At 43.0% G+C, this 57671-nt stretch carries 50 protein-coding genes, 1 tRNA gene and 1 pseudogene (2 of these 52 cut by a window edge); 17 read left to right on the forward strand and 35 right to left on the reverse strand.

All coding sequences use genetic code 11. The features are described from left to right. From SD449_RS06020 to SD449_RS06065, 10 genes are all read right to left on the reverse strand, one after another. A protein-coding gene (locus SD449_RS06020; RefSeq protein WP_225603172.1) for a carbohydrate binding family 9 domain-containing protein crosses the window boundary here: on the reverse strand, nt 1–1281 show its 5' portion. The gene continues 873 nt to the left of window position 1, outside the view; only the first 1281 of its 2154 coding nucleotides appear in the window; its start codon is at nt 1279–1281; its stop codon lies off the left edge, out of view. 41 nt (nt 1282–1322) lie between these two features. After that, a complete protein-coding gene (locus SD449_RS06025; RefSeq protein ID WP_121847514.1) occupies nt 1323–2396 on the reverse strand; it encodes an efflux RND transporter periplasmic adaptor subunit in 1074 nt (357 codons plus the stop codon). 33 nt (nt 2397–2429) lie between these two features. Further along, nucleotides 2430–5567 carry an efflux RND transporter permease subunit gene (locus SD449_RS06030; RefSeq protein ID WP_225603173.1) on the reverse strand — a complete coding sequence of 1046 codons (3138 nt, stop codon included), beginning with the start codon at nt 5565–5567 and terminating at the stop codon, nt 2430–2432. Nucleotides 5568–5570: 3 nt separating this feature from the next. Further along, nucleotides 5571–6944, reverse strand: coding sequence for a TolC family protein (locus tag SD449_RS06035; RefSeq protein WP_225603174.1), 1374 nt, complete (start codon nt 6942–6944; stop codon nt 5571–5573). A gap of 78 nt (nt 6945–7022) precedes the next feature. After that, a complete protein-coding gene (gene chrA / locus SD449_RS06040) occupies nt 7023–8390 on the reverse strand; it encodes a chromate efflux transporter (RefSeq protein ID WP_225603175.1) in 1368 nt (455 codons plus the stop codon). Between the two features lie 22 nt (nt 8391–8412). Next, on the reverse strand, nt 8413–9135 hold the full coding sequence (locus SD449_RS06045; RefSeq protein WP_121850579.1) for a superoxide dismutase: 723 nt from the start codon (nt 9133–9135) through the stop codon (nt 8413–8415). Nucleotides 9136–9221: 86 nt separating this feature from the next. Further along, nucleotides 9222–10172, reverse strand: coding sequence for a DUF1259 domain-containing protein (locus SD449_RS06050; protein ID WP_166250248.1), 951 nt, complete (start codon nt 10170–10172; stop codon nt 9222–9224). 363 nt (nt 10173–10535) lie between these two features. Continuing rightward, the gene (locus tag SD449_RS06055) at nt 10536–10880 is read right to left on the reverse strand and encodes a PepSY-like domain-containing protein (RefSeq protein ID WP_225603176.1); all 345 of its coding nucleotides are present in this window, start codon (nt 10878–10880) and stop codon (nt 10536–10538) included. A 73-nt stretch (nt 10881–10953) separates the two neighbouring features. Further along, nucleotides 10954–12219, reverse strand: a complete 1266-nt coding sequence (locus SD449_RS06060) for a sensor histidine kinase (RefSeq protein ID WP_225603177.1) — start codon at nt 12217–12219, stop codon at nt 10954–10956. Beyond that, nucleotides 12216–12899, reverse strand: coding sequence for a response regulator transcription factor (locus tag SD449_RS06065; RefSeq protein WP_121847522.1), 684 nt, complete (start codon nt 12897–12899; stop codon nt 12216–12218). The genes SD449_RS06060 and SD449_RS06065 overlap by 4 nt, the downstream gene beginning before the upstream one ends. A 233-nt stretch (nt 12900–13132) precedes the next feature. Between SD449_RS06065 and SD449_RS19175 the strand changes: the two are divergent. Continuing rightward, nucleotides 13133–13234 (forward strand): annotated as a pseudogene (locus SD449_RS19175) (hypothetical protein); the annotation flags it as partial. 75 nt (nt 13235–13309) lie between these two features. On the opposite strand, the gene SD449_RS06070 reads toward SD449_RS19175, so the two are convergent. Further along, a complete protein-coding gene (locus SD449_RS06070; protein ID WP_225603179.1) occupies nt 13310–15613 on the reverse strand; it encodes a relaxase/mobilization nuclease domain-containing protein in 2304 nt (767 codons plus the stop codon). Further along, nucleotides 15610–15996 carry a plasmid mobilization protein gene (locus SD449_RS06075; protein WP_225603180.1) on the reverse strand — a complete coding sequence of 129 codons (387 nt, stop codon included), beginning with the start codon at nt 15994–15996 and terminating at the stop codon, nt 15610–15612. Before SD449_RS06075 ends, SD449_RS06070 begins: the two co-directional genes overlap by 4 nt. Before the next feature lie 542 nt (nt 15997–16538). On the opposite strand from SD449_RS06075, the gene SD449_RS06080 reads away from it, so the two are divergent. After that, complete coding sequence (locus SD449_RS06080) at nt 16539–17093, forward strand: hypothetical protein (protein WP_318309312.1); 555 nt, start codon at nt 16539–16541, stop codon at nt 17091–17093. Between the two features lie 58 nt (nt 17094–17151). On the opposite strand, the gene SD449_RS06085 is transcribed toward SD449_RS06080, so the two are convergent. From SD449_RS06085 to SD449_RS06125, 10 genes are all read right to left on the reverse strand, one after another. Beyond that, complete coding sequence (locus tag SD449_RS06085; RefSeq protein ID WP_318310232.1) at nt 17152–17841, reverse strand: nucleotidyl transferase AbiEii/AbiGii toxin family protein; 690 nt, start codon at nt 17839–17841, stop codon at nt 17152–17154. Continuing rightward, nucleotides 17826–18047, reverse strand: a complete 222-nt coding sequence (locus tag SD449_RS19180; RefSeq protein ID WP_404828022.1) for a nucleotidyl transferase AbiEii/AbiGii toxin family protein — start codon at nt 18045–18047, stop codon at nt 17826–17828. Before SD449_RS19180 ends, SD449_RS06085 begins: the two co-directional genes overlap by 16 nt. Then, entirely contained in the window at nt 18034–18807 is a 774-nt protein-coding gene (locus SD449_RS06090; RefSeq protein WP_225603182.1) for a type IV toxin-antitoxin system AbiEi family antitoxin, read from the reverse strand. The genes SD449_RS19180 and SD449_RS06090 overlap by 14 nt, the downstream gene beginning before the upstream one ends. A 110-nt stretch (nt 18808–18917) precedes the next feature. Continuing rightward, nucleotides 18918–19175: a hypothetical protein gene (locus tag SD449_RS06095; RefSeq protein ID WP_225603183.1), complete on the reverse strand. Its 258-nt coding sequence runs from the start codon at nt 19173–19175 to the stop codon at nt 18918–18920. Between the two features lie 2 nt (nt 19176–19177). Next, nucleotides 19178–19447, reverse strand: a complete 270-nt coding sequence (locus SD449_RS06100; protein WP_225603184.1) for a helix-turn-helix domain-containing protein — start codon at nt 19445–19447, stop codon at nt 19178–19180. Nucleotides 19448–19598: 151 nt separating this feature from the next. Continuing rightward, nucleotides 19599–19672: transfer RNA gene (locus SD449_RS06105), tRNA-Asp, on the reverse strand. Nucleotides 19673–19794: 122 nt separating this feature from the next. Next, entirely contained in the window at nt 19795–20724 is a 930-nt protein-coding gene (locus SD449_RS06110) for a DUF58 domain-containing protein (protein WP_318309315.1), read from the reverse strand. A gap of 82 nt (nt 20725–20806) precedes the next feature. Beyond that, the gene (gene trxA, locus SD449_RS06115) at nt 20807–21124 is read right to left on the reverse strand and encodes a thioredoxin (protein ID WP_108246432.1); all 318 of its coding nucleotides are present in this window, start codon (nt 21122–21124) and stop codon (nt 20807–20809) included. A gap of 102 nt (nt 21125–21226) precedes the next feature. Then, nucleotides 21227–25612 carry a DNA polymerase III subunit alpha gene (dnaE, locus tag SD449_RS06120; protein WP_318309318.1) on the reverse strand — a complete coding sequence of 1462 codons (4386 nt, stop codon included), beginning with the start codon at nt 25610–25612 and terminating at the stop codon, nt 21227–21229. A 145-nt stretch (nt 25613–25757) separates the two neighbouring features. Then, entirely contained in the window at nt 25758–26213 is a 456-nt protein-coding gene (locus SD449_RS06125; RefSeq protein WP_318309320.1) for a ferritin-like domain-containing protein, read from the reverse strand. Between the two features lie 265 nt (nt 26214–26478). On the opposite strand from SD449_RS06125, the gene SD449_RS06130 reads away from it, so the two are divergent. Then, on the forward strand, nt 26479–27045 hold the full coding sequence (locus SD449_RS06130; RefSeq protein WP_318309322.1) for a 30S ribosomal protein S16: 567 nt from the start codon (nt 26479–26481) through the stop codon (nt 27043–27045). Between the two features lie 12 nt (nt 27046–27057). After that, on the forward strand, nt 27058–27585 hold the full coding sequence (gene rimM / locus SD449_RS06135) for a ribosome maturation factor RimM (protein WP_318309324.1): 528 nt from the start codon (nt 27058–27060) through the stop codon (nt 27583–27585). 53 nt (nt 27586–27638) lie between these two features. Here rimM (SD449_RS06135) and SD449_RS06140 read toward each other — a convergent pair whose 3' ends face one another. Next, complete coding sequence (locus SD449_RS06140) at nt 27639–28214, reverse strand: hypothetical protein (protein WP_318309326.1); 576 nt, start codon at nt 28212–28214, stop codon at nt 27639–27641. A 183-nt stretch (nt 28215–28397) separates the two neighbouring features. Here SD449_RS06140 and rimM (SD449_RS06145) point away from each other — a divergent pair, with 183 nt between their 5' ends. Further along, nucleotides 28398–28811, forward strand: a complete 414-nt coding sequence (gene rimM / locus SD449_RS06145) for a ribosome maturation factor RimM (protein WP_318309328.1) — start codon at nt 28398–28400, stop codon at nt 28809–28811. A 60-nt stretch (nt 28812–28871) separates the two neighbouring features. On the opposite strand, the gene SD449_RS06150 is transcribed toward rimM (SD449_RS06145), so the two are convergent. Next, a complete protein-coding gene (locus SD449_RS06150) occupies nt 28872–29459 on the reverse strand; it encodes a hypothetical protein (protein ID WP_318309330.1) in 588 nt (195 codons plus the stop codon). A 190-nt stretch (nt 29460–29649) separates the two neighbouring features. On the opposite strand from SD449_RS06150, the gene SD449_RS06155 reads away from it, so the two are divergent. After that, the gene (locus tag SD449_RS06155; protein ID WP_318309332.1) at nt 29650–30360 is read left to right on the forward strand and encodes a tRNA1(Val) (adenine(37)-N6)-methyltransferase; all 711 of its coding nucleotides are present in this window, start codon (nt 29650–29652) and stop codon (nt 30358–30360) included. Nucleotides 30361–30404: 44 nt separating this feature from the next. Further along, nucleotides 30405–31583, forward strand: coding sequence for an acyl-CoA dehydrogenase family protein (locus SD449_RS06160; RefSeq protein ID WP_318309334.1), 1179 nt, complete (start codon nt 30405–30407; stop codon nt 31581–31583). Here SD449_RS06160 and SD449_RS06165 read toward each other — a convergent pair whose 3' ends face one another. From SD449_RS06165 to hutH, 8 genes are all read right to left on the reverse strand, one after another. After that, a complete protein-coding gene (locus tag SD449_RS06165) occupies nt 31584–33890 on the reverse strand; it encodes an FdhF/YdeP family oxidoreductase (RefSeq protein WP_318309335.1) in 2307 nt (768 codons plus the stop codon). 5 nt (nt 33891–33895) lie between these two features. Next, complete coding sequence (locus SD449_RS06170; RefSeq protein ID WP_318309337.1) at nt 33896–34264, reverse strand: DUF7009 family protein; 369 nt, start codon at nt 34262–34264, stop codon at nt 33896–33898. A 40-nt stretch (nt 34265–34304) separates the two neighbouring features. After that, nucleotides 34305–37304, reverse strand: coding sequence for a DNA polymerase III subunit alpha (locus SD449_RS06175; protein ID WP_318309338.1), 3000 nt, complete (start codon nt 37302–37304; stop codon nt 34305–34307). 112 nt (nt 37305–37416) lie between these two features. Next, a complete protein-coding gene (gene dinB, locus SD449_RS06180) occupies nt 37417–38631 on the reverse strand; it encodes a DNA polymerase IV (RefSeq protein ID WP_318309339.1) in 1215 nt (404 codons plus the stop codon). 766 nt (nt 38632–39397) lie between these two features. Then, nucleotides 39398–40369 (reverse strand): formimidoylglutamase, encoded by a 972-nt coding sequence (gene hutG / locus SD449_RS06185; protein WP_318309340.1) that lies wholly within the window; start codon nt 40367–40369, stop codon nt 39398–39400. Between the two features lie 4 nt (nt 40370–40373). After that, entirely contained in the window at nt 40374–42383 is a 2010-nt protein-coding gene (locus SD449_RS06190; protein ID WP_318309341.1) for a urocanate hydratase, read from the reverse strand. Between the two features lie 109 nt (nt 42384–42492). Continuing rightward, nucleotides 42493–43722 carry an imidazolonepropionase gene (gene hutI, locus SD449_RS06195; protein ID WP_318309343.1) on the reverse strand — a complete coding sequence of 410 codons (1230 nt, stop codon included), beginning with the start codon at nt 43720–43722 and terminating at the stop codon, nt 42493–42495. 1 nt (nt 43723) lies between these two features. After that, nucleotides 43724–45301: a histidine ammonia-lyase gene (gene hutH / locus SD449_RS06200; RefSeq protein ID WP_318309346.1), complete on the reverse strand. Its 1578-nt coding sequence runs from the start codon at nt 45299–45301 to the stop codon at nt 43724–43726. Nucleotides 45302–45520: 219 nt separating this feature from the next. Between hutH and SD449_RS06205 the strand changes: the two genes are divergently transcribed. Next, nucleotides 45521–46408 carry a LysR family transcriptional regulator gene (locus SD449_RS06205; protein WP_318309347.1) on the forward strand — a complete coding sequence of 296 codons (888 nt, stop codon included), beginning with the start codon at nt 45521–45523 and terminating at the stop codon, nt 46406–46408. A 48-nt stretch (nt 46409–46456) separates the two neighbouring features. After that, nucleotides 46457–47011 carry a nitroreductase family protein gene (locus SD449_RS06210; protein WP_318309349.1) on the forward strand — a complete coding sequence of 185 codons (555 nt, stop codon included), beginning with the start codon at nt 46457–46459 and terminating at the stop codon, nt 47009–47011. Here the strand turns inward: SD449_RS06210 and SD449_RS06215 are convergent. Continuing rightward, entirely contained in the window at nt 47008–47520 is a 513-nt protein-coding gene (locus SD449_RS06215; protein ID WP_318309351.1) for a DUF456 domain-containing protein, read from the reverse strand. The two genes, SD449_RS06210 and SD449_RS06215, sit on opposite strands and share 4 nt — an antisense overlap. A gap of 114 nt (nt 47521–47634) precedes the next feature. Between SD449_RS06215 and SD449_RS06220 the strand changes: the two genes are divergently transcribed. The 8 genes from SD449_RS06220 to hemW all read left to right on the forward strand — a co-directional run bounded on the left by SD449_RS06220 (nt 47635) and on the right by hemW (nt 56247). Beyond that, nucleotides 47635–48075 (forward strand): hypothetical protein, encoded by a 441-nt coding sequence (locus tag SD449_RS06220; RefSeq protein ID WP_318309353.1) that lies wholly within the window; start codon nt 47635–47637, stop codon nt 48073–48075. 108 nt (nt 48076–48183) lie between these two features. Further along, complete coding sequence (locus SD449_RS06225; RefSeq protein WP_318309354.1) at nt 48184–50409, forward strand: TonB-dependent receptor; 2226 nt, start codon at nt 48184–48186, stop codon at nt 50407–50409. A gap of 413 nt (nt 50410–50822) precedes the next feature. Then, a complete protein-coding gene (locus tag SD449_RS06230) occupies nt 50823–51185 on the forward strand; it encodes a BlaI/MecI/CopY family transcriptional regulator (RefSeq protein ID WP_318309355.1) in 363 nt (120 codons plus the stop codon). After that, nucleotides 51182–52840 carry a M56 family metallopeptidase gene (locus SD449_RS06235; protein WP_318309356.1) on the forward strand — a complete coding sequence of 553 codons (1659 nt, stop codon included), beginning with the start codon at nt 51182–51184 and terminating at the stop codon, nt 52838–52840. The genes SD449_RS06230 and SD449_RS06235 overlap by 4 nt, the downstream gene beginning before the upstream one ends. Nucleotides 52841–52849: 9 nt before the next feature. Further along, nucleotides 52850–53986 (forward strand): tetratricopeptide repeat protein, encoded by a 1137-nt coding sequence (locus tag SD449_RS06240; RefSeq protein ID WP_318309358.1) that lies wholly within the window; start codon nt 52850–52852, stop codon nt 53984–53986. A 44-nt stretch (nt 53987–54030) separates the two neighbouring features. Next, entirely contained in the window at nt 54031–54510 is a 480-nt protein-coding gene (locus SD449_RS06245; RefSeq protein WP_318309360.1) for a hypothetical protein, read from the forward strand. Nucleotide 54511: 1 nt separating this feature from the next. Continuing rightward, nucleotides 54512–55066 carry a crossover junction endodeoxyribonuclease RuvC gene (gene ruvC / locus SD449_RS06250; RefSeq protein ID WP_318309361.1) on the forward strand — a complete coding sequence of 185 codons (555 nt, stop codon included), beginning with the start codon at nt 54512–54514 and terminating at the stop codon, nt 55064–55066. A 32-nt stretch (nt 55067–55098) separates the two neighbouring features. Then, nucleotides 55099–56247 (forward strand): radical SAM family heme chaperone HemW, encoded by a 1149-nt coding sequence (gene hemW, locus SD449_RS06255; RefSeq protein ID WP_318309362.1) that lies wholly within the window; start codon nt 55099–55101, stop codon nt 56245–56247. Between the two features lie 150 nt (nt 56248–56397). Here the strand turns inward: hemW and SD449_RS06260 are convergent, their stop codons facing one another. Further along, complete coding sequence (locus tag SD449_RS06260; RefSeq protein WP_318309363.1) at nt 56398–57009, reverse strand: DJ-1/PfpI family protein; 612 nt, start codon at nt 57007–57009, stop codon at nt 56398–56400. A gap of 233 nt (nt 57010–57242) precedes the next feature. Then, nucleotides 57243–57671 carry the 3' portion of a hypothetical protein gene (locus tag SD449_RS06265; RefSeq protein WP_318309364.1) on the reverse strand. The gene runs 54 nt beyond the window's last position, so only the last 429 of its 483 coding nucleotides appear in the window; the start codon falls outside the window, past its right edge — the gene reads right to left on this strand; the stop codon is at nt 57243–57245.

A 57671-nucleotide genomic window follows, 5' to 3' on the forward strand; every position in this document is an offset into this window, starting at 1 on the left:
ACCAATATTCAGGTTTTTGCCACCAAATAATTCAGACGTACTGTAAAGCCCATATCCTCCGGTTGTGCTATGCCATCGTCCATTTTCGTATTTATTGGCAGATAAAATGCCTATGGAAGATTGTTTCAAAACATCCTGCCTCCAGCTTACAACTGTATAATTGGTTGAGGGTATGCTGTCCCTACTGGCTGTCTGCATGGACAAAGCACCCAACGTAGTATTTCCCATTTTACCCAAAACCCTGGCCCCTGCGATTATTGGAACCGTAGAGCGATCTTCGGCTAATCCGATCCGCCTGCTATAAAAAGGGATTATGCGGTTTCCCATACCCATATCAAAATAGTCTTGTCCTTCAAGGAAAAATTCCCGCTGTTCGGGGAAGAACAAAGGAAATCGAGTAAGATTGATCTGCTGCCTATCAGCTTCTACCTGAGCAAAATCTGTATTAATGGTCAGATTCATACGTAGGGTAGGTGTGATAAGGTAATTGATATCGCCACCAGCGTTAAGCTGTTCCTCAGACTTTTCTGGTGTTAATTCCGCACCCCCGATTGAATAAGGCTTGATTTCAATAAAAGTTTTACTTTTGATATTGTCGAGATCGGTCAAAGTACCAGCCCTGTTCACCAGCTCTAGTTCGGAATCACGAGACCAGCCCTGCCATAGTAATTGTTCCCTTTTTCTGCGAATATTGCGCTCAAAATTGATACCCCAGACCTGCTGATCTAAATTCGTTTTAAACTTCAGGGTAGAAAAAGGAATGGCTATTTCCGCGAACCAACCTTCGTTCGTTATCGCTGTTCTGGTATCCCATACACCATTCCAAAATTTGTTAAAAGACCTACCGTTGTTTAAAATCTGCGCATCGGCACGGGCACCATTAGGATTGATTACAAATAGAAATCCGTTTCTGTCGTCATCGTAAGTGTCTATGATGACCTCAAAATTGTCTTCTACACCCCAGTTGAAATCCCGTTTCATTTCGCGGGCTACAAGATTATCCGGCTCCCTATCGAAACCCCAAAATCCGATGTATAGGGTATTGGCCGTATAGACAATGGCCACTTCCGTTTTTTCTGTTGCCGGCTCCCCAACATTCAGTTCGCGTTGGGTAAAATTGCTTATGCGAACAGCATTTTCCCAAACAGGTTCATCTAATCTTCCATCAAGCTGAATTGCATCATCTGTATACTTTGCATAAATCGTGTTTGGTAAACTTATCTGGGCCATGCTGCATTCTACAATCATCAGTAAACCTATGACAAAGAATAGTCCTTTCATATTTTCCTAAAATAGAAACCGATTCTGTAGAAATGTGGGAACTAGTTTACAGGCAGACCTTCGGACATCTCCTCATTGGGCTGCAGAAGGATTTGATCCCCTTCATCAAGTGCGCCAAAAATCTCAACCATATCTTCATCTTTCATGCCTGTGCTGACTTCTACCCATTTTAGTTTGCCATCCGCTACTTTTCCCACAGCTTTTCTTCGGAGGGTGGTCAAGACCGCACTATGAGGTACCCACAGACTTCCATCCGGACGTTTGATGCTTAATTGAGCTTCCGCAAAAAGTCCAGCATTCAAATTACCCTTTTGATTATCCACAAGAAATTCCCACATCTCTGTACGGGTGTCCGGATCTATACTTTTGGCTCGCCTGTAATAATCTGCCTTAAATACTTTTCCGGGAAATGGTTCTACACTAAATGAAGTAGAATCCTCTGCTATGGAACTTCCGGTCAAGGCCTCAGGAACTGGTAGCTTCAAACGCAATTTTTGGTTGTTTTCGATTATCAGTAAAGGTTGGTTATCTATATCTCCCACAAGATTTCCGGGATCTGTATTTCTTTGCGTTACAACCCCAGTAAATGGCGCCCTAATTGTGAGATAATTAAGGAGTTGCCGTTTAGCTCTGGCGGTAAAATCCAATGCTTTTAGCCGAGTGCTGTCCGACATGGCTTTGTTCTTTGCTTTAATCAGTTCGGATTCTGAAACCGTGCCTTGTATTTCGGAAGCTTTTAGCAATCGGGTATACGTATCCTCACTACTCATATAGTCCGCTCTGGCTGACTCTACATCGCTCTGCGCTTCTGAATAGGCTGCCTGAATTTCTGGTGCTTCTATCCTGATCAGGACTGCTCCTTTCATTACTTTATCTCCAATGTCTACCCGCACTTCGGTAACATACCCCTGTACTTTGGCATTCAGACCAGCTTTTTCAAAAGCCAATAATTCCGCAGGAAGCATCAGGGTATGTCTGGAGTTATCAAAGCTTAACTTTATGGTTTCTACTTTTTTTGACGACTCGTTTTTGCTTTCCATCTTATTGTTTTCAACACTACTTGAACAGGCTGAAACGATGGCTGCATATAAAATCGGTATTATATATTTTCTCATTATTCTTAAATTTTACTCTTTTCAGGTTTGAAGTTATTGCTGTTCAAAGTATGTACTCTGCTCATCATCTGGATCAAGTGACGGGCTCTTATAAAGTCTTCTTCCGGAAACCTGCCAATAGACGGACGGCAAGATGAATACGGTTGCAAACACGGAGAACAACAATCCGCCTATCACTGCAATTCCAAGCGGGGCTGTTTGTTCGCCGCCTTCACCCAGCCCTAGCGCCATCGGTAGCATCCCTGCTATCATGGCTATGCTGGTCATGAGTATGGGCCTCAGGCGATCCTTTATCCCTTCCAGGTGAGGGTTTTGTTTTTGTTCTTTCCGATAATGCTCTGCTATGGTAACAAATAATATGGCATTGGCCACTGCCACACCTATAGCCATGATACTGCCCATAAAAGATTGAATGTTGAGCGTGTTCCCGCTTATCCAAATCAGAAGGAACGAACCAGCAACTACGGCAGGAATAGTGGATAGCACTGCGAAGGAAAGCCGGAATGACTGAAAGTTGGCTGCCAGCAGCAGAAATATCACGGCTACTGCCAGTAAAAGGCCGGTACTCAATTCATCAAAGGTTTGAGAGAGCGGTTCAGCAAGTCCTCTGAATTTAACACTCATCCCTTCGGGTGGTTCACCCATAGCATTTACTTCATCTTTAAGCATTTTAATGGCACTTCCCAGGTCTTTATTATGCAGGTTCCCGGTGATGGTAATGAACCGTTGTTGGTTCAGACGGTCGTATTCCCCAATCATGGTAGAAGGTTCCCATTTACTCACATCGCCCACATAGACGGTTTTCCCGTTTTCCGACTTTAATGGAACTTTTTCGACATCATCGGGTTGATCCACCATATATTGAGGGAATTCTACCTGGACCTGGTATGCATTGCCCGATCCGGCATCCAACCAATAATTGGGCTGGGTGAAACGACTGGAAGAGGTGGAGGCTGTTACAGAGCGGCTAATGTCTTCAATTGTTAGGCCTAACTGGCCTGCCCGGACACGGTCATATTGTAAATCTATGGATGGATAGTTAAGTGGAATACCAAATTGCACATCACGCATAAACGATACGGTTTGTACCCTGTCCTTTATTTCTTGGGCATATTTACGTGATTCCGAAAGGTTTTTGCCCTGAACAGCTATCTCTACTGATGTGTTGGCTCCCTGGCTCATTACTTGGTCAACCAGGTCAGCCGGTTCAAAAGAGAGCTGCATTTCAGGTATGATTTCTGTTACCTTTTTTCTGATATTTTCTTTAATTTCATCAAGGGGCTTTCCTGTCTGCTGTAGCTTGATCTTTACAACAGCTTCATGTGGCCCACCTGTCCAGAGAAAGATAGTATTGACCGGGTAGCTGGGTGGTTGGATACCGACAAATGCCGATGTAATCTCAACATTTTCTTTACCAACCACTTCGTTTACCACTTCCAGAAACTGCTTTGTTTTCCTTTCCGTATTTTCAATGCGGGTTCCGTCAGGCATTCTTAAACGAACTTGCAACTGCCCGGAATTGACTTTTGGAAATATCTCCGTACCAGTAGACTGCCAGAGTACCGCAAGCATGGCAATAGTGGTTATCAGGTAAATACCGATGGCCCACTTGCTCCTGTTTGTGATACCCTTTGTATATCCTACAACCCGGTTTCTAAACTGTTGGAATTTTCCTTCTTTATTTTGAGTAATATGGTCTTTCAGAAACCAATTGGAAAGAATAGGAACCATTGTTTGAGAAAGTAGAAATGAAGCAATCATGGCAAAACCTACAGCCAATGTAAGCGGTAAGAACATGGCCCTGGGAGTGCCAGTCATAAAAAAGGAAGGAACAAACACGGCAAGAATGCTGGTCAGGATAAGAAGTTTGGGCAATGCAATTTCTTTGCAGGCATCCAGAATGGCACGGCCCTTTTTCTTGCCCATTTCCTGATGTCGGTGGATATTCTCTATTGTCACGGTCGATTCATCCACGAGAATACCTATTGCCAGCGCCAGTCCGCCCAATGTCATGATATTGATCGACTGTCCGGCCAGATAAAGGCACACTACTGCCGATAATATGGCAAGTGGTATGGTAAGAATTACAATGAGCGCGCTTCGTCTGTCACCAAGAAACAGCAGTACCATAAGGCCAGTAAGCACTGCTCCAAGAGCTCCCTCAAAGGACAGGTTTTTCAGGGAATTGATTACATAGCCCGACTGATCAAATTCATAGCTCACTTTAATATCGTCCGGCACAGCAGCCTGCATTTCCGGCAGGCTTGCCTTGATGCGTTTCACCACATCCCAGGTTGATGCGCTGGCTCGTTTGGTTACAGGAATGTACACTGAGCGGCTGCCATTGATCAGGGCATATCCTGATGCAACATCAGACCCATTTTGTACTTCAGCTACATCCTTTACATATACCGAGGGCCCGGAGCCCATCTTTAAGGGAATATTGGCCAGTTCCTGGATATTGCTGACCACCGTATTTTGGTTAGCAATCAAAAGTTTGTCCGCAGTTCGGATATTTCCGGCAGGCGAAATGGTATTGTTCTTGGCAATAGCCATGACGAGTTCATCCGGACTGATATTATAACTGCGCAGTTTGGAAGGGTCTGCCTTAATCAGTACAGTACGCTGGTTTCCTCCAAAAGGGGGGGGGGCTGACACACCCGGTATTGAAGCAAATTTTGGACGTACCTTAAAGAGTGCAAGATCTTGTATTTCACCCAATGACCTGGTTTCACTGCTAAAAACAAGTTGGCCTACTGGTGCACCCCCTCCGTCAAAACGCGTGATGAACGGAGGTACTGTCCCCGGAGGCATAAAGGCCCTGGATCTGTTGACCTGGGCTACCACTTCCGCCAAAGCCTGAGACATGTCGGTGCCCTCATGAAAAATGAGCTTCATCAAGGATACGCCCTGGATAGTTTTGCTTTCCACTTCCTTTATCCCATTGATATACAGAAAATGGTACTCGTAATAAGAAGTCATAAATCCTTCGATTTGATTAGGAGCAAGACCACCGTATGTTTGGGCCACATAAATAGTGGGGGTGCCTAGTTTTGGGAATATATCAACTGACATATTCCGGATTGACAATACCGCAAAAAACACGATGGCCAAAAGGGTTACCATGACGGTTATGGGTTTTCGCAGTGCAGATATTATTAGTTTGATCATCTCCTATAATTGATTTAAGAATATTTCCAAATTACCATTGACAGCAGCTGTATACAATAGTGCTTTCCAGGCTTCCCAATAGGATTTTCGTAGTTCTATTTCCGCAGTAATCAGTTCGTTTTGGGATTCAATCAGTTCCGTAAAGCTCATCAACCCGGCCTGGTATCGGGATTGTGCGGCTTCGTAAGCATAAAGAGCATCCTCAACCTGGTACGGAGTCTCTCTTGCAATAGCCATTGCTGTTTCTAAGGCCTTATCAGCTATGGTTTTTTGTTTATTGAGGGTCAGTCTCACTTCTTCAAGTTGCTGTTTATAAGCTTCAGTTTCCCATTCCTTGGCTTTCCATTGGGTTTTGTATCGGCTGATTTGGGTCAGCGGCATAGTCAATTGTAAACCCAGGCCATAATTGAACCGGGTCAGATTAAATCCATCAGTAGGATTATTGACAAAACTGTTACCGTTGTTGTCAAGCTGAACCCCCGAACCTCTGCCATAAGCGGTGCCCCATACACTTAAAGTAGGTAACCAGCTTAATTTTTCAGCTTTAAATTGGTATTGTGCGGCATTCCATTGGGCTATGGCCAGGTTTTCCTTTGGATGAATCACCCCTGAAACTTCTGGCAACCTGGGAAGTACTTTAAGAAAGGTAGAATCCGCCAGGTTTTCTGGCAAATCAGCCGCAATTAACTCAGACAGTTTCTCTTTATATTCATGAATGGTATTTTGTTGTTGCAGTATATTGATTTTCACCTTGGAAAGCTCCGTCCTAAATCGTGCAGTATCCACCCCTGAAACCAGCCCTGAATTAGCCAGGACCACAGCCTGTTCGTAATTTGATCTCGATCTTTCCTGATCACTTTCCAGTAGATCAAGAATTTGTATAGCAAGGAGGTAATCCAGATAGGTACTCGATAGTTGAACGCTATGCTCTAAAAGTGTAAGATCCTTTATGGAAGTGCTGGCCTCATGGGTGCTTTCCGCTGCCTTTATCTCATTATTTCTTCTTCCGAAAGTGTAGGGTTCCCATTTCATGAGCAGACCGGCAGCTGACCCCCAAACCATATCATTTAGATTCCTGGCAGATGGAGGCCCACTTACAGGTAGAAAATATTCGGGGAAAAACATTCCGGTAATGTTGTTATAAGTAACATAATTAATGTAGGTGGAGGCGGAAACTTCTGGAACCAACAATCGTCTGGTGGATTTTACCTTCTCTTCAGATGCCCGCTCAAGAGACGCTGAGGCAAGAATTGCCGGATAATTTTTCTTAGCAGTGTCCAGTAATTGTACAATTGTCGGTTGTGTTTGAGACCGTACATTTGTCCAAGAAACAGCAAGAATAGATGCCAACAGGATAAGCTTGAATTTTCGGATCATATTCAATTATTAATGTAATTCGTTACAAAATTATGACCCGATTCTGTAGAAATACGGGAACAGAAGTATTCCGCTATTTTAAAAAATGAAATGATAAAGGATACCACATATCACACTGATGAGTATGGTTTTAAGCATGTTCCATTTGAGGATGAAGTAGGCAAAGGCGGCTATCAATCCGATCACCAATGAAGGAATGTTTATAGTCTCCCATTCCGGGATTAACCATCTTATTCCAAGTGAATGGCTTTCGTTCACTTTCCCAAACAGTGTGTGGATGGTAAACCAAACACCAAGGTTGAGTACTACACCTACAACAGCAGCCGTAATTCCTGATAAGGCAGTCGTCAGGCTTTTATTTCCTCTGAGGTATTCAATATAGGGAGCACCAGTAAATATGAACAAGAAGCAGGGAATAAAGGTAGTCCAGGTTACCAGTAAGGAAGCTAAGATTCCGGCCAGTAGAGGATCCATAGTGCCAGCAAAGCGGTAAGCTCCCATAAACCCTACAAATTGCACGACCTGTATGAGTGGACCCGGTGTGGTTTCTGCCATACCTAAACCATCCAGCATTTCTCCGCTTTTCAGCCAGCCGTAATCTTCCACTGCTTTTTGAGCTATGTAGGCAAGAACCGAGTAGGCTCCTCCAAACGTAACCACTGCGGTTTTGCTAAAAAATATTCCTTCGCTAAAGAAGATGGAATCAACGCCAACCCATAATGCGATTAAAATTAACGGCAATGCCCACAAAGAGAGGTACAATAAAATCGTTTGGAGGGTCTTCTTGAATGAGGGTTTGACTTGTTGAATATGGCTGTCAATTAAATAATCATTTTCCTGTTCTGTTTTATCCGCATGGCCTTTAATGACATGAAATTTCTCCTCCCAGAATTTGCCTCCAAGAAAGCCTGTTATCCCTGCCGCAAGTACAATGTAAGGAAAGTCCATCTCAAAAAAGAAGATGGCAACAAATGCCAAGGCAGCCATAATTACCATGACTTCATTTTTAAGGGCTTTCTTGCCAATTTTTATAACCGCACCAATTACAATGGCCAGCACTGCCGGCTTAATGCCGAAAAATATGGCGTCAACGATAGCCACATCCCGATAAGCTGCATAAAGAATGCTCAAGATCAGTATGGATATAAATCCTGGCAATATAAAAAGTAGTCCGGCAACCAATCCGCCCTTTTTTTTATGAAGCAGCCAACCTATGTATGTGGCCAGTTGTTGTGCTTCGGGACCTGGCAACAACATGCAATAATTCAGCGCATGCAAAAAGCGGTTTTCGCTGATCCATTTCTTTTCTTCCACCAAAAATTTGTGCATGACCGCAATTTGGCCTGCCGGGCCACCAAAACTATGGATGGCTACTTTTACCCAAACTTTTAACGCCTCGCTGAATGGTAACACCTGGTTTTTAGAGGGATTTGATACACTGGACATTGCCTTTGACGATAATTAGTTCTTAGTTAATCTTTTTAGCATTCGCAAAACGTTGTGCTACGTTATCCCAATTTATGATTTCCATTATAGTATCAACAAAATCACCTCTCTTGTTTTTATGTTTTAAATAATACGCGTGTTCCCAAACGTCTATGACCAATATGGGAATAACGCCCCACTGGGTAAGCTTTTGATGATTTTCACACTGGAGAAGTGTGAGGGATTGTGAATAAGGCTGGTAACCTAAAATTCCCCAACCACTGCCTTCTACACTTTTAGAAACTTTTGCTATGTAGGACTTGAGTTTATCAAATGAACCAAAGTCCTTTTCTATTTGCTTTAGAAGCTCTGCCTTGGGCTCGCTTTTCTTGTTTGTGAGATTTGTCCAAAAAATAGTGTGTAGTACGTGGCTTGAAAAATGATAGGACAATTTCCTGGTCCACAAATCGACACTATCCATTTCACCGGAGTCGAGATTTTTCTTGATATTTTCCAAATCCTTATTGGCACCTTTGACTGCACCACCGTGGTGAAATTCATAATGCAAGTGCAAGGTCTCTTCGTCCATATAAGGCTCTAAAAAGGTCTTCTTATATGGTAACGGCTTTTGGATAAAGTTTCCGTTGCTGTCTACCAGTTTGTCAATACTTGCTTCATTAACACTTTGGGAAAAAACATTGTTTATAGGAAGAATGGTTGCTCCTCCAAGAATTGCTGAATTTTTTATAAATTCTTTTCTGTCCATTTTTCTGATTTTTTTATTTAAACTCGTTACTTTCAATTGTAAGATGCCGAATAAGAAAGGCAAATGAAACCGGTGCCGGTGTAAATTTATTCCGCATTAATTACTCCCGTTTTGTCCAAAGCCTCTCTTAATCCTATTGCTAATTTTTCGGCTGATCCAATTCCCCAATAATGAAGAAAGAAAATTCTTGGATCCTCGTGCACCATGTGATTATGTACCGCTACCACTTCAATGTCATTCTCAATAAGTGCTTTGATAACCGGAGCTACTTCATCTGACAGCATAGTAAAATCACCGGCTACTGCTGCTTTTTCAGGTGTGCCCTGCCAACTTGCCCAAGTGTTGAACCCCATGAATGTGCTAACAGGAGCTCCGTGTTCCGTCAGCTTTACATCGGGTCGGCCAATGGTGATTTTATACACCCCATTGGTCATAGTCCCGCTATGCCCTAAGATGCTGTCAATCCTTTTGGTGTCCAGCGTGTTCTCCACCGACGACATTTCTACGGCGGACGGGTCTGCTCCCCTAATTTCCGTTACCTTATCAAAAATAGCTTTTAAACTTTTGGCCAATTTTTCTTCGCTTCCCATACCACCGATATGCATGTACATTACATCTGGCTCGTTCCTTACAAAATGGTTGTGGATCGCCGTAACCGTCAATCCCTGTTGGATTATTTCCTGTTGTACCGGTTTCAGGTCTTTTTCCGTAACCACTATATCGCCCATAACCATAGTTTGTGCCGAGGTTGGTGCAAAAGCAGCCCAACTGCCCAATCCCATCGGGGGAATAATCTTAAAACCATCAACCATTACATTCAGGTCGTTTTGCGGAATGGTAACTTTAAATTGCCCACCTTCTTCCTTTCCTTCCATCCCAAGTCCGGATTTTAAGGTTCCAATATCCATCGCCTTTAATTCATTATTGTTTTTTAAAGGTTTTTCAGCCGATTCTTTTGAATCATCTTTCTTGTTAGGTTGCTCACAACCAAAAGAAATTAGCATCAACGCTAATACAAAAATCCATATTTTTTTCATAGTTCAGTTTTTGTAAAATATATATTCAGTTATTTTCAATTCTATAGTTTAGTTTAAAAATAAGATACCAAATTGAAAAGCAAATGAGACTGATGTTGCCAATTTATTACCAAAACGGACAGGAATGCGGGTAACAAGAAAATACGTACCTTTCTTTGCCTGATTACGGATCATGAAATAATAGCCCATTAACCTTTGACGCACCATCTTCCGCACGAAGAAAAGGAACGAACTCAAGGCTAAACCAATTTTTCCCATTAACATTAAAAAATTGGGAGATGCACAAGTCCAAAATCATTCTTTCTGGCATCTCCCAACTTATATGATCATTAAAAAATCAACTAGACTATCTTCATCCAAATTTTATCGATGATCGTCATCGCCGTCCGAGTGGCTTTCCTCCCTTTTAAGCACCAGTTCTCCTTTGGGGCTAAAATAGAGTTCATAATACGTCTCATCCTCGTTCTCGACCTCAAGTTCATACATAGTTCCCTTATCGGTCTCGACCTTTTCCACCTCTTCAATTTCCCATTTGGCATAATCGGAATTCTTAAAGGCATCCTGTACGGCCTTTGGAAGATTGGAGAACTCAATGGCCTCTTCACTTAGCTCTTTTATATCGGATTGTGCCGTAGCCGTGAACATTCCGCCACCAATAAATAGTAGGGATAACAGCAAAATGCGAAAAAATTTCTTATTTGTATCCATAGCATTAAAATTTAAAGATTAACATTTAACTCATACCAAATGTAAAAACTGAATCTGTAGAAATTTGGGATTGTCAAAAATCGACGGTGAATGTGTGAAGCGCATTTTTGTGACTGTACGTTAACCTCCAATTGCCCTTATCGGCAATCTTGTGTGCAATGGCCAACCCAAGGCCCCACGAATCTGGATTGTTGGAAGATTTATAGAACCGTTGGAACAATTTTTCCTTGTCAACCCCCTTTTCGCTACCGGTGTTGGTAATAACCAATCGTTTCCCGTCCAGGTTTATGATTACTTTTCCATCTTTCACGTTGTGCAGGAAGGCGTTTTTGAGCAGGTTTTGGATGAGAATCTCGATAAGCAACCTGTTTCCCTGGACAATTGCCTCATTCCTGATATCGATCTCTGTCCTAATGTTTAAGGCTTCCTTCTGCTCCTCATAAAATTCCAGCGACCTACCTATTATTCCATCAACATTTACCTCTTCCGTTGTTAGGAACTGGTCATTCTCTATTTTCGCAAGCAGCAACAGGGTTTTGTTCAGTTTTTTCAGCCTTTGTGTGGAACCGATGATACCTTCCAGGATGTCAGACTGCTTTTCGGAGAGCTGTGTTTGGCCTATAAGTGCTTCCAGATTTGACTGGATTATGGACAGAGGGGTCTGCATTTCGTGGGAAGCGTCCCCGACAAACTGTTTTTGGTTATCAAAGACCTCCTTGTTTTTCCGAGTCAGTTCGGTCATCACATTATTTAATAGCTGAAATTCTTCAATTTTGGAATTTGGGAATACTGGTGTATTTGCATTGCCAAGATTATAATTTTTGAGCTTGTCAAGCATAGTATAAAAGGGCTGCCATATTCTTCGAGAAAGCATTCTGTTTGAGAGGTAAAAACAGAAAGCAAGTCCAAAAAATAGCCCTCCTAGCGTAATAGCAATCGTACCAATGATTTCAGTTGCTTCCAGGTGAGGCTTCACAATTTCCAGTTTGTAATAGCTGTCGTTTAATTCCACAAATGTTATCAGCTTCCGGTACTCATCTAATTCGGCATCTATCGGTTCATAGATCAATGTGTCGGCATAGCTTTCTTTTCCGTCTTGAAACGTATTTATATCAATAGGGTAAAATGTAAAATCGTCCAGAGGGTAATCCTTCGCTATGGATATTTCCGGGTGCTTTTCGAGATAGGCAAGCAAGTTCATCTTACGGTTATACAAAACCTCATCTACGTTTTGAAGTACATTCCAGCTTAGCACCAGATAAAACAAGGTCGAGAATATCCCAAACAGTAAAAGAAATGCGAATAATTGGATTCGGGTCGTATAAGAAAGCAGCTTCATATTGTTTTTATTTGGTATCCCACACCGTAAATATTGGTTATTTCCACGTTGGCACCTGCTTCCTTTAGCTTGCGTCTCAAATTTCTGATTTGTGAAAACAAAAAATCAAAACTCTGTACCTCATCTACGTAATCGCCCCAGATATATTCTGCCAAAGAAACCTTGGTGATCACCCGTTTGTGATTGTTGATCAAGTGGGTAAGGATAGCATATTCTTTCTTTGTTAGAGAAAGTGGGCTTTCGAGATTATCAATTCCAACTATGTACTGATCTGGTTCTATTACCAGATTAGCATAGTGAACCAATCTATTTGTCTTGAATTGTTTTCTCCTTATAATTGCCTTTATACGGGCATTCAACTCGGAAAAGTAAAATGGTTTGGTCAGGTAATCATCAGCTCCTAACCCCAAGCCTTTTAATTTATCGTCCAGGGAATTACGGGCAGAAAGGATGATTACCCCATCGGACTTATCATCCTTATGGAGAACCTCTAGCAAATGGAAACCATTACCATCTGGAAGATTAATGTCCAAAATAATACAGTCATAATCATAAAGACCGATGCGCTCCAGACCTTCGGAGAGATTACAGGCGACATCACAAAAATACCCCTCTTCCGCGGCGAATTCTTCGAGGCTTTTTAGCATTTCAGGTTCGTCTTCTATAATGAGCAGTTTCATGTTCTCAAAATACGGAATTAAATCTGTAGAAATTTTGTAATGAACTCTTTCGAACTTTTGGATTTAGGAAAAATGGGGCATTTTTGTTAATTAGATTCAACCCGAAGGTTTTTAAGGGTATGATCAGTTCTTAATTATAATTAACTTCGCTGTAGAGAAAATCATACAAATCTTATTGGATGGAATTTGTCTGGTACTAAAAAGATGTTCAACCCAAATGTGAAACTCAAACCCCGATGGCTGTGGTCATTTTTGGCGGACTGCTTTCTGCAACGATTCTGAATTTGATTGTGATTCCTTGCGTGTATATGTTAACAACTAACAAGCGGAAGTAAACCAAGAAGGAAATAGTTTTCATTTTGAAAAAGTCTCTTAAATAAGTGTTTCAGAACTAAAATAGAACGCAGAATTTAGAGTGAAAGTCCACTTCGCTTTCTCTTTCGCTTCCTCCAATCAGTAAGCTCGTCCTTGAAGCCATTAAAGGCTTCTTCATCATTGCCTCTGCTTTCCATCAAGGAACTTGCGGCACGAGTACTTTTTTTAAGTACACGATTGTGTTCCATGGCGGATTTTCTGGTAATGGCCTCTTGAATAGTTTTTTGAAGGCCATTTTCCAAATGGTATTGGACTATTTCCTTGTGCAGATTTGGCTCAATGTTCTCATTGGTCATCATATAAGTGACGCTATTATAAAATCCCTTTTCAGTCAAATAGCCCGTCCATAGGTTTTTGAGATTATCCCTGCTATCTTCTACCAAACCATTGATGACCTTATCTTGTTCTTTTAGGACTAAAGTCAAATTGGGAATGGAATCCAGATAACGGCCCGTCCTTTCCGATAGGGTGTAGCTAGCACTATAGTCTGTGTAAATCGATTTGACCCTAAATCCCTTTTCTCCCTTTTCAAAATAGAAACCCTTGGCATTGAAAAAAGCGATATAATCTCTCGGCGATTTTTCTAGTGGAGCTTGCATCTGTTCAGCGTATTTTACATAGCCTTCCAAGGCAACGCTATCAAAGTGTTGCTTATGAGCGTTATTCATACGTTCGTAGAGCCGTGGAAAAACCATGGGCAGGAAAATGGCGGTTGCCGTCGGCTTTGCGCGGTTTTCTGGATTTCGTTCCGTCAGCACTTCCAACATCAGATGGTTCTGGCGCACAAAGGACTTCGAAACATATTCTTCCATGTCTTTGGGAAAGTCGAGCTTTCCGATATGGGCGGGCAGGCTATGCTTGTCGGAGTCCGCAAATAACAACTGGTTGTTGTGGTAGCGGACCCCCAACGATCGGAACAGGTGCCGAACGCTTCCCCCTTTTGTGCCCACATTGAAAACTTGCTTTTCCAATACCTTTCCGATAAGCCTGAACCTGCTTTTTAAGGTTTCTTCCTCTCTTTTTGTTTCCCTTTCATAAAGTTCATCCCTCACTTTTGGGTAGGCATAGGCAAAGGCCATTCCTAGATGTTTCTTCTGCTCTTTTGAAAAGTAACGGTCCAGAAACTGAAAGCCCTTGGACTTTAATAAATGTTTGGACACATCCTTGGAATCTGTTTGGGCAATATACTCCGAGAACAGCCCTCTCTGCTTTTGGGATTTTATGTAGGATGTGCGGAAAGCCTCCTTTAGCAATTTTCGGATTTCCAGTTTGAACTGTTTGCTCTCGATGTCGGTTGTCGTGGGTTTATCGCCGTTTCCGAAAATGTCCTGACGGTTCAACATGCGGATGTTTTTGCTGAGCTCCCTTTCACGGAAAACGTATCGAGATTTGTCATAGATGGTATATCCCAAAATGGTATGGCCTTTCGTGTCCAGTTTTATATCAATGTTCTGATAGTTTTTGAGCACTTCTTTCAGGTCTTTTGGATGGATGGTCTTGAAAAGATTGTAGGTGGTCTCTATCTGTTTGAGCAAGCGTTTCCGGTGCATTGGCAACTGCTTCGATTTTGAATGTATGTCGAATACCTTTTGCAGTTTCGGGCCGCTCAACTGTCGGTGTACCTCTGAACCGTTGATGAATCGTGTACGATATCCCTGTTGGTTGTTTAGACCATAGGCCACTCCAATCCTACCGGATTTATTTTTAGTCTGTCTGACTTCTATGTGATAGGGCTTGACGAGTCTCGCCAGTTCTTCGAAGCTCCGCACCTTAAATTTTTGGAGGACGGTATTCAAAACATCTTGGATATAGAACCTCGTCCCTTGGGTATTGTCCACATCGATTTTCAGGTCCGGTAATCGGTAAAGGGGAAGTTCCCTTTCCTGTTTGGTGCTTGGGGACGGCGATAGGCCATACTTTTTTTCGAGGGCTTGGTGGGCAGCGATGTTCCGGCGATAGCTGTTAAAAATACTGAGAATCTTTCCATCTTCCTTCACGTTGGTGGTCACGATATGTACGTGCTCGTGCTTGGTATCCGTATGCCTGACCACGACGTAGGGCTGTTCTCCGTAGCCCATGCTGTCCATATATTCTTTTGATATTCTGAAAAAGGTCGCATCGTCAAGGTGTTCGCCGTGGGGAAGGCTCAGACTGATATGGGCATAGCGGTTCTTGGTTGCATTGCGCTGTCCCTGAAAATGCAGTACGCTCCCGAAAAACTTTGGTGAGATGTTTTGAGAAAATGTGTTTCCGTAACCGAGTATCCGCATACCTTCCTTGCTGAGAACATAGTTCAACGTCCCCTGGCAGGTTTCACCATAAATGATGTTTCCTATCATCCTGTTTTTTTCTCACCTAAGATTTCTACGAGTTCCAGCAGCAATCCGTTCGTCCTTTGCATTTCATCTTGCAGGCCCACGTTCGGGTTTCTCAAATTCTTATGGTGTGCCAACTTGACCAGTTGGTTGATGTTGTTGCCGATTTTGTTGATTTGGTACGCCAGATTTGAGGTATCCGGGAGCCTGTCCTTTTCATCGGCCTTTTGGTTCAGTACCAACCTTCTCAATAAGGGGCTTATCGTTCCCCGTTTTGAAATATCCAGATTAAATGATTCGCATATTACCTTCAATTTTTCGTATTCCGAATCGTTGAAACGGAGCATCACGTTGTGGTACCGCTTCTTGTTTCCCAATTGTTTTCGGCCTCTTTTCCGTTGTTCCATTTTCGTTGCTTTTGAAAGCAAAACACTTCGCCAGAAGTAGACAATTCTAAGTTACTTAGAATCCAACTCGCTATCCGTTCCACGGATAAATATAAGCGATTAAAAATGAATATAACTAATTAATAATCAATTATTTATGCTGTTAAATCATATCAAGCCATATGAGTTCAAATAGGTACAGCATAAACTTTTAAATGGTCTAATATGGAAATTCAAAATCTTAGAAAAAGAACAGAATTGTCTCTGTTTTTTGTGGGTAGGGAGAAAAAAGTTCAAGCGGCTTTTCGGCCGCTTGTACTTTTGCGCTGGCCGAGGGGGTCGAGCAAAACTGGAACGGAAAGACTTCATGGTCGGACCGGCGAAGCGTGTCCGGACGGGAAGGATTGGAGTGAAATTTTTGTGCGACTTCCGCAGCTGCTTGGGAATATATAAATGGATATAAAAGTTAAAAATGAGTACTACTCCTTCTTTAAAATTTCTACTCGGTATTTTTGAGTAATCCCCGGATTCGAACATCCATTAGCAAGAAAATTCATAGCCCTTTGATTAGTGTCAGCGACAAAATGTTCATTACAAAAGAGGTCAATTCGACCATGGTAGCCTATTTCAAAAAGATAGTGCTCCGTAAATTATTGATGCGATTTTCTTTTGAACCGCAATCAAATAACAGGGCAATTACCGACTTGTTCGAAAGTGTTAACTACTACGGATTTGACCTGCCTTACGAAATTGAACTGGTCTTATTTGAAATGCTATGGTGTTTTAAAAACAATCTGACAAAAGAGGAAGGTATCGCTTTATATTTCTGGGGTGTGAACCAGAAATATTTGTATTATTTGGAAGGTTTCGAATATGATGCTGCTGTTTGTTCCGAAACAAACTTCGATGAAGAATTCGGCAGGTCTCTAGCGTATAGGATTTACGAACCCAATGCAAGCGGTCTAGAACAGGAAACAATTGAGGAACTCAAAGTGCTCCTATGTAATTTCGCCGATGAGTTTGATTTGTCGCTGGTGGATGAATATACCTATGAAAATATTTTAGAAGTTATGGATATGTATTGTTTATCATTAAATGATTCCGTGCCTGTTTTCTAGTTATGAATTGTACTTATGTGTTAACGAATTGTTTTATGGAGCCCGTTCATGACTATGGTTAAGCTATAAGCCCACTTTTTAAAAGATTCAATTGCTCCTTATGCTTTTCCAGATTAGCTTCCTTTAATTTTTGTAGATTTTGCAATTTCCATTGCACGGCAGGGTAATCTCCAAAATCGAATAAATTCCAATCAGGAGTGCCATTTTGGAAGCTCAGCAGAAATTCCTTGTCCTTGTCAGTAAAATATTCAAGGATGTTTTTGATAAGCAAACTTCTCGTAGCCTCAAAATCTTCATAAGTAAATTCTTCTTCGCTCATACCCTCAAATTGATTGCTCATTGCCGAACGCTGGTCAATAAGATTTGGATTCAGAAGTTCATGAATCGGTCGCTTGCTACTTAAAAGTCCGAAAAGAAATCCGGTTTTGATTTGCTCTGTAAAGCCCTCATTTACGAGAAGAAGTTTTACATCGAACAAATCCCTTGGGTGTTGGCGGTCAAGTGCGGCACATATTTTTCCGTCGTAAAGTTGACCGATAGGTACAACTTGAATTTCGCAAAACGCATCAAAAGTTTCTTGGGCCGTCTTGCACAATATCATGGTAACGGGTGGTTCCATGGTTCCACGCATGGCCTGATTGACTTCCAGTTTTATTTGAGCCCCCCTATTCGATATTTGAAGTTTCAGATTTTTGGGCTTATGTACAATCCTGATATCTGTTGCTATTGCTTCTACGTTTTCCTTGATTCGATCAAGGCACTATTGATATTTTCAAATGAGGTTTCTCTATCTTCTAGTGGTATATAAGTCAAAGCAATGTCCACCGATAGCCTGGGCGTCTCTCTAGCGAATAGATTAATCGCCGTCCCCCCATGCAGTGCAAAACAGTCTTCCTTTGCCACTTCTGGCAGTACGGTCAACAATAAGGATACCTGTGGTTTATAATTCACCATTTTCAAGTTCTTTCGGGACGGTTATTTTATATTTTCCATTGTAAATGCCATCTTGAACGATGCTACGTTTACCGCTTCCCAAATCTATTGCCGCAGTTTTAATATGTTGGAACCAACTGTGACTGGTCTTTTCAGCCATATAGAGAAAAAGGCGTTTGACCTTTATAGAGGTGCAGTTTTCCAATAGGTTCTGGACCAAATCGGGTCTCAGATTATTCAAGCCCTCCATCAATTGGTAGCACTCTAGCAATGTTTGCTTTTTGGGTGCTAGATAGAGACACTCCATCAATGCCCTTGCCGCATTGGAAACCTTGATTGAAAACGTTTTTAGCTCAATCTCGGTAAGTCCGATATTCGGGGGCAAAAAAGAGGAACTGTGATAATCCAGTTTTATGCCCCAATCGTACCGCACGCACCAAGCAGGCAGGCGCTCAACTTTGCCACCAAAGAGGGTTGCCCTTTTTTGGGATAATTCCAAATAATGTGATTTTCCAAGAAGTGCTAGCGCAGTTTTACCGCCGGGATGGATAAATAAATCCGCCTGTTTCTGCAGGGCATAGATGGCTCCTTCGTAGCCAACATCTTCTCCAGAGCGTATCATGGCCCCAGTGCCAATTGAGGTAAACCAATCGCTCTTACGATACCTCTTTTGCAGGTCAAGACTATAACCTTGCTTTACCAACCAAGAAGATAAGTACACGATGCCCGAAGGATGTGAACTCAACAATTGGTTTATTTTTAATTTTGAATCGGTACTCATGGTACCAAAATACGCAATTTTTTAAACCCTTTTAAAGAATTAGTTTAAAAAACTGGACTTTTTGGTACTTTTAGTACCTAAATGACAAAATATGCGAACTGATTTTAGTGTTAAAGACCTAAACCCTTTCCTCTTCTTTTTTTTCGCTCTTTACTTTTTGCTTGATTTAGGGATTTATTCTGTCGAATATTTTGAGAAAGTTTAGCTTCTTCAATAAACTGCTGCATACCCAAATGCATGGGATTATCGGGCATTATCTTTTCTTGATTCTCAAATATCAATGTTTTTAGATTCAACTCCTCTGCAACCCGATAGCCAAGATTAAAAGCACTTTTGAATTTTTCGTCAACCTTGTTTTCTTCTTCCATAGTTAAAATGTTTCTCGGGCGTGTTTCTCGATATATTCCATAATGGAGTCCCTGTCGTAAAGTATGATTTTCTTTTGGGGCTGGGAAAACCTGATTTTTCCCTCATCCCTCAATTTTTGAAGGGTAGTTGTAGATTTTATTTTAAGGATTGACATTGCCTCTTCTCCATCAATCCATTTTTCCTTATTGTCTTTCCGGTTGGATTCAATATGTTCAATCACCTTATCGAAAAGGGCATAAAACGCTTCTTTTTGAACACAGATGACTTCCATGGTACTCAATTGGTGGGGTTATATTGTCTCAATATATGACTTTTTTAGTCTTCTTTAAAATATTGATTATTAAACCCTTCAATGTTTATAAATAGTTTATAAACCAGAAAATAAAAAAGCCCCCACATCCGTGAGGGCTTGATTTTACTTGCGGTCTGGACGGGACTCGAACCCGCGACCCCCTGCGTGACAGGCAGGTATTCTAACCAACTGAACTACCAGACCAATGATTTTATCTTTTTAGACTCCGACAACAGTCGGATTCAAATCTTGTTCATTGCTTTTTTAAAGCGAGTGCAAATATACACTCTCATTTCGGATTCGGCAAAACATTTTTTTAAAAATGTTTAGGCAAATTTTTGTCGCTCGATCATAAAGGAGTTCAATACTTGGGAGAAGTCGGACCCAACATCTACCCCAATGTATTTTATTTGGTATTGGGAACATTTCAATTTGAGATCTTTTTGATATTGCAGGGCCTTTTTTGAGTATGCTTTTTTAATGGAATCGGCGTACAGATCTATATGTTGTCCTGTTTCCACATCCACAAAGCGTTTAGGAGCATTGTCAAAATCAAAATTCAGTTCATGTGCTTGGTCCAACAGATGAAACAGCACTACCGAATGCTTGTTGTATTTGAGATGACGGAGCGCTTCAAACAATTTTTCCTCTTCTGTTTCTGTCTGGAACATATCGGAAAAAAGAAAAATAAGGCTTCGCCGATGTATTTTCTCTGCAATTTGATGCAGAAACGTATAGGTTTTGGTTTCTTTCGTGTTTGTCCTATGAGCAGCGACTTCGTTCAGCTTGGAATACAGCATCTGAAAATGTCGCTCACTGTTTTTTTCCGAAGCATGGAAATCATAGGTGTCGGAATAAATGCTTAGCCCAACGGCGTCCCTTTGTTTTTTCAAAACTTGCATTAAGGCGGCAATGGAAAGCACTCCAAAACCAATTTTGTTGAGGTTGCCCAAGGAATATTCCTTTACCTCAGGGTAGTACATCGAGGCTGAGTTGTCCAAAATCATATGGCAGCGAAGGTTGGTTTCGTCCTCATAGCGTTTGGTGTACAAGCGGTCCGTACGGGCAAAAAGCTTCCAATCTATATGTTTGGTGCTCTGCCCGGGGTTGTAAATTTTATGTTCGGCAAACTCCGCCGAAAATCCATGGAACGGACTTTTATGGATGCCACTGATAAATCCTTCCACAATTTGGTGGGCCAAGAGTTCCAGATTTTGGAAAAGGGTCGCTTTGCTAAGTTCCGATCGTACGTCCATAATTCATTTCTGCAGACAAGATAAAATAAAAAAGGCTTGGCATTTGCCAAACCTTTTTTAAAATCTAATTCCAAGTTTTGTTTTACAGCGCTGCATCAATAGCATCTGTATAGGTTTTTTTAGGAGATACGCCTACTTGACGGTTTACTACCTCACCATCTTTAAAAACCAAAACGGTAGGGATATTACGCACACCGTATTTAGCGGCAAATTGTTGGTTGGCATCAACATCAACTTTCCCAACAACGGCTTTGCCATCGTATTCTTGTCCTACTTCTTCAATGATCGGACCTACCATTCTACAAGGTCCACACCATGCTGCCCAAAAATCTACTAGGACAGGCTTGTCACTTTTTAAAACAACTTCATCAAAAGTTGCATCTGTTATTTCTAGTGCCATCTTATTTATTTTAATATTATGCAAAGTTAGTCAAATAATGCCCATGTAACTTACATAGGGCGTATTCGTTTTAATTATTGCGCCATTGACAATAATTATGATCTAATTCAATTTGTAATGAATTTCATGTGCTTCCAGTTCGGAAAGTAACTCGCTGTTTATCTTCACCTTTTGTTTTCGGCTCGATAGTTTGAGTTTGATTTCCTCTTGCATCTCATAAATTACAAAACTTATCGGGTGGTCACCTTTATGTAATGTTAAAGTGTCCTTTAATGTTCTGATGCGTTGCTCTTGCAGGCGATCTATGTTCAGTTTGATGGTGAGTTTTTTGGCAAAGGCATCCATTACATCCTGAAGCTGTTTAAAGTCGTTGAACTGCAGCCTAGGGTCCCCTTTTTTGCCCGTATCCCGATTTACCCAGCCTTCGCGGACATACGCACGCACGTGCACGAAGGAGTTGATCATTAAAAAGTGGCGGAACTTTAAGTATTCTTCCCCAAAAATCCTTAGTTCGTAAGATTCATTGTAATCTTCCAGAGTGAAGAGTCCCCAACCTTTACCGTTTTTGGAAACCCGATGCTGCACATCCGTAATTACTCCGGCAACCGTGAGTTCCCGATTTACGTGCTCTTCTAAACGAGCAAAATCGCTTACCGTATTTTTACAAAAAGCCTTGATTTCTTTTTTGAAATCATCCAACGGGTGGCCCGAAATATAGATGCCGACCACTTCTTTTTCACGGCGTAGCTTTTCCATGGTTCCCCATTCTTCACATGGCGGTACAATGGGTTCGGGAATCTGAACCTCGCTCGCATCCCCAAAAAGGCTTACTTGTGATGAATTTTGATTTTCCTGAAACTTGGAACCATACTTCACTGCCTTTTCCAAGAAGGTTATACCATCACCATCATCGTGAAAATATTGTGCACGATGGGTATCACCAAAGGAATCGAATCCACCCGCCAATGCTAAGTTTTCGAATGCCTTTTTATTGGCAGCACGCAAATCTACACGTTTGGCCAAATCGAAGATAGATCGGTAAGCCCCACCTTCTTTTCGGTTTTCAACAATGGTTTCCACAGCGGAGCGACCTACACCTTTAATGGCTCCCATGCCAAAACGTACGGCATTGTCCTTGTTCACGGCAAATTTGTAGTAGGACTCGTTGACGTCAGGTCCCAATACTTCCAATCCCATGCGTTTACATTCCTCCATAAAAAAGGTAACCTGTTTGATGTCGTTCATGTTGTTGGACAACACGGCTGCCATATATTCGGCAGGATAGTGGGCTTTTAGATAAGCTGTTTGGTAGGCGATATAGGCATAACAGGTAGAGTGACTCTTGTTGAAAGCGTAGGAGGCGAATGCTTCCCAATCCTTCCAGATTTTTTCGAGAACATCCCGCGGGTGTCCGTTTTTCTCCCCGCCGTCCAAGAACTGGGGTTTAAGTTTTTCCAGAAGGGCAAAAATCTTTTTACCCATCGCTTTTCGAAGCACATCCGCATCACCTTTGGAGAAACCGGCCAATTTTTGTGAGAGCAACATCACCTGCTCTTGGTACACGGTAATCCCGTAGGTTTCTTGCAGGTATTCTTCCATGTCCGGAAGATCATAGGTGATTTCTTCATCACCATGTTTACGGGCTATAAAACTAGGGATGTATTCCATTGGACCCGGGCGGTACAGGGCGTTCATAGCAATAAGGTCATCAAAAACCGTAGGTTTCAGGTTTTTCATGTGCTTCTGCATCCCGGGTGATTCGTATTGGAATACCCCTACGGTTTCACCTCGTTGGAAAAGCTCGTATGTTTTTTCATCATCCAACGGAAAATCATCGGGGACCAACTCTATTCCCGTTCTTGCTTTTACAATTTTGACCGTGTCCTTGATCAGCGTCAAGGTTTTCAGTCCCAAGAAATCCATTTTCAACAATCCCGCACTTTCCACTACCGAGTTATCGAACTGGGTAACGTAAAGGTCGGAATCCTTGGCCACGGATACGGGTACGAAGTTGGTAATATCGTCTGGAGTAATGATGACCCCACAGGCGTGGATTCCCGTGTTTCGCAATGAACCCTCCAATACGCGGGCCATCTTTAAGGTTTGTCCTTCTAGATCATCGGTTTCGGCTATATTGAGAAGCTCGTATACTTTTTCGAGTTCCTCGGAACGGAACTTCTTTTTCAGGTCGGCTTCGTCCACTCCAAATATCTTGTTGAGTTTGGACATGTTCGGAATCAATTTGGCAATACGGTCAGCATCGCCCAAGGGCAAATCCAAGACACGGGCCGTATCTCGAATGGATGATTTGGCGGCCATGGTACCGTAAGTAATAATCTGCGCCACTTGGTTTGCACCATATTTATTGATAACGTAGTCCATTACTCGGCTACGGCCCTCATCATCAAAATCAATATCGATATCGGGCATCGATACCCTATCCGGATTCAGGAACCGCTCAAAAAGCAGGTCGTATTTCAAGGGGTCGATGTTGGTAATCGTCAAGCAGTACGCTACCACCGAACCTGCTGCGGAACCTCGGCCCGGTCCTACGGAAACATCCATATTCCGTGCTTCCCGGATAAAGTCCTCCACGATCAAAAAGTATCCTGGGTACCCCGAGTTTTTGATGATTTCCAGCTCAAAATCTATCCGCTCCCGAATTTCATCGGTAAGTTCTCCATATCGTTTTTCTGCACCTTTATAGGTAATGTGCCTTAAGTAGGCGTTCTCACCACGGTTACCTCCATCTACATCGTCTTGTGGGTCCTTGAACTCTTCGGGAATACTGAATTTGGGCAGCAAAATATCACTTGCAAGGTCGTATGGCTCGATTTTGTCCACAATTTCCTTGATGTTCAAAATGGCTTCGGGCAAATCCTTGAAGAGCTCCTTCATTTCATCCGAAGACTTAAAGTAGTACTCTTGGTTGGGCAACCCGTAACGATAGCCTCGCCCCCGACCGATGGGTGTTGATTGTTTTTCCCCGTCCTTCACACACAATAAAATATCGTGTGCTTCGGCATCTTTTTTATCGCAGTAATAGGTGTTGTTGGTGGCGACCAGTTTTACGTTATGGTCCTTGGCCATACGCACCAAAACTTGATTGACGCGATCTTCGTCTTCTTGACCGTGACGCATGATTTCGATGTAAAAATCGTCACCAAATTGCTCTTTCCACCATAAAAGTGCCTCTTCGGCCTGGTTTTCACCAACGTTCAGGATTTTGTTGGGCACTTCACCATATAGGTTTCCCGTAAGGGCGATGATGTCTTCCTTGTATTGCTCAATGACCTTTTTGTCGATTCTGGGTACGTAGTAAAACCCATTGGTATAGGCAATGGAGGACATTTTTGCCAAGTTATGATACCCTTTTTTGTTTTTGGCCAGCAGCACGATTTGATGCCCGTAGTCCTTTACATTTTTATTGGTATGGTCTTCGCACACAAAGAATTCACAGCCCACAATGGGAGTAATCTCTTTCTCCGTCGGTTGTTCACCGTTGGCTATCAGTTCTTCGTTTTTGGCCTTTACCGTTTTGTTGTGCCCCATCACTTCTTTTACAAAGTGAAAAGCGCCCATCATGTTGGCGTGGTCGGTCAATGCAACGGCAGGCATACCGTGATCAGCTGTGGCCTTGACCAAATCTTTTATGTTGATGGTGGACTGAAGTACGGAAAACTGGGAATGGTTGTGCAAATGAACAAAAGGTTCATCTTCCAAAGTCTCCACGTTCTCTTGGATTTCCTCGTCGGAAACACCACCCGTATCTTCCGCCCATAGGGCATCGGCAATTTTCTTTGATGCGGCCTTTAGGTTGATGTGCTTTAACCCGATAAGCTCTATTTCCTGCGGATTGGCTTCGGAGAATCGCTCAAAATAATCGGGTTGAACATCGAGTTCTTGGTAGGAATATTGTTTTTTGCGGACCAATTCCAAAAAGCAACGGGTAGTAGCTTCCACATCCGCAGTTGCGTTGTGTGCTTCGGCAAAGGGTTCACCGAACAGGAATTCGTGGAGCTCTGTCAAGGTTGGCAGCTTGAATTTGCCACCACGTCCTCCGGGTATTTTACAGAGTTCTGCGGTATGCTCGGTACAGGTGTCTAGCACGGGAAGTTCCGTTAGGGGACTTTGCACTTCCTCACGGTGGAATTCACATCCCATAATATTGATATCGAAGCCCACATTTTGACCCACCACAAATTTGGTTTGTAGCAATGCCTTGTTGAACGCTTCCAGGACTTCGCTCAAAGGCACTCCTTTTTCTTCCGCCAATGCTGTGGATATACCGTGAATCTGTTCGGCCTCGTAGGGAATATTGAACCCTTCGGGTTTTACCAAAAAATCCTGATGCTCTATCAGATTACCAAGTTCGTCGTGCAACTGCCAAGCTATCTGAACGCATCGTGGCCAGTTATCGGTGTCGGTAATGGGGGCATCCCAACGTTTGGGCAAGCCAGTGGTTTCGGTATCAAAAATCAAATACATAAGCTAACAGTCTCGGTCGAAAAAAGAATAAATAAAATTACGGAAGAAGATAGATTTGGTAAAAAAGAGTTGTGAGGAGTTATCAACTAAAAAAAGCCGGGAATAAATCCCAGCTTTTTCTGCTTGTATCTAGTGACTTTTGGAATTACGATACTGCTGTTTCGAATATATTTGCTGTCTCCAAGGTTTCCCTGATGGCATTTCTCTGCTTCATCAGTAAGCTTTCCGTGGATGGCGGCAGCACAAAATCTTTATCGTGCAATATATCATTATAAGTTTCGATGGCTTCTTTCTCGCCTCGATTGACTTCTTCCAGCATTGCTTCTTCATTGTTGTTGGTGAACAACGATTTAAAATCAATCCAAGAACGGTGCAAGGTTCCTTTGGTACTTCCTCCTTTGTCCGGGCTTTGTCCAAAAGCTTTGATTTCTGCTTTCAGTTCGTGGCCAAATTCATACCTCTGCTTGGCGCTGTCAATAAAGAATTGCTTGATGGTTTTATTATCTACCTTTTCAGCCGCTTGTTTAAATCCTTTTTCAGCATCGTAGGTTCTTTCCAAAAGTTCGTTCAATTTGTTCGACATTTCTACTGTGTACTTCATAATCTCTCTACATTTTATCGGTTATGGGCCATCGACTTTCGATGACTTCTTTATATAAGGTAAAGTTAAACATCAAAATTACAAATAGTTGAGGTAGTTTATGATAGGTTTAACGGTATAGAGTTCAGTTGTTAAATGCATTTAACTTTTTTTGCCCTAAACGCTGTGCTATAAACAAATAAGTGTATATTTGCACCCGCTTTGTGGAAAAAGCGATAAAGAAGGATTAATAACCAGGGTCGGGCACCCTACAAATTAATGTGATATGCCAGTAAAGATTAGACTTCAGAGACACGGTAAAAAAGGTAAACCATTCTATTGGGTGGTTGCTGCCGATGTAAGAGCAAAAAGGGACGGTAAGTTTTTGGAAAAATTGGGTACTTACAATCCAAATACCAATCCAGCCACAATCAATCTTGATATTGACGGTTCTGTAAAATGGTTGCAGAACGGTGCACAGCCAACAGATACGGCTAGAGCAATTCTTTCTTACAAAGGAGTTTTGATGAAACACCACTTATTGGGCGGTGTTCGCAAAGGAGCTTTGACAGAAGAGCAGGCAGAAGAGAAATTCAAAGCTTGGTTGGAAGAGAAAGAGCAAAAAGTCCAAGATAAGAAAGATGGTTTGAGCAAAGCTGAAGCAGAGGCAAGAGCCCAAGCATTGGCTGCTGAAAAGGAGGCCAACGAAAAAAGAGCTGCCGCTGCATTACCTGAAGAGGAAGTAGCCGAGGAAGCTGCAGAAGAAACTACAGAAGCTGCTGCGGAAGCAGAAGCAACTGCAGAAGACGCTCCTGCTGCAGAGGCCGAAGAAGCTGCCAAGGAAGAAGAATAGAAACCTAGGACGATGCGCAAGGAAGACTGCTTCTATTTGGGCAAAGTCGTTTCAAAATATAGTTTTAAGGGCGAGGTGTTGGTCAAACTGGACACCGATGAACCCGATATCTACGAAAATATGGAATCAGTACTTGTTTCTTTGGGAAACAATCTGGTTCCATTTTTTATTGATAGGTGCCGATTGCACAAATCCAATTTACTTCGCATCGATTTTGAAGAGGTAAAGGATGAAGCCAGCGCGGATAACATCATAGGTTCAGAGCTTTATCTTCCCCTGACCATGTTGCCCCCGCTCAAAGGAAACCAATTTTATTATCACGAAATCATCGGTTTTACCGTGATGGACGAGGTTCATGGGGATATTGGTATCATAGAATCCGTGAACGATAGTGCATCACAGGATTTGTTTGAAATTAAGAAAGGGGATAAGGAACTGTTGATTCCTGTTAGTGATGATATCATTGCCAAAGTAGACAGGGAAAACAAAACCATCCATGTTAAGACTCCCGAAGGATTAGTGGATTTATATCTTGGATAAAATAAAAAGGAGGCAAAATTGCCCCCTCTTCACTTAACAAAACTCACCGAAATTTATTTTTTCCACTTGCCACCACCAAGATAGAAACCTACTGATATGCCCAAGTAGGAGTTTTTGACTTCTACTGCCTCTAGCAATTCGGACTTGCCAACAAGGTTGTAAGTAGCAGCCAACCTAAACTTGCCAGCTTCAAAACCTGCTCTAATAAGACCGCCAAATTTTTCATCTACTAGAATGTCGGCCTCTAGTAATTCTTCATCATACGAATCGTTATCAAAACCAATAGTTCCTGGTAGATGGTATCCGGCACCAGCACCTATAAACGGTGCAAAAGAAGAACTGGCTGAAGTAAAGTAATAATCAAATGTACCTGAGTATGATACACTTGATGAAAGGGAAGTTTCAAAAGAGCCGAAATTTTTAGCCATGGATGCGGATTCAAACCGAATACCAACGTTCATGTTGGCCGCGATGTTATACTTTGGTTCAATAGCTAATAGTACACCACCTCCACCATCTGGCATCGTATAACCTGCCTCTAGGCCAACACGGAATTTACCTTCTTCTTGTGCCTGTGAAACTTGTACCATGGCCAACATAAGTAGGAATGCAAAAGCGATTTTTTTCATAAAAAAAATTAAGTGATTTGGTAATGATTTTTTGGGGACTATCCCCAGAATTCGAAGGCGAATTAAACATATTAGTTTGATTCGTAATAAAGGAATTAACGAATACCACATTCGAACCAACGGATGCCCTTTTTCAATTGATATTTGTAAATCAGGCACTCGGATTACCGTATCTTTGAATCAATGAAACCGTTCAAATTCAAAGAATTTACCATTCATCAAGACCAATGTGCCATGAAGGTGGGCACCGATGGTGTTTTATTGGGCACTTGGGTGTTATTGGCAAATCAACCTGGTTCCATTTTTTTATTGATAGGTTCTGAACTTTATTTGCCCCTTACTATTTTACCGCCGCTAAAAGACAATAAGTTCTATTTTCACGAAGTGATCGGATTTACCGTTTTGTATAAGGGCCATAGAGATGGTGTTACAGAATCAATAAATAATAGTGCTTCACAAGATTTGTTCGAAATCAAAAAGGGCGACAAGGAATTGTTGATACCCGTAAGCGACGACATTATCAAAAAAGTGGATAGGGAAAACAAGACCATCTTTGTTAAAACCCCGGAGGGATTGGTAGACCTATATTTAAGTTAGGACAAATAAAAAGGAGGCAAACCAATGCCCCCTCTTCACTTAACAAAACTCGACGAAATTTTATTTTTTCCACTTGCCACCACCTAGGTAGAATCCTAGTGATATGCCCAAGTAGGAGTTTTTTACTTCTAATCCCTCAGCCAATTCGGTTTTGCCTATCAGGTTGTATGTTGCCGCCAATCTAAACTTGCCAGCTTCAAATCCAGCTCGTAAAAGACCGCCAAATTTACCATCGACCTCAAGGTCTGCATCACCTTCAATTTCTTCAGTATCAGTTATATCAAAACCAATGCTCCCCAAAGAGCTATAGCCTGCACCGGCACCAAAAAATGGAGCAAATGAAGAAGTTCCTGAGTTGAAATAGTAGTCAAAAGTACCGGAGTACGACATGCTTGCAGTCAAGCTTGCCTCCGCGGAAGTTGGGCCAACGGTAACATTTTTCGCCATAGCAGCAGACTCAAACCGAATACCAATGTTCATGTTGTCGGCAATATTGTACTTTGGTTCAATAGCAAGCAATACCCCACCGCCTCCACTGGGCATAGTGTAGCCTGCCTCGAGACCAACACGGAATTTACCTTCCTCTTGTGCATGGGATACTTGAAACACGGTTAGCATCAATGCGAATGCAAAAAAAGTTTTTTTCATAATCATAAATGTTTAGATAATTTGGAAATGATTGTTTTGGGGTCTTTCCCCAAAAGTTGATGGCGAATTAACTGTTTTTCGATATAGCATTGCCTTCGGGATTGATGGATGGTCGATTTCAATCAACGGATGGGCCATTTGAATTGATGGTTGTAAATCTTGTACAGATCATTGTCTTATATTTGATAAGATGAAACCGTTCAAATTCAAAGAATTTACTATTCATCAAGACCAATGTGCCATGAAAGTGGGAACCGATGGCGTTTTATTGGGTGCTTGGGCTTCGTTGGACAACCAACCCGAATCCATTTTGGATATTGGTGCAGGGACGGGGCTCATTGCTTTGCAACTCGCACAACGCTCATTGGCCGAAACTATAGATGCCATTGAGCTCGATGACGATGCTTACGAACAATGTGTTTCCAATTTTGAAGCATCCTCATGGGGAGACAGACTGTTCTGTTATCACGCGGGGTTTGATGAATTTGTGGATGAAATAGAGGATAAATATGATTTGATTGTCTCCAATCCTCCGTTTTATACTGAAGACGTGGCCACTCGAGATGAATCTAGGGACAAGGCAAGACAAAGCAGTTCGCTGCCCTTTGATGAGTTGGTTCAAGGTGCATCAGAACTTTTGACGGAAAAGGGACTTTTTGCAGTAATCATTCCTTATAAAGAAGAACAAGGTTTTGTGGAATTGGCCAAAAGTGTTGGATTGTTCCCGAACCGGATTACCAGGGTCAAGGGAAATCCCGATGCGGATTTTAAAAGGAGTTTGATGGAGTTTAGTTTTGATGCGAACAAACCTCATATCGATACATTAATAATTGAAGAAAGCAGGCACCAATACACCAAAGAATACATCAAATTGACCCAAGCATTTTATTTGAAAATGTAACAATGCACGAATGAAATGTTATATTTACTTAAAATTTATTCTGAATGAAGCCCGATTTATTTGAAGCCCCAGATTATTATAATCTTGATGATCTTCTTTCCGAAGAACATAAACTGGTTCGTGATGCAGCCCGACAATGGGTAAAGCGCGATATATCCCCGATTATTGAAGAATATGCCCAAAAAGCGGAGTTCCCTGAACAGATTATTGGAGGGTTGGCCGAAATTGGTGCTTTTGGTCCCTACATTCCTGAAGAATACGGTGGCGCAGGGTTGGACCAAATCAGTTATGGACTGATCATGCAAGAAATTGAGCGCGGTGATAGTGGAGTCCGCTCCACAGCTTCCGTGCAGTCGTCATTGGTCATGTATCCCATATTCACTTATGGCAACGAAGAGCAGCGCAAAAAGTACCTGCCCAAATTGGCAACAGGGGAGTGGATGGGCTGTTTTGGACTTACCGAGCCCAACCACGGATCTAACCCTGGCGGCATGGAAACCAAATTCAAGGATGCAGGTGATCACTACCTGCTGAATGGTGCCAAACTGTGGATTTCCAACTCACCATTTGCCGATATTGCCGTTGTTTGGGCCAAAAATGAAGAGGGCCGAATCCATGGGCTTATCGTGGAGCGTGGCATGGAAGGCTTTTCCACACCAGAGACCCACAACAAATGGTCGTTAAGGGCATCAGCTACGGGTGAGCTTATTTTTGATAATGTGAAAGTGCCAAAAGAAAATCTTTTACCTGGTAAAAGTGGACTTGGAGCACCATTGGGTTGTTTGGACTCGGCTCGTTACGGTATTGCCTGGGGAGCTATTGGAGCTGCAATGGATTGCTACGATACCGCACTCCGTTATGCCAAGGAGCGCGAACAGTTTGGAAAACCTATTGCCGCATACCAACTTCAGCAAAAGAAATTGGCCGAAATGATTACAGAAATCACCAAGGCCCAGTTGTTGGCTTTTCGTCTGGGGCAGTTAAAGAACGAAGGTAAGGCAACTACGGCCCAGATTTCCATGGCCAAACGGAACAATGTAGAGATGGCGATAAAAATCGCTCGCGAAGCAAGACAAGTTTTGGGCGGAATGGGCATCACAGGAGAGTACAGCATTATGCGCCATATGATGAACCTTGAAAGTGTGATTACCTACGAGGGCACGCACGATATTCACCTATTGATCACTGGAGCTGATATTACGGGAATCCCAGCGTTCAAATAATCAAGAGGCGGGAATTTTTTCCACCGTTACCTTAATGGATTTGCTAATGGGCGTTTGGCTCTTGTCCGCAAAATGATTGTGGGGCACCAACATGTTTGTCTCAGGAAAATAAGCGGCCATATTCCCCTTCGGAATTTCATAGGGAACCACGATAAACTTTTCTGCCGTTCTTCGGATATTATCATAATTGCTATGCAAATGGACCACATCCAGTTGGGTTAGTCCCTTTTCAGCCATATCCTCTGCATTCATAAAAACAACACGTCGCTCGTTGTGAATACCACGGTACCGATCGTTCAATCCATAAATGGTGGTATTGAACTGGTCATGCGAGCGAATAGTCATCAGCAATAACTCATCAGCTTGCAATTGATGGTCGGGCAATGGGGTAATGGACAATTGTGCCATTCCATTAGGTAGCATCCTAAAATCACGCGTACGGACATTGTTGGGCAGATAATAGCCGAATCCTTTGGACGCCTCACTGGTATTCTCGAACCCCTTCACGGTTTTGTCTATCAATTTTCGGATAAGGTTGTAATCCTGACCCAACTCATACCAGTTCATGGAGTGATTGCCCCTAAAATAGGTATGCGCCAAGAGTGCAATGATCTCTGGCTCACTTTTAATGTGTTCCGAAGCAGGCTTCAACAGACCCTTGCTCTGCCTTACCTTTCCAGTACTGCTTTCCATGGTCAAAAATTGAAGCTCCCCATTCTTTTCATCTTTTTCAGAACGCCCAAAAGTGGGCAATAACAACGCAGTTTTGCCTGTCACTAAATGACTTCGGTTCAGTTTGGTACTGATTTGTACCGTCAAATCACAATTTTGAATGGCTTCAGCGGTGTATTGGGTGTCCGAAGCAGCCATCAGAAAATTACCGCCCAAACAAACAAACACTTTGGCCTTTCCTTCGTGCATGGCTTCGATGGCCTCTACGGTATCGTATCCTTTTTCCGTAGGTGGATCAAAATTGAGGTGCTTCTGTATATTCTCGTTCAAGGTTTTGTTCACATAGTGCATAATGCCCACCGAGCGATCTCCCTGCACATTGCTGTGGCCCCGCACGGGACAAGTCCCAGCAAACGGTTTTCCAACGGCTCCCTTCAGCAGCAAAATATTTACGTATTCCTTAATACAGTCCACCGCATTTTTATGTTGGGTAATGCCCATGGCCCAGCAAATCACGATTTTTGAATTTTCGGCCAACAACTGTACAACCTGATCAATTTTTCGCATGTACACCCCGCATCTTTTTTGAAGGCTTTCCGTATCGTAGCGCTCCAAATCCTTCAACAAATCATCATAACCGTCCACGTATTCCACAATAAACTCATGGTCGAGCACATTGGAATTTTGGGCATCCAGTGCCACTAATTTTTTCAAGATCAATTTGGCCAAGGCTACATCTTCGTTGATTTTTACAGGCAGATGAACATCGGCCATGGCCTGTCCGTTCCCCAACATGTCCGAAACGCTTTGGGGATTTTTAAAGTTGACCATTCCCGTCTCGGCAAGGGGATTTATACTGATGATTTTACCGCCATTTTGTTTACATTTTTCCAGTGCCGACAACATCCTCGGATGATTGGTGCCTGGGTTTTGCCCCACCACCAAAATGACTTCCGCACCGTACAGATCATCCAGTTTTACGGAACCTTTCCCAATTCCCAAAGTCTCTGAAAGTGCTACGCCCGATGATTCATGGCACATATTGGAACAGTCGGGCATATTGTTGGTACCAAAGGCACGGGCGAACATGCCGTAGAGGTAAGCAGCTTCGTTGCTCGATCGCCCCGAAGTGTAAAAAATAGCCTCATTCGGATTTTTTAGTTCATGCAATTCGTCCGAAATCAGCTCAAAGGCATCTTGCCAAGTAATGGGTTCGTAGTGCAGGCTGTTGGGCCTTAAGACCATCGGTTCTACGACGCGCCCTAATTTGTTCAGTTCAAAGTCACTTAACCTGGAGAGTTCCTCAACGGAATGTCCCGCAAAAAAGTCGGCTCCAATATGTTCCCGTGTGGCTTCATCGGCCAAGGCTTTTGCCCCATTCTCACAATACTCTGCAATTTTGGAGGGATGCTCTGGTACGGGCCAAGCGCAACTTGGACAACGAAATCCATCCTCTTGGTTCATTTCCAACAAGCTACGCATGGAATTTACGATTCCCATTTCCTTAAAGCTATGTCGTAGCGCTTCTTTAATACCTAAAAAACCTGCTGCGGTTTGCATGGGTTCCTTTAGGCGAAGGCCAGTAAATTTGATGTCCCCAGTTAGGGAAATGTTTCGTTTTGATTCGTTGTCCATCGTGGTCAGTGTTGCAATTTTGGATTGGGGTAATTGTCCGATTGGTCTTCGGCTCTGTTTTCAAGGCAAGTGAAGTCTTTTTCCAATAACAGATGCAGTTTTTTCCCTTCGGGAAGCTCCATTTCATGTTCAAAGCCTACGGTATTGTCGTGGAACCAATTTTTTCCATCAGTTTCGGGAACCATCATCAAGATAATGTTGTTCGAGTAGGATGCCCCAAGATTTTTTATTGAAGGCATCAGTTTAGCTTGATACTGAAATTTGGAAGGCCCAAATTCGGTGGTTTCCATTATCGAACCCGTTTCGTACAGTTGTTTTACTTCGCTTTGGGTCAATCGAAATCGTATGGAATTCCCTTTGATTCTGATTTTCATGTATTGGTACAATTCTTCTTCGTAAGTTACTGTATTTCGCTCACTTCTTCGAATCAAATAGCTTTTTGCTTGTCCTCATGTCGGCATAACGGGGATCCTGAATGTAGTTTTCTTTCTTCATTTTGATGACCTCAATGCTCAAGAAACCAAATTCTTCGACCACTTTGCCATAAAAACGGTAAATGCCTTTTCCCCGAAAGTAATATTTGGCCGCTACGGGCGGGAAGAGTACCGTATCGAAGACTTCCCCATGTTGGTCCACCAAGGTAGCGAAGTGCATGCGTTTGCCATGATGCGTGGAGGTGTTTTTTACCGTCACCAAATACCCATAAATATCGATGTATTTGTTGAGGTATCGCTCCAAATCTTTTTGTCCGTTGTTGTTTTTGGGCGGTTCTTCCAACAGTTCAAAAGGACTGCAAAGACAGAATCCCAAGAGTTCCAATTGCTCAAAAGCGGTCTCCAATGTTGTCGTGTTGAGCTGTGGCATTTGAAATGTTTGATGCCTTGGCGGAAAAAGCTTCGGGTGTTCCAATCGGTCGTTTTTCGAGAGCATCAAATGGGCTTTCCAGAGCAGTTCGTGCTTGTTGATGCCCGTAAAGCGGAAGGCATCGATACGGATAAGGATGGAAAGTTGCTCCATGCGGATAAATACTCTGTCCAAGAAATCTTCCAAAGAAGTAAAACTCCCATGGAGCATGCGCTCTTTTAGGATACGTTCCATGACCCTGCTCTCCAGATCTCGGAGGTACATCATTCCCAAATACATATGCGTGCCATAAATGCGGTTTATCGCCATGCTTTTGTTCACACAGGGCGGATGGATGGTGGCGCCCAGCATGCGGGCATCGTGCACATAGAATTCCGAACGGTAAAACCCACCTCCGTTATTGAGCACGGCCACCATATATTCCAAAGGAAAATAGGCCCTCAAAAACAAACTTTGATAGCTCTCCACGGCATACGAAGCAGAATGCCCTTTCGCAAAAGCGTAGCCCGCAAAACTGGCCACTTGGTTCCAGATTTCGGAAATCAAATTTTCTGCATAGCCCTTTTTTCTGCAGTTCGAGATGAATTTGTCTTTCACTTTTTGAAACTCTTCGCGTGAACGGAATTTACCGCTCATGCCCCTGCGGAGCACATCGGCCTCGCCAAGGTCCAAACCTGCAAAATGGTGGGCTACTTTGATCACGTCTTCTTGATAGACCATCACCCCATAAGTATCGGGCATAATTTCCAGCATTACGGGATGTGCCTTTTCCTCGGTTCTGCCCTTGTTGCGATGGCGCAGAATATATTCCCGCATCATGCCACTTTTGGCCACCCCTGGTCGGATAATGGAACTGGCGGCGACCAATCCCAAATAATTGTCGACCTGTAGTTTTTTGAGCAACATGCGCATAGCGGGCGACTCCACATAAAAACAGCCCATGCATTGCGCAGTTTTGATCAGGTTGTTGATGACGGGGTCTTTTTTAAACCCTTTAATGTCGTGGATGTCGATATCACCATATTTTTCAGGTTGATTGTAGGCTACAATTTCCAAGGCTTCCTTGATCTTGCCCAAGCCCCGCTGACCCAAAATATCAAACTTGTAAAGCCCCACATCCTCGGCGATGACCATATCGTACTGTGTGGTAGGGAACCCTTTTGGTGGTAAATGAGTGGCCGAAAACCAATGCAAGGGCTTGTCGCTGATCAAAATTCCCCCAGCGTGAATACTTAAATAATTGGGTTTGCCCTTGAGCAAACTCCCGTATTTCAGTACGAGTTTGGATACATGGTCCAATTGGTCGAGTGAGTACCTTCCCTCCAATAAAAAATCAATGTCTTGTGGGGGCAGTCCGAATACTTTTCCCAACTCCCGAATTACGCCCCGTTCCTTAAAAGTGACATAGGTGCCGAGCAATGCTACGTGTTCAAATCTTTTAAAGATGTATTCTGTCATGGCAGGACGATCCTTCCATGAAAAATCAATGTCAAAATCGGGTGGATTGGCACGGTACAGGTTGATGAATCGTTCAAAATAGAGGTCGAGCTCCATGGGGTCCACATCGGTAATACGGAGCAGATAAGCCACAATGCTGTTGGCTCCGCTGCCTCGGCCTACGTAAAAGAACTCCCTTCGCCTTGCTTCGGAAACAATGTCCCAATTGATCAAGAAATAGGAGACAAACCCCATTTTTTTGATGAGTTCCAGTTCCTTGTTCAACCGATTTTTAATGGAATCGCTCACTTCCTCATACCGATAGGGGAGTCCCTCGGCGCAGAGTTGGTCCAAAAGTTGTTCGTCCTCTTCCACGCTGCCCAAAAAAGTTTTCAGGTTTTGGGGTTTTCTGTCCTTTGAAAAATCAAAATGGATACTGCACTTATGCAGCAACTTTTCCGTGTTTTCCAGAATAAAGGGAAACTCTAAAAATGCCGCGGCCAGATTCTGGATAGGATACATTTTCTCTTCTTCGCTGGCCTCTTCTTCCTTTGGAAGTTTGCTCAGCAGTACATTGTTGTCGATAGCTCGGAGCAATCGGTGGGCATTAAAATCCTGTTTGTTCCTAAAGGTAACGGGCTGCTGTACCACTAACTTTTTGGTAAACGAGGTCAATTTGGAAAATGGAAGTCTGCGGAGATCTTTGATGGAGATTCCAACAAACTCATGGTCTTGAAAATGGTCCAGTTCGTTGAGCAGCACTTGTTCAAAAGGGTATACCACAAACGCATTCTTAAAAGCAGGGGCACGGTCGGGAATCTCGGAACCATCATGAAGGTGTTGGGACAAAAAATCATTCAGTTCCAGATACCCTTCGTTGTTTTGGGCAATCCCGATAAAACAGGGTCGGGTTCCATTTCTAAAATCGATGCCCAAAATCGGTTTGATGTCAAATTCGGGCGCCTTTCGAACAAAGTTCAGTCCAGCTGAGGTGTTGTTGATGTCCGTGAGCACCAATTGGGTCACATGGTTTTGTTGGGCCAATTGCAACAACTCCACCTCCGAGAAGGTCCCGAACCGTAAACTATAATATGTGTGGCAGTTGAGGTACAATTATCAATGATCAGTTATGAGGTCGAGCTGTCATATCGAGCGGAGTCGAGATGTGAGACCGATTTATAAAAAACACCTCTCGACTGCGCTCGAGGTGACATATGTTTATTGCTCATTGTTTCCTGTGAGCTAAAACCACAGGCGGCTCCCCATTAAAGGGATTGTGCATGCTCCCGATGGTCTTTGCGCCCATGGCGGAGGCACGCAACACGCTCCGACTTCCGAACCTGTTACGGACACGGTCCATAGCTTGGTAAAGGCTCAGGGTCTCCTCGGTATCTTCAAAAAGGTTAATCTGGTAATTGCCCGAGACCAGATGACTAAATCGAATCCCGATGAGACGTACCAACATCCGTTTGTTATATAGCGAGTCGAACAGCTCCAATATTTTTGGGATGAGGGTGTGGTCTGCACTCGTGTACGGAATCCGTGACTGTTTGGAATAGGTGTTGAAATCGGAATACCGAATTTTTACGGCAATGCAGGCCGTTAATTTATCGCCCCTGCGCAGTTGGTAGGCCAGATTTTCGGTCATGGCAATCAAAATCCCTCTTAGTTTGATGACGTCGATAGTGTCACGGTCAAAAGTCCGTTCATTGGAAATGGATTTTCTATCGTGAAAAGGGATTACGGGTGTATTGTCAATCCCATTGGCCCTTTTCCAAATGACTTGACCATTGGCGCCCAGCACCCGTTGCATAATGTCCATGGGCATATCCTGAATGGTCTTTACCTGCCGTATGCCCAAATTTCTAAGGGTTTGATAGGTCTTGTCGCCCACCATCGGAATCTTTTTGATGGAAAGCGGGGCCAAAAAAGGCTTTTCCAGACCAAAATCTATCTTAAGCTGATTGTTGGGCTTGGCCTCGTTGGTCGCCACTTTGGAAACCACTTTGTTCACCGATAACCCAAACGAAATGGGCAGTCCTGTTTCCCGAATAATCTTTTGGCGCATTTCCGTGGCGTATTTGTAGCAACCAAAAAAGCGGTCCATGCCCGATAGATCGGCGTAAAACTCATCAATGCTCGATTTTTCGAAAACAGGCACATGCTCTTTGATGATTTCCGTGACCACATCCGAATACTTGCTGTACGTGCCTGCATTGCCGCGGATGACTACGGCTTCTGGACAGAGTTCCTTGGCCATTTTCATGGGCATGCCGGAATGCACGCCAAATCCACGGGTCTCGTAGCTGCAGGCCGCTACCACACCACGGTCACTGGTGCCGCCCACCAATAAGGGCTTATTTTTAAGCTCTGTATTGATGATGCGCTCCACGGATACATAAAATGTATCCAAGTCTAGATGCAAGATCGTTTTTTCCATTGTTCAGTTGAAGGAAAGCTAAATTATGGAAATATTCCTATAAAATGGAAATAATCCATAAAATAAATATCAACACCCCGTGCTGTTATTTTTTCCGAAAAATCATCCTATCTTTGTCACGTTGTGTTGGATTCCAGTCGCGATGATTGGAATCAGGTTGAAGCATCAAATCGATGCTCGCCAATGAAAGGCTTTCCTTTTGGAAGGCTTTTTTTGTTTGTGGTGGGGAGTAAAAAGATAAGTGTGGATGTCATCTCGAGTCTTTCGACTATGCTCAAGATAAACTGAAGTCGAAAGGCTCAGAAATGTAATTCAGATTTCTCAATCGTCACGGTGTTCCTCATTTCGAAATGACCAGTTGTATTTTTTTGTAGAAAAAGTCATTTCGAACCGAATCCCGATAGCTAATGGGAGAAGTGTGAGAAATCTCTAACTAGAAATTAAGTCTTGCATCTCGACTGCCTGCCCGTCCAGCAGGCGGGCGCTCGACATGACCGTTCAAAAATATTAGCGAGCATTCGTGTAATTCCTGCCTGCCGCAGGCAGGTGTGTCAAGCCATTTATGGGGAATAGGCAATAATAGATTCTTCGCAAAGCCTGTCTTGAGCGAAGTCCAAAGGCTCAGAATGACAATTAGATTTCTCAATCGTCACTGCGTTCCTCATTTCGAAATGACCAGTTGCATTTTTTTGTGGAAAAAGTCATTTCGAACCGAATCCCGATGGCTATCGGGAGAAGTGTGAGAAATCTCAAGCCAATAGTAATATCAACTTCCAGAAACACTATGTGCCACATGGTGCACCAGCGAAGCGGCCAATTTAGCCGTCTGTCCATCAATATCATACTTGGGATTCATCTCGGCAATGTCCAGACTGATCAATTTTCCAGAGCCGATAATCGTTTTCAAACATTCCAAAACCATATATGGGCTAAAACCCATGGGTGAAGCAGCACTGACCCCAGGGGCGTAGGCCGAAGAGAACCCATCCAAGTCGATGGTCACATAAATGTGGTCCACATTTTTGGCAAAGGCATTGATCCAGGTAGTGATTTCTTCCAGTAGAGGAATTTGGAACGTATCATTCATCACATAGATGACATCAAGGTCCCTTGCGGTTTGAAATAGGTTTCGATCATTGGCATCTTTTCGGATACCGAGACAGAGATAGTTAAAATCGATGCCCTTTTTTTCGCAATCTTTGGCTATCTGATAAAACGGAGTGCCCGAATTGCTTTGCTCCGTGTTTTTCCGCAAATCAAAATGCGCATCAAAATTGATAATGCCGATGGTTTGCCCTTCTTTTTTGTCATCCAAATATGTTTTGATGCCATTGAAGTGACCGTAAGCCATATCATGTCCGCCACCCAAAACAATTGGGAACTGTTTTTTCTCCAAAAGGGTCGTTACTGATTCCGCAAGTTGTTCTTGGGCAGCTTCCATATCGCTATTGGTGCAGGTAATGGAACCCACATCGTGGAACAGTACATTGCTCCCCAAATGGTTGGGCATTTTTCCAAAACTACTTTTGATGACATCGGGACCTTCCACGGCACCCACACGGCCTTGGTTTCGGCGTACGCCTTCGTCGCAGGCATAGCCCAAAAGGGCAATGGATTTTTTCTGTGCTTCGGGAAGTTCGTCCAAGGGCGTACAATGCACTTTTTCGTGCAGATACAGCCATTTGTTGGAAATCCTTCCTGTCCAAAGGTCTTTTTTCGGGGGGTCGTAGTGTTTCATCACATTAAAAAAGATGGTCCAAAATATCGGAATCTACAAGATACGGCAAAGTTACCTTTAAATTTGGGGAGCGCTCCATTTCTCGTTCAATGGCAAAGCGAGCCTCTTTGTTCCGTGCCCAGCTTCTGCGGGAAATGCCGTTGTTCACATCAAAGAACAACATTTTCTTTAATCTGATCGATGCTTCTTTGGAACCGTCGAGCACCATGCCAAACCCTCCGTTGATCACTTCGCCCCAGCCAACGCCGCCGCCATTGTGGATGGAAACCCAAGTGGCCCCTCTAAAACTATCGCCAATCACATTTTGAATGGCCATATCGGCGGTGAACTTACTGCCATCGTAAATATTGCTGGTTTCTCGAAAAGGAGAATCGGTTCCGCTTACATCGTGATGGTCACGCCCCAAAACCACGGGAGCACTGATTTCCCCCTTGGCAATGGCCGTGTTGAAGGCATCCGCAATCTTACTGCGTCCCTCGGCATCAGCATACAGGATTCTGGCTTGGGAACCTACCACCAATCTGTTTTGTTCCGCTTCCGAGATCCATTTGATGTTGTCCTGCATTTGCTGTTGGATTTCTTCGGGCGCTTCGGATTTTATCTTTTTCATCACCTCTAGGGCAATGGCATCCGTTTTTTGAAGGTCTTTTGGGTCGCCCGAGGTACATACCCATCGGAACGGTCCAAAACCATAATCAAAACACATTGGGCCCAAAATATCCTGTACGTAGGACGGATACTTGAAATCGATATTATTTTCAGCCATCACATCGCCGCCTGCTCGGGAAACTTCCAATAAAAAGGCATTGCCATAATCAAAGAAGTAGGTACCCTTTGCAGTGTGCTTGTTGATGGCATTGATTTGTCTTCGCAATGATTTCCGTACTTTTTCCTTGAATGCATCGGGATTTTCCACCATTAAGGTGTTGGATTCTTCAAAAGAAAGTCCAACGGGATAATAGCCGCCCGCCCAAGGATTGTGTAACGAGGTTTGGTCGGAACCTAAATGGATAAAAATATCCTCTTCGTAAAAACGTTCCCAAACATCCACCACATTGCCGATGTACGCCAAGGAAACCACTTCCTTGTTTTCAACGGCTTCTTTCGTACGGACGACCAGTAGGTCCAAATCCACCAAAAGTTCATCCACCCAACCTTGGTCGTGGCGTTTTTTGGCAGCTTCGGGGTTTACTTCTGCACAAATGGTGATTCCACCTGCAATGTTTCCTGCTTTGGGTTGGGCACCGCTCATGCCGCCGAGTCCAGCTGTCAAGAAAATCTTGCCTTCGGGGGACTCATTTTTGTCCAACACTTTTCGGAATGCATTCATGACCGTAATTGCGGTTCCGTGCACAATGCCTTGTGGACCGATGTACATATAGGAACCTGCTGTCATTTGCCCGTATTGGGTCACACCAAGGGCATTGAAACGTTCCCAATCGTCGGGTTTGGAGTAGTTGGGAATCATCATGCCGTTGGTGACGACCACTCTGGGCGCTTCTTTGGAGGATGGAAACAGTCCCATTGGGTGGCCTGAATACATGTTGAGGGTCTGCTCATCAGTCATTTCCGCCAAGTATTTCATCGTGAGCAGGTACTGTGCCCAGTTTTGAAACACCGCTCCGTTGCCTCCGTAGGTAATCAATTCTTCGGGATGTTGTGCTACGGCAGGGTCCAAATTATTCTGAATCATGAGCATGATGGCCGCCGCTTGATGTGTTTTGGCGGGGTACTCCGAAATAGGTCGTGCATACATCTCGTAATCGGGCTTAAACCGATGCATATAGATGCGACCATAGGCTTTTAATTCCTCCGCAAATTCTATTGCAAGCTTTTTGTGCCAAGCCTCGGGAAAATAACGTAGCGCATTCTGAACCGCCAGTTTTTTCTCTTCTTTGGAGAGAATATCTTTCCGTTTTGGCGCTGGATTTCCATTTTTTGGATAGGCTTTTTTGGGAGGAAGTTGCTCTGGGATTCCTTGAAGAATTTGTGTTTTGAAATGATTTTTTCTCATTAGTAATTAAGAATGATTTGTCATTCCTGCGAAAGCAGGAATCCAGAATAGGGTAGTGGATTCCGCATTTCGCTTCGACTACGCTCAGCAACCGTGCGGAATGACAAAGTTATTTGTAAACGTTAATTCCTTTTTTCCAAACTTCGCTTGGCTTTAGTTGTCCTTGATGGTAGGTGATTTCTTGATAGTTATCCGTTGGAAAAACCAAAAAGTCTGCTTGCGCTCCTTCTTCCAATTTTCCTCGGTCTGTCAAACGTAAAGCCGCTGCGGCTCTGGAAGTGATACCCGCCAAAACTTCGGTATTGGAAAGTTTCTCAAAAGTTCCCAAAATACTGGCTTGGGTCAATAGATCGCCCATGGGAGCGGACCCTGGATTATGGTCGCTGGCAATGGACAAAGCGCCGCCTGCATCCAAAATTTTACGGGCAGGGGTGTAGGCGCACCCTAAACCGATGGACGCCCCAGGCAATGCAGTGGCAATGGTGTTGCTCTTGGCCAGCAATTGAATTTCTTTTTCGGTGCTGGCTTCCAAATGGTCGGCACTTACCGCATCAAAATCCACCGCTACTTGACTGCCGCCCGTGGTGAATTGGTCGGCGTGTACGGTGATGTCGAAACCCATTTCCTTTGCTTTTTGAAAATAGGGTTTGATTTCTTCGGTGGAAAAAGCACTTTCTTCCACAAAAGCATCCACGCGCTTGGCCAGATTTTCAGCTTTGATGATAGGGAACAATTCATTGACCATAACATCTAAATAATCTCTGTCCTGATTCCAATCTTTGGGTTTCATATGGGCTGCCAGACAGGTCGGAACCAAGGTCGCATTTGAAGTTTCATTCGCCGTTTTGATGGCGCGAAGCATTTTAAGTTCTTCATCCACAGAAAGGCCATAACCGCTTTTCACTTCGATGGTGGTAACGCCATTTTTGAGATGTTTTTTACTTCTATAAATAATTCCCTTAACCAATTCTTCTTGTGATGCCTTTCGTGTTTGGGTTACGGTGTCCCAGATACCACCGCCTGCCTTGGCAATCTCCAAATAGGTTTTTCCAGCATTTCGGTAGGCGTAATCGCGGGCACGGGTCCCTCCAAAACAAATATGGGTATGGGAGTCCACAAAGCCAGGTAGGCAAACATGGTTTCTTTCGATATGATGAATGTCGACATCATCGGATTTCAATTCATTAAAAACACCGACTTTGAGAATTTTTCCTTCGGAAACTAAAATGCCCCCATTTTCAATAATGGTTAGCTGCTCATCTTTGAGCGCTCCTTTTAAGGGGAGTCCTGTCATTGGTAGTAATTGCGTAAAAGGTCCTATTAATAATGGTCTGCTCATTTTAGTATATTTCAAATTCATCAAGATGTGGGGCGTTCCACTTCAGTTTTTTTTCATCCATCACATGGTCGACCAAATCGATAATTTCCCTGTTTTGAATGATTTCAATTCCTTTTTCAATGTCATCGGCAAAAACACGGTCGTTCTCGGCAAAGGCGACCTTGGTTCTCAAGAATGTATGGATTTCATCCAACAGAATACCAGATTTTAAGGGTTTTCTGTACTCAAACGCCTGCGCTGAGGTCAACAATTCAATAGCAAGGATTTTCTCCACATTTTCAATTATGTTGAGCGCTTTTCTACCACTGATGGATCCCATACTAACATGGTCTTCCTGTCCCAATGAAGTCGGAATGCTGTCCGCACTGGCGGGGAAACATAAACTTTTGTTCTCGCTGGCCAAAGCGGCTGAGGTATACTGCAAAATCATATAACCCGAATTGATGCCCGTGTCCTTCATGAGCAATTTGGGAACACCTGGACTGTTGCCCTCGAGTGCCAAATAGATGCGTCGGTCGGAGATATTACCGATTTCCGAAGCGGCCAAAGCGGCATAATCCAAGGCCATGGCCAAGGGCTGACCGTGGAAATTCCCACCACTGATGGTCAATTCATCATTTATGATGACGGGGTTATCCGTAACCGAATTGAGTTCGATTTCCAAAAGCTCTTTCAAATGAAGCCAAGCATTACGGGAAGCACCATGCACCTGTGGCATACAGCGAAGGGAGTAGGGGTCTTGCACCCGTTCGCAATCGATATGGTCTTCCAAAATCTCAGAACTTTGGAGTAGGGTTCGAATCCTGCCCGCCACATGTTGGTTGCCTTTGAAGGGACGCAGTTCATGTAATTCTTCGAAAAAGGGTTTCATAGAGCCTTGAAGTCCCTCCAACATCATAGCTCCGATAATGTCGGCATGTCGCAAACAATATTGTAGTTTGTGAACCACCATTACCCCATGTGCTGCGATAAATTGGGTTCCGTTAATCAAAGCGAGTCCTTCTTTTGGGCCCAATTCCAAAGGTTGCAATCCATTCTGTTCGAAAAGTTCTTTTGTTGGAATGGTCTTTCCTTTGTATTCCACTTTGCCCAAGCCAATCAATGGCAAAAAGAGATGGGACAGTGGAGCCAAATCTCCAGATGCACCAACCGAACCTTGGGAGGGAACCACGGGAATGGCATTGTTCTCCAAATGCCAAAGCATGCGTCTCAGGGTGGTTTCGGCTATGCCCGAAAACCCTTTTGCCAAGGCGTGGATTTTAAGAATGAGCATAATTTTCGCCAATTCCGTGGAGATGGGTTCTCCCACACCCACACTATGACTCTTTAATATATTGGATTGAAGGATTTTGGTGTCTTCCTTTGATATTCTTGTACTGCACAAGGGGCCAAAACCCGTATTGATGCCGTAAACCGTATCGCCTTTTTCCACGATACGCTGTACACGTTGGTAACTGGCATTCACATTTTTGAGGCATTCATCGGTAAGAATACCTTTGATGGTGCCATAGGCCATGCCCAAAGCTATGCTTGCGGTTAAATGGTCTTCACCAAATTGAAATGTTCGGTCTATCGCCATGTTTTTGAAATTAAATTACCCAAGGATTAATTGAAATCAATGGTGTTTGGCTGTCACTTCGAGCGCAGTCGAGAAGTTCTTGAAGTCCAAGTCCTAAAAATGAGGTCTCGACTGCGCTCGACCTGACAACTTTTTATTTATCTGATCAATCAGGTTTATTCAAAATTACCATTTAGGATTAATAATTGCCAATACTTATTTTTGTAATAATCAATAACTATGAATTATCAAATAGAGCTTCGTCATTTCATCTATTTTTTGGCCGTGGCCGAAGAGCTTCACTATAGAAAAGCTGCCGAAAAGTTGTTTATTTCCCAACCTGGGTTGAGCACTCAAATCAAACAGATGGAAGAAATATTGGGCACCCAATTGTTTGTAAGGGACAAGAAAAAAGTAAGCCTCACACCTGCAGGAGAATATTTAAAAAAGGAGGTGGAATTTATCTTGAATCACCTCGAACAGACCAAAAAACAGGTAAAACTGATTGGAGAAGGACAACTAGGGGAGGTGCGTATCGGCTTTTTGGGTTCGGCCATGCAAAATGTAGTGCCGAATTTATTGTTGGGACTGAAGGAAAAGTTTCCAACGGTCCATACCACTTTGGAAGAGCTTTCCAATCGAGCGCAAATCAATGCGATTTTGGCGGACCGATTGGATTTAGGCTTTGTACGATTGTCCCGCGTGCCCAAAGGATTGGATGTGAGACCTGTATTTGAGGACACCTTTTCCTTAGCGCTGCCTGGGGACCATCCTTTGGATGAGGCCAATTTTAAGAACATCAATCAAGTGGCGGAGGAGGATTTTATTCTTTTTTCCCAAGATTACAGTCCCATGTACTACGATACGGTGCTCAGTATTTGTGAGGATAGTGGATTTGTTCCGAATGTTTCCCATAAATCGGTGCATGCGCAGACCATTTTTAAGTTAGTAGAAAATAAGTTGGGGATTGCGATTGTGCCTACCACGCTTCAACATGGATTTCAGATGAAAGTAAAATTCATCGAAATGAAAAAAATAAAACAACGTGCGGTGTTGAGCATGGTCTGGAAAACGGATAATAGAAACCCTGCGCTTCAAAAATGTATGGACCTCCTTATGAAATTATGATGGCAAGGTTTTGCAGCGTAACTTTGGAATTCAACTTAATTCAGCAATATGATTTTTGATTTGATCAAGGAACGAAGAAGTATTTTCCCTCCACAATACATTGATAAGCCCATCACCAAAGAAACTTTGGAAATGATATTGGAAGCAGCCAACTGGGCACCTACCCATAAAAAAACCGAACCATGGCGTTTTAAAGTTTTGACAGGTGAGAAAAAGCAGGAGTTGGGGATTTTCCTTTCCAATAAATATGAGGAAACAGACCCGAGGCCAAAGCAGATAAAAATCAAGAAATTACAATTTAACCCATCCAATTCGGGAGCGGTAATCGCCATCTGTATGCAAAGGGACCCAAAAGAAAGTTTGCCTGAGTGGGAAGAGATTGCCTCCGTGGCCATGGCGGTCCAAAATATGTGGTTGTGCTGTACCGAATTGGGTATTGGCAGTTATTGGTCTTCACCTGGACTCATCAAATATATGGATGAGTTTTTTGACCTAAACGAAGGCGAAAAGTGTTTGGGCTTTTTTTATATGGGTTATTTTGATGGAGAAGTGATTCCATCCGCAAGAACGCCTATTGCTGATAAAGTGGAGTGGTTTGACTAGCTAAACGTAAACAGGTCGCCCGCGTACTTGATGGTAATGTAAACGTAAAATATAGCGTAAAGAAGGGTTACGACAAACTTCATGAAAGTGCCCGTCAAAAAACCTAGAAACGAACCAAAAGCCGCCTTCATGGCAGTTTCTTTATTGGCCTTGTTCAGCAATTCTCCGACCAATGCACCAATAAATGGCCAGATTATAATTCCAAGTGGTCCAAATATGGGAACAAATATGGCAACCAGTAGACCCACAATGGTACCCCACATACCTGCTTTGCTGCCGCCGAACCGTTTGGTGCCCATGGCGGGAATCACATAATCCAAAATGGTTATGGCTATGGCTATCACAAAAGTGATTCCGAGTACCCACCAATTGTCGGGCACGGCCTTGGTCAAATAGAGTAATAACAATCCGACCCAACTTATGGGCGGACCTGGCAGTACGGGCAAAAAACTACCCAATATCCCGACCAGCATCAAAAGAAACCCTAAAATGAGCAATGCAATGTCCATGGCTGTGTTTTCCTGTTAGACAAATGTAGCCGACAATTGTTACAAACAAAATCAAAATAAAACCCTACCCTTTATTTTTTCGTAGGTACATTTGAAACCGATTATCAAAAGGTAATGAAGCCGAGTAAAACACATACAAAAACAAGGTTTATCCGAACAGGATGTATCGCCATGTGCCTGTTTTATTTGCTCGGGCTTTTTAATGGTCTCGTATTGGAGACGCTTCATGAGGTTTCTCACGTACTATCCCCCAAAACGCACCATCATAACTTTGCTTCGGACCACGAAGCCATCGATTATTCTTCACTGGAGGCCATGGCAGGTCACTCGCACGAAGCTTTGGAAGCCTTAAAGGATTTGTTGGAGGCCAACCAGCCTGAGGAACAGGAATCCAAGGATGAAATCAATCTAAAATTGGACAAACATTTCGTTGAAGAAACTGGCATTGCATCTGAAATAGCTACAAGACCAATTGGTCAAAGCAATTGGGAATACCAAACCTTAACTTCCTTAGGGTGTCAACGGGTAATTACACCTCCTCCGCAACATAGCTGAAAAATGGGCTAGGCCAATTTTTATGGACGGGTTTCAATCTTTTGGAACTGGTCTAGTACCTCTATTGTTCAGACCGATTTATTCAAATTAAATTTTAAAGACAACGACATGAAATATTTTATGGCGGCATTGTCCATGCTGTTCATGGGCACTATTGCTGCACAAAACGTAAAGGGAAAACTGATGGATGAAGACGGTTCCCCCATTGAGGATGCTGGGATTTTTAACAAGACCAGCGGCCAACATAGCCATACGGATGGAACAGGACATTTTGTTCTGGATAGAACTTCGGTAAACGACACGATCTATTTTTCCAGATTGGGATACGCCACGCTGACCAGAGTGATGAGTGAAACGGATCTACAGGATCCGATGACCATTGTTCTTGAAGAGAGCTCCATTTCTTTGGAACAAGTGGTTTTGGTATCCGAAGTGGATGCCTTGAGCCGAGTCGTGGATGTGGATGTAAAAACGAATCCTGTAAAGTCATCCCAAGAAATTTTAAGAAAGGTCCCTGGCCTGATCATTGGCCAACACGCAGGGGGCGGGAAAGCAGAGCAGATATTCCTGCGAGGTTTCGATGTGGATCACGGAACCGATGTGGCCATCAATGTGGATGGTATGCCCGTGAACATGGTGTCGCATGCCCATGGTCAAGGTTACGCGGATCTTCACTTTGTGATTCCAGAGACCATTGAGAATGTCAATTTTGGCAAAGGCCCCTATTATGCTGACCAAGGAAACTTTAATACAGCAGGTTATGTCAATTTGAGGCTTAGGAAAAGTTTGGACGAGAGTATGCTGTCCACCGAAGTGGGACAATTTGGTGCCCGCAGGTTTGTGGGCATGTTCAATGTTATGGATAAACAGAACAGCAATGCATACTTGGCTTCCGAACTGTATTTAACGGATGGCCCATTTGAATCACCACAGAACTTCAATCGAATCAATATATTGGGAAGATACCGCTATGCCCTGCCAGGTGATCAGGAACTCTTGTTGACGGCTTCTCACTTTTCCAGCAAGTGGGATGCATCGGGACAAATACCACAGCGTGCCGTGGACCAAGGTCTCATCAGCCGTTTTGGAGCTATTGATGATACCGAAGGCGGGCAAACGAGCAGAACCAACTTCGTTTTGAACCATAATAAAAATTTGGGTACGGGAAAATCGCTCAATACCATGGCTTTTGTGTCCCACTACGATTTTGAGTTGTATTCCAACTTTACCTTTTTCTTGGAAAATCCCGTGAACGGTGACCAAATCAGGCAGTTTGAGGACCGAATGATGGCAGGGGCCAAGACGGTTTTTCAGAACAATTCGGCCAGTTTGGGCGAAATGGGATTTAAATATAATGCAGGAATCGGTTTCAGATACGATAATGTGGACGACAACCAATTGTCCCGCACCTTGAATCGTCAGGAATTGTTGGAGCGTTTGGCCTATGGCGATGTGGATGAGGTGAACAGCTACGCTTTTGCTGGTGCAGAGTTTAAATCGGGCAAGTTTACGTTTGAGCCTGCGCTACGGTTGGACTACTTTAGGTTCGATTACATCAACAAGATGAGCGAGCTGTATGATAGCCGAAGTGAGGAAAAAGTGGCGTTTAGCCCTAAGTTCAATACCATTTACAGTCCAACCGAGAATACTCAGTTTTTCTTGAAAGCCGGAATTGGTTTTCACTCCAACGACACCCGAGTGGTGGTGGCGAACGGAGGCGAAGAAATTCTGCCAGCTGCCTACGGGGTGGATTTGGGGACCATCATAAAACCAGCCGATAAACTGGTACTGAATGCCACCTTATGGACCTTGTTCTTGGATCAAGAGTTTGTGTACGTCGGGGATGCAGGTATTGTGGAACCTAGTGGAAAAACCAGAAGAATGGGCCTCGAAGTAGGGGCAAGATACCAACCTTTGGATTGGTTGTACCTGTATACCGATGCCAACTACACCCACGCCCACAGCACCGAGGAGGCGGATGGAGAAGATTATATTCCTTTGGCGCCAGATTTCACGATGGCAGGTGGTCTTACTTTAGGAGGGGACCAAGGTTTTTCGGGTGGATTGAACTACAGGTATATTGATGATAGACCTGCCAATGAGGACAATTCGATTGTAGCCGAAGGTTATTTTGTGACCGATGCTACACTCAATTGTAGTGTGAAGAATTGGACGTTTGGACTGATTGTGGAAAACCTGTTCGATACCGAATGGAACGAAACACAGTTTGCTACGGAAAGCCGTTTGTTCAACGAACCGAACTCGTTTGAAGAGATTCACTTTACACCTGGGACACCTTTTTACTTACGGGGAAAGGTTACGGTAACGTTCTAAAATGATTCTCGGAGTAGACAGTTGTCACCTCGAGTCTTTCGACTACGCTCAAGATGAACTGAAGTCGAGAGGTGCTTTTGGTTTGGGTTTTTTGAATCGGTCTCGCATCTCGACTGCGCTCGATACGACAGCTCGACCAAACCCAATGGATACTTAACAAAAATAAATCCAACGCGCCAAATAATTATCCGTCAGTTTAGTACGCTGGCGGATTTTTTATTTATTTTTTCAACTAAAAAATTAGTTTAAACTAAATATTTAGTTATATTAGCAGTGTCATTTCGAATTGTTAGACTGAGCGCAGTCGAAGTCAAGATGAGAAATCTGAACTAATTTTCAAGTATTTAGCTTGGATTATAAAGAATATGAATGGGGTTCCCGATTTCTCGGGAATGACAACTAAAATGTATCAAATGAAACAACTCACCAAGGCAGAAGAAGAGGTTATGCAGCTCCTTTGGAAAATTGAAAAGGGGAATGTAGCCGCAATTCTGGACGAATTGCCAGAACCCAAACCAGCCTATAATACCGTGTCCACCATTGTCAGAATTTTGGAAGATAAAGGTTTTGTATCCCATGAAAAAGTGGGCAAGGGGCATGTATACTTTCCTTTGATGAAAAAGGAAGAGTACAGCAACCAACGATTAAATACGTTGATGGATGGATATTTCCAAGGGTCATTTAGCAGTATGGTATCCTTTTTTATGAAGAAAAACGATATCAGCCTGAAGGAACTCGAAGACATTATGAAGAACATTAAAGACAAAGAGCAATGATTACCTATATATTAGAATCCTTGGCATTTCAATTGGTCTTTTTGTTGGCTTATGACCTTTTTTTAAAGAAAGAGACCTTTTTTCAATGGAACCGTGCATATCTGTTGGGTACGTTTGCCCTTTCCCTCATATTGCCCTGGGTAAAGATTCAAGCGCTCCAGACCACTATGCCACAGGGTTTGGAAAATACAACGGTATTCCTTTCACAATTGAACGGCGTGGTACTTGGTCCAGGCGCAGAGGAAACCAGTTTTCTGGACCATATCCCATGGCCTTATCTGATTTTGGGCATAGGGAGTATGTTGGCGACCATTTGGTTTGTGTACAAATTGATTCAGATAAGCAGACTCCGTCATAAAAGTATTGTTGAGAATTATAAAGACTTCACAAAAATAACGGTGCCCAAAAGTACCTCGGCCTTCTCCTTTTTCCGAAACGTTTTTATGGGCGAGGAAATCAAAAAGGACAAAGAGGCCAATATTCTGGCCCACGAATTGGTGCACGTAAAGCAATGGCACACCCTGGACCTGCTCTTTTTTGAGCTGGCCCGAATCGTCTTCTGGTTCAACCCTTTGGTGTATATCTATCAGAACAGGGTGGCCGAACTCCATGAGTTCATTGCCGATGAAAGAGCCGTCAAACACGACAAGGAGGCTCATTTTGAGATGTTGTTGTCCGAAGCGTTCCATACCCAAAATATCAGTTTCGTAAATCAATTTTTTAATAGATCACTAATCAAAAAACGAATAGTCATGTTACAAAAAAAGAAGTCCAAAGCCGTATGGCAGTTAAAGTATGTATTGTTGTTGCCCCTTGTGTTGGGTATGTTGGTGTACACTTCCTGTGAAACCAACAAGGAAGATACCGAGCTTGATTCGGTTGATGGGGTATCCCTGGCCGTTGCCAATGAGATACCATTTGGAGTTATTGATGAGGTGCCTGTTTTTCCAGGCTGTGAAGGTGCCGCGGACAAAAACGCCTGTTTTCAAGAAAAAATACAGGAACATATCCGTAAAAACTTTCATTATCCTGAAGAGGCACAAAAGCTTGGTATTCAAGGCAGGGTATCCTCCATTTTCATAATTGATACCAAAGGAAGCATTGTAGATATTAGAATGAGAGGACCACATGAGCTTTTGGAAAAGGAAACCGAACGAATTTTGACCAAATTACCTCGAATGCAACCCGGAAAGCATGAAGGTAAAATTGTGCAAGTACCATTCTCAATTCCAATTATTTTTAGGTTAGATGGCAATGATGAAGAGGAATTGAACAAAGAGATTCAAAAATTTGGTGACCGAGGAGATGGTTGGGTCCCCTTTGCCGAAATTGATGAAGCACCAGTATTTCCCGGCTGTGAAAATGCAGCCGACAAGAGAGCTTGTTTCTTGGAGAGCGTTCAAAACCATGTTCGCAAACATTTTAACTATCCGCAAGAAGCACAGGAACAGGGAATTCAAGGTCGGGTGGCCATTATGTTCGGTATTGATGCGGATGGAGATATCGTGGATATCAAATCAAAAGGCCCAAGTCCTATTTTGGAAGCTGAAGCGCAAAGAATAATTGCGAAATTGCCAAAAATGGAACCTGCAATGCATGATGGAAAACCAGCCGATGTGATTTTTTCCATTCCAATAACATTCAAATTAAAATAAGCAATCCGTTTGAAGAAGATAATTGTTCTCATACTCTTAATAAGTTGTAAAGCCGGTGCACAAACATCGGCTTTGTCCGTTGCCGATAGTTTGTATGCCTTGGGCAATTACACCGCGGCTATTAATGAATATGCAAAGGCTGGGGACGAAAAATCAAATCTACAAATAGCGAGGGCTTACAATGCTATCGGTAATTTTGATAAGTCCATAGCCCAGTACGCAGCTATTTTGGATAACAACCCTGTATTTGAACTGGCACGTTTTGAACTGGGCAAGCTATTGTTGAAAACCAAGAACTATGCATCAGCCATGGAAATGTTTCAGGTTTTGACATCATCGGAACAACAGAACCCTGAGTATTTCTATTATTTGGGAAGGACCTATGAATCCCTTGATCAAACGGATAAATCAAACAAGGCGTTCAAGACCGCTGTGAAAATGGACAGCACCCATTTACGCAGTTTGTACGCTTTGGGAAAATACTATGTGGGTCAAGAAATCAGGGATTCCGCACTGGTCTATATCGATAAGGGCCTTCAGTTTTATGAAAACGATGTGGCCATGATCAACCTAAAGGCCTTGGCCTATTTTAATAACGGTCAGTTTAAACAAGCCATTCCCCATTTTGAACGATTATTGGAATTGGGTGAGGAAAAGCCTTTTGTGTACGAGAAACTGGCCTTTAGCTATTTCCGAAACTGGGAACCAAAAAGGGCATTGGAGACATATCACAAATTGAGCGAGTTTCCAGATAAGAAAGCGGCCGCCTATTCTGGATTGGGAGAGGTACATTTTAAGGAAAAGGCGTTGGACAGTGCGCAATACTACATTGAAAAATCCATTGAGGAGCGAATGGCCACCTTTCCGCAAGAATATGCAGATCTTGGCCGTATTGCGCGACTCAAAGGACAGACCAAAAAGTCCATGGATTACTATGTAAAGGCTTGGGAAGAGAACAAGGATGACTATTACAATTATTATCAGATATGTATTCTCGCCGATGAGTACTATAAAGACCCCAAAACCCGCTTAAACTATTACGAAAAGTTGCTCGAAATGTACCCTGATATAGTTCCTTGGCTCAAGGAACGGGTCACAAAACGCATAACCGAGATAAAGGAGGAAATCCATTTTGTCGGCAACTGATTTCTTCAAAATGTCGTAATTTCAGCCAAATTCTAGGGGCTGTCATGCAGAAGTTTGTTTTATCAATCATTTTTATGGGGTTGCTCGCGTCCTGCGAGCTGTTCGAGTCCAAGGAGGACAAGACCCAAAAACTGGTCAATGAAGAACTTTTGGCCATCGATTGGAACGATGTGGATCAATACCCGCTTTTTGAGGACTGCGATGAAACCGCCCCGAAAGAGGCACAACAGGAGTGCTTTCAGAATGTGATCACCGAATATTTTTCCGAAGCTTTGGCTGGGCTCGAGTTTCAGGTTCGAAACGACATGAACGATACCGTATACATCGATTTTTTGATTGATGAGCACGGTTTTATTTCGGTTTTGAACGTGGAGGAAAAAACCTCCGTACTCAACGAAATATCGGATTTCAACAGCAAGATCTCCGAAAGTTTGAACGACTTGACGACCGTGGCCCCCGCTTTGAAAAGAGGAAATCCTGTAAGTCTGCGTTTCAGGCTTCCGCTCGTACTAAACACCAACTGATTTGGCTATAGAAAAAATTATATTGGGAATAGATCCTGGAACCACCATCATGGGTTTTGGAATCATCAAGGTTATCAACAAACAGATGCATTTTGTGCAAATGAACGAGTTGATGCTCAAAAAGTACGATGACCCTTATACCAAGCTCAAACTTATTTTTGAACGCACCTTGGAACTTATCGACACTTATCATCCCGATGAAATCGCCATTGAGGCCCCATTTTATGGAAAAAATGTGCAGTCCATGCTCAAGTTGGGCCGTGCACAAGGGGTAGCGATGGCGGCTGGGCTGTCCAGACAAATACCGATTACCGAGTATATGCCCAAGAAGATAAAAATGGCCATAACGGGCAATGGAAATGCCAGTAAGGAGCAAGTGGCCCGAATGCTTCAAAGCGTCTTAAAATTGAAATCCTTGCCCAAAAACCTGGACAGTACGGACGGCTTGGCGGCCGCAGTTTGTCATTTCTACAATGAGGGCAGGGTAGAGGTAGGTAAAAGCTATACGGGTTGGGAAGCTTTTGTGAAGCAAAATGAATCAAGAATTAAGAAATAAGGATTGTTCATTGCTAATTGTTAATTGATCGAATGAGCGGAATTTATATCCATATTCCATTTTGCAAGCAAGCTTGCCATTATTGTGATTTTCACTTTTCCACACAACTGGGAAAAAAGGAAACCATGGTCAAGGCCATTGCCAAAGAACTAGTTCTGCGTAAATCGGAGATTGATGAGGTGGTCGAGACGATTTATTTTGGAGGGGGAACACCATCAGTTTTATCCAATCATGAAATTGAATATTTGATTCAGGCAGTTTACGACAATTACAAAGTAATTAATGATCCAGAAATCACCCTCGAAGCCAATCCTGATGATTTGGTGTCATCTCGAGCGCAGTCGAGAGATCTCTTTTCAGAATATAAAAAGTCAGGGATTAACCGTCTCAGCATAGGCATCCAATCCTTTTTTGAAGAAGATCTACGTTTGATGAACCGTGCACATAATGCCCAAGAGGCTGAAAACTGTATTCGGGAAGCCAGAACTCATTTTGACAATATCTCCATCGATTTGATCTACGGAATCCCTGGTATGGGCAATGAACGATGGAAAGCCAATATTCAAAAAGCTTTGGATTTTGACCTGCCCCATATTTCCAGCTACGCGCTGACTGTGGAACCCCGAACGGCCCTCAAAAAGTTTATAGAAAAAGGTGTGGTCCCCGATGTGGATGATGAGCAGGCCCAAGAGCAATTTCATATTCTAGTGGAGATTTTGGAAGCCAACGGTTTTGTAAACTACGAAATTTCCAATTTTGGCAAGCCCGATTATTTCTCCAAAAACAACACCGCCTATTGGTTGGGCAAAACCTATTTGGGCGTTGGCCCATCTGCACATTCCTTTGATGGAACCCATCGAAGTTGGAACATACGGAACAACCCGACCTACATCAAAAAAATAGAAGAAAATGTGCTGCCCATCGAAATTGAGACACTTTCCACTACGGATAGGTACAACGAATTTGTAATGACGGGCCTACGTACCATTTGGGGTGTGGATTTGGCTAGAATAGAAAGTGAATTTGGAGAAAATTACCTGAGATACGTCAACCAACAATCCTCCAAATTTCTGGAACAGGATTTACTCGTTGTCAGGGATGGAAAGTTGCTCACCACCAAAAAAGGCAAGTTTTTGGCTGATGGGATTGCCTCGGACCTTTTTATGCTTAACTTAAAATAGTAAACTGTCATTCCTGCGTAGGCAGGAATCCATGAGTAGAATTGATTCCCAATGACGGTTTTCCGTTAAAAATATCCTGTTTATAAAAAAAGGCAAGTTTTTAGCCGATGGAATCGCAAGTGATTAGTTTTTTGTGGATTAAAGCAGTGCTTATTCGGCCACGAAATTATCGTTATCCTTGTCCTCTATCCAGTTGTATTCAATTTCTTTGGCCACCTTTCTGGCGAAATCAATACCGTGTCTATCGGCTAAAAAGCCCAGAGCCATATCCATGCCTGCGCTTACGCCCGAAGAGGTGTAGTATTTACCATCAACTTTCCATCTCGCTTTCTTGTCCCAATCAACCTCCGAATTTTGGGAAACAACCCATGAAAAAGCCCGCTTGTTGGACGTAGCCTTTTTGCCATCCAATAGTCCAGACTTGGCGAGAAGTGCGCTGCCAGTACAAACGGAAAGGACATAATCACTCGTTTGGGATAGTTCTTCTATTTTATCCAAAAGTTGGGGATTGTTCACTTCCTTTCGGGTACCCATACCCCCTGGAACCAAAATAATTTTAGGACCGTTGCCCATGGTCTCAAATTTTTCGGTCATGATGGGAACTTTGTGCCTATTGGTGACCACACCTCCCTCGAGGGAATAAAACTTGAGCGAGTATAGATCCACTAAACGGCCAAAAATTTCTGCTGGCCCGAAAACATCCAAGGTTTCATAATCATCGAACATGATAAAGGCAACTTCAATTGGCTTTTCTTTTTCCATGTTGTTGTCAAGTTTTTGGGCATTTACATCAATTAGAGCTAGAAATGCTAGAATTAATGTCGAAAGTAAAGATTTCAATTTATGTGTAGTGATCATTGGTTCAAGGTTGAGGTTGGTTTTTAGGTCAATGTCAATGTTCTAAGTTATGATTTGTTTTTAATGAAGCAAAGTTGTCTGTTTCAATGCTTTATTTGTAACGTTGTAATTTTCAGTAATACATTTTTTTTTCGCGTTTATTCAGCGTCGTCATTATAAATTCGAGTGTAATTTTCAAATTCAGTACTTTTTAAGTCTTTTTCAACGATTGCTTTGGCAATTTCGAAATCAACCACAAAACAGCAAACTTCCATTGTTCCGCTTCCAATACTTCCACCATCACAAAATCCGAGTCCAGTCCAACCTAAAGTTTCGTCCATTCTGTTTTGAAGTCGAGTCCGTTTTTCCACATCTTTCTCTGTTCCCATTCCATCAACTTCAAATTCAATCAAAAGCCTATAATGGTTTTCTATGTCAATTGGTTGAAATCCATTTTCAGTTTGTTCATATATCTCTTTTTGGATTTTCTCGTGAAAATTAGTTGAAAACCCAGATTTTACTTCTTTAAAACTTCCTTTTTCCCCAACAATTCCCTTATGGACTATTCCAGTTCTGTTATCTTGGTC

Origin of the sequence: Flagellimonas crocea, from assembly GCF_033441595.1 — a bacterium.
GTDB classification, from domain to species: domain Bacteria; phylum Bacteroidota; class Bacteroidia; order Flavobacteriales; family Flavobacteriaceae; genus Flagellimonas; species Flagellimonas crocea.

Coding starts and splice junctions, on each gene's coding strand:
- SD449_RS06025 (WP_121847514.1), bottom strand. CDS start 2,396: ATGAGAAAATATATAATACCGATTTTATATGCAGCCATCGTTTCAGCC.
- SD449_RS06030 (WP_225603173.1), bottom strand. CDS start 5,567: ATGATCAAACTAATAATATCTGCACTGCGAAAACCCATAACCGTCATG.
- SD449_RS06035 (WP_225603174.1), bottom strand. CDS start 6,944: ATGATCCGAAAATTCAAGCTTATCCTGTTGGCATCTATTCTTGCTGTT.
- chrA (WP_225603175.1), bottom strand. CDS start 8,390: ATGTCCAGTGTATCAAATCCCTCTAAAAACCAGGTGTTACCATTCAGC.
- SD449_RS06045 (WP_121850579.1), bottom strand. CDS start 9,135: ATGGACAGAAAAGAATTTATAAAAAATTCAGCAATTCTTGGAGGAGCA.
- SD449_RS06050 (WP_166250248.1), bottom strand. CDS start 10,172: ATGAAAAAAATATGGATTTTTGTATTAGCGTTGATGCTAATTTCTTTT.
- SD449_RS06055 (WP_225603176.1), bottom strand. CDS start 10,880: ATGGATACAAATAAGAAATTTTTTCGCATTTTGCTGTTATCCCTACTA.
- SD449_RS06060 (WP_225603177.1), bottom strand. CDS start 12,219: ATGAAGCTGCTTTCTTATACGACCCGAATCCAATTATTCGCATTTCTT.
- SD449_RS06065 (WP_121847522.1), bottom strand. CDS start 12,899: ATGAAACTGCTCATTATAGAAGACGAACCTGAAATGCTAAAAAGCCTC.
- SD449_RS06070 (WP_225603179.1), bottom strand. CDS start 15,613: ATGATAGGAAACATCATTTATGGTGAAACCTGCCAGGGGACGTTGAAC.
- SD449_RS06075 (WP_225603180.1), bottom strand. CDS start 15,996: ATGGAACAACGGAAAAGAGGCCGAAAACAATTGGGAAACAAGAAGCGG.
- SD449_RS19180 (WP_404828022.1), bottom strand. CDS start 18,047: ATGGTGAATTATAAACCACAGGTATCCTTATTGTTGACCGTACTGCCA.
- SD449_RS06090 (WP_225603182.1), bottom strand. CDS start 18,807: ATGAGTACCGATTCAAAATTAAAAATAAACCAATTGTTGAGTTCACAT.
- SD449_RS06095 (WP_225603183.1), bottom strand. CDS start 19,175: ATGGAAGAAGAAAACAAGGTTGACGAAAAATTCAAAAGTGCTTTTAAT.
- SD449_RS06100 (WP_225603184.1), bottom strand. CDS start 19,447: ATGGAAGTCATCTGTGTTCAAAAAGAAGCGTTTTATGCCCTTTTCGAT.
- SD449_RS06110 (WP_318309315.1), bottom strand. CDS start 20,724: ATGGACGTACGATCGGAACTTAGCAAAGCGACCCTTTTCCAAAATCTG.
- trxA (WP_108246432.1), bottom strand. CDS start 21,124: ATGGCACTAGAAATAACAGATGCAACTTTTGATGAAGTTGTTTTAAAA.
- dnaE (WP_318309318.1), bottom strand. CDS start 25,612: ATGTATTTGATTTTTGATACCGAAACCACTGGCTTGCCCAAACGTTGG.
- SD449_RS06125 (WP_318309320.1), bottom strand. CDS start 26,213: ATGAAGTACACAGTAGAAATGTCGAACAAATTGAACGAACTTTTGGAA.
- SD449_RS06130 (WP_318309322.1), top strand. CDS start 26,479: ATGCCAGTAAAGATTAGACTTCAGAGACACGGTAAAAAAGGTAAACCA.
- rimM (WP_318309324.1), top strand. CDS start 27,058: ATGCGCAAGGAAGACTGCTTCTATTTGGGCAAAGTCGTTTCAAAATAT.
- SD449_RS06140 (WP_318309326.1), bottom strand. CDS start 28,214: ATGAAAAAAATCGCTTTTGCATTCCTACTTATGTTGGCCATGGTACAA.
- rimM (WP_318309328.1), top strand. CDS start 28,398: ATGAAACCGTTCAAATTCAAAGAATTTACCATTCATCAAGACCAATGT.
- SD449_RS06150 (WP_318309330.1), bottom strand. CDS start 29,459: ATGAAAAAAACTTTTTTTGCATTCGCATTGATGCTAACCGTGTTTCAA.
- SD449_RS06155 (WP_318309332.1), top strand. CDS start 29,650: ATGAAACCGTTCAAATTCAAAGAATTTACTATTCATCAAGACCAATGT.
- SD449_RS06160 (WP_318309334.1), top strand. CDS start 30,405: ATGAAGCCCGATTTATTTGAAGCCCCAGATTATTATAATCTTGATGAT.
- SD449_RS06165 (WP_318309335.1), bottom strand. CDS start 33,890: ATGGACAACGAATCAAAACGAAACATTTCCCTAACTGGGGACATCAAA.
- SD449_RS06170 (WP_318309337.1), bottom strand. CDS start 34,264: ATGAAAATCAGAATCAAAGGGAATTCCATACGATTTCGATTGACCCAA.
- dinB (WP_318309339.1), bottom strand. CDS start 38,631: ATGGAAAAAACGATCTTGCATCTAGACTTGGATACATTTTATGTATCC.
- hutG (WP_318309340.1), bottom strand. CDS start 40,369: ATGAAACACTACGACCCCCCGAAAAAAGACCTTTGGACAGGAAGGATT.
- SD449_RS06190 (WP_318309341.1), bottom strand. CDS start 42,383: ATGAGAAAAAATCATTTCAAAACACAAATTCTTCAAGGAATCCCAGAG.
- hutI (WP_318309343.1), bottom strand. CDS start 43,722: ATGAGCAGACCATTATTAATAGGACCTTTTACGCAATTACTACCAATG.
- hutH (WP_318309346.1), bottom strand. CDS start 45,301: ATGGCGATAGACCGAACATTTCAATTTGGTGAAGACCATTTAACCGCA.
- SD449_RS06205 (WP_318309347.1), top strand. CDS start 45,521: ATGAATTATCAAATAGAGCTTCGTCATTTCATCTATTTTTTGGCCGTG.
- SD449_RS06210 (WP_318309349.1), top strand. CDS start 46,457: ATGATTTTTGATTTGATCAAGGAACGAAGAAGTATTTTCCCTCCACAA.
- SD449_RS06215 (WP_318309351.1), bottom strand. CDS start 47,520: ATGGACATTGCATTGCTCATTTTAGGGTTTCTTTTGATGCTGGTCGGG.
- SD449_RS06220 (WP_318309353.1), top strand. CDS start 47,635: ATGAAGCCGAGTAAAACACATACAAAAACAAGGTTTATCCGAACAGGA.
- SD449_RS06225 (WP_318309354.1), top strand. CDS start 48,184: ATGAAATATTTTATGGCGGCATTGTCCATGCTGTTCATGGGCACTATT.
- SD449_RS06230 (WP_318309355.1), top strand. CDS start 50,823: ATGAAACAACTCACCAAGGCAGAAGAAGAGGTTATGCAGCTCCTTTGG.
- SD449_RS06235 (WP_318309356.1), top strand. CDS start 51,182: ATGATTACCTATATATTAGAATCCTTGGCATTTCAATTGGTCTTTTTG.
- SD449_RS06245 (WP_318309360.1), top strand. CDS start 54,031: ATGCAGAAGTTTGTTTTATCAATCATTTTTATGGGGTTGCTCGCGTCC.
- hemW (WP_318309362.1), top strand. CDS start 55,099: ATGAGCGGAATTTATATCCATATTCCATTTTGCAAGCAAGCTTGCCAT.
- SD449_RS06260 (WP_318309363.1), bottom strand. CDS start 57,009: ATGGAAAAAGAAAAGCCAATTGAAGTTGCCTTTATCATGTTCGATGAT.